36 protein-coding genes are annotated in these 45,704 nt (G+C 66.0%); 23 read left to right on the forward strand and 13 right to left on the reverse strand.

The genetic code is table 11. From position 1 onward, the window contains the following. Window positions 1-78 precede the first annotated feature (78 nt). Window positions 79-1,029: a ring-cleaving dioxygenase gene (locus tag ASC68_RS06790; protein WP_055876825.1), complete on the reverse strand. Its 951-nt coding sequence runs from the start codon at window positions 1,027-1,029 to the stop codon at window positions 79-81. Window positions 1,030-1,230: 201 nt separating this feature from the next. Between ASC68_RS06790 and ASC68_RS06795 the strand changes: the two genes are divergently transcribed. Both ASC68_RS06795 and ASC68_RS06800 read left to right on the forward strand, forming a co-directional pair. Then, window positions 1,231-2,472 carry a putative DNA modification/repair radical SAM protein gene (locus ASC68_RS06795; RefSeq protein ID WP_055876828.1) on the forward strand — a complete coding sequence of 414 codons (1,242 nt, stop codon included), beginning with the start codon at window positions 1,231-1,233 and terminating at the stop codon, window positions 2,470-2,472. Further along, complete coding sequence (locus tag ASC68_RS06800) at window positions 2,472-3,911, forward strand: UdgX family uracil-DNA binding protein (RefSeq protein ID WP_055876831.1); 1,440 nt, start codon at window positions 2,472-2,474, stop codon at window positions 3,909-3,911. The genes ASC68_RS06795 and ASC68_RS06800 overlap by 1 nt, the downstream gene beginning before the upstream one ends. A gap of 121 nt (window positions 3,912-4,032) precedes the next feature. Here the strand turns inward: ASC68_RS06800 and efp are convergent, their stop codons facing one another. Continuing rightward, a complete protein-coding gene (gene efp / locus ASC68_RS06805) occupies window positions 4,033-4,605 on the reverse strand; it encodes an elongation factor P (RefSeq protein WP_055876832.1) in 573 nt (190 codons plus the stop codon). A gap of 192 nt (window positions 4,606-4,797) precedes the next feature. Between efp and epmA the strand changes: the two genes are divergently transcribed. Genes epmA through ASC68_RS06820 form a run of 3 tightly spaced genes read left to right on the forward strand, consistent with a single transcriptional unit; the run spans window position 4,798 to window position 7,702 of the window. Then, on the forward strand, window positions 4,798-5,817 hold the full coding sequence (gene epmA / locus ASC68_RS06810; protein WP_248310504.1) for an EF-P lysine aminoacylase EpmA: 1,020 nt from the start codon (window positions 4,798-4,800) through the stop codon (window positions 5,815-5,817). Beyond that, window positions 5,814-6,881: a lysine-2,3-aminomutase-like protein gene (locus tag ASC68_RS06815; RefSeq protein WP_055876840.1), complete on the forward strand. Its 1,068-nt coding sequence runs from the start codon at window positions 5,814-5,816 to the stop codon at window positions 6,879-6,881. The genes epmA and ASC68_RS06815 overlap by 4 nt, the downstream gene beginning before the upstream one ends. Next, a complete protein-coding gene (locus ASC68_RS06820; RefSeq protein ID WP_055876843.1) occupies window positions 6,878-7,702 on the forward strand; it encodes a carbohydrate-binding family 9-like protein in 825 nt (274 codons plus the stop codon). Before ASC68_RS06815 ends, ASC68_RS06820 begins: the two co-directional genes overlap by 4 nt. Before the next feature lie 174 nt (window positions 7,703-7,876). Here ASC68_RS06820 and nudC read toward each other — a convergent pair whose 3' ends face one another. The 5 genes from nudC to ASC68_RS06845 all read right to left on the reverse strand — a co-directional run bounded on the left by nudC (window position 7,877) and on the right by ASC68_RS06845 (window position 11,238). Beyond that, window positions 7,877-8,836, reverse strand: a complete 960-nt coding sequence (nudC, locus tag ASC68_RS06825) for an NAD(+) diphosphatase (RefSeq protein WP_156387271.1) — start codon at window positions 8,834-8,836, stop codon at window positions 7,877-7,879. A gap of 155 nt (window positions 8,837-8,991) precedes the next feature. Continuing rightward, the gene (locus ASC68_RS06830; RefSeq protein WP_055876851.1) at window positions 8,992-9,231 is read right to left on the reverse strand and encodes a YdeI/OmpD-associated family protein; all 240 of its coding nucleotides are present in this window, start codon (window positions 9,229-9,231) and stop codon (window positions 8,992-8,994) included. Continuing rightward, window positions 9,228-9,626: a RidA family protein gene (locus ASC68_RS06835; protein WP_055876854.1), complete on the reverse strand. Its 399-nt coding sequence runs from the start codon at window positions 9,624-9,626 to the stop codon at window positions 9,228-9,230. The genes ASC68_RS06830 and ASC68_RS06835 overlap by 4 nt, the downstream gene beginning before the upstream one ends. Before the next feature lie 138 nt (window positions 9,627-9,764). After that, window positions 9,765-10,502 carry an SIS domain-containing protein gene (locus tag ASC68_RS06840; RefSeq protein WP_055876856.1) on the reverse strand — a complete coding sequence of 246 codons (738 nt, stop codon included), beginning with the start codon at window positions 10,500-10,502 and terminating at the stop codon, window positions 9,765-9,767. A 1-nt stretch (window position 10,503) separates the two neighbouring features. Then, entirely contained in the window at window positions 10,504-11,238 is a 735-nt protein-coding gene (locus ASC68_RS06845) for a GntR family transcriptional regulator (protein WP_156384657.1), read from the reverse strand. 213 nt (window positions 11,239-11,451) lie between these two features. Here ASC68_RS06845 and ASC68_RS06850 point away from each other — a divergent pair, with 213 nt between their 5' ends. The 5 genes from ASC68_RS06850 to ASC68_RS06870 all read left to right on the forward strand — a co-directional run bounded on the left by ASC68_RS06850 (window position 11,452) and on the right by ASC68_RS06870 (window position 16,580). Further along, window positions 11,452-12,741, forward strand: coding sequence for an ABC transporter substrate-binding protein (locus ASC68_RS06850; RefSeq protein WP_055876860.1), 1,290 nt, complete (start codon window positions 11,452-11,454; stop codon window positions 12,739-12,741). A 76-nt stretch (window positions 12,742-12,817) separates the two neighbouring features. After that, window positions 12,818-13,648, forward strand: a complete 831-nt coding sequence (locus ASC68_RS06855) for a sugar ABC transporter permease (protein WP_156384658.1) — start codon at window positions 12,818-12,820, stop codon at window positions 13,646-13,648. Then, window positions 13,632-14,471, forward strand: a complete 840-nt coding sequence (locus ASC68_RS06860) for a carbohydrate ABC transporter permease (protein ID WP_055876865.1) — start codon at window positions 13,632-13,634, stop codon at window positions 14,469-14,471. Before ASC68_RS06855 ends, ASC68_RS06860 begins: the two co-directional genes overlap by 17 nt. Window positions 14,472-14,476: 5 nt before the next feature. After that, a complete protein-coding gene (locus ASC68_RS06865; protein ID WP_055876868.1) occupies window positions 14,477-15,958 on the forward strand; it encodes a beta-N-acetylglucosaminidase domain-containing protein in 1,482 nt (493 codons plus the stop codon). Further along, window positions 15,948-16,580: a GNAT family N-acetyltransferase gene (locus ASC68_RS06870; RefSeq protein WP_055876870.1), complete on the forward strand. Its 633-nt coding sequence runs from the start codon at window positions 15,948-15,950 to the stop codon at window positions 16,578-16,580. The genes ASC68_RS06865 and ASC68_RS06870 overlap by 11 nt, the downstream gene beginning before the upstream one ends. 146 nt (window positions 16,581-16,726) lie before the next feature. Here the strand turns inward: ASC68_RS06870 and ASC68_RS06875 are convergent, their stop codons facing one another. The 5 genes from ASC68_RS06875 to ASC68_RS06895 all read right to left on the reverse strand — a co-directional run bounded on the left by ASC68_RS06875 (window position 16,727) and on the right by ASC68_RS06895 (window position 21,729). Then, complete coding sequence (locus tag ASC68_RS06875; RefSeq protein ID WP_055876873.1) at window positions 16,727-17,533, reverse strand: SDR family oxidoreductase; 807 nt, start codon at window positions 17,531-17,533, stop codon at window positions 16,727-16,729. Next, the gene (locus ASC68_RS06880; protein ID WP_055876876.1) at window positions 17,530-18,525 is read right to left on the reverse strand and encodes an ABC transporter permease; all 996 of its coding nucleotides are present in this window, start codon (window positions 18,523-18,525) and stop codon (window positions 17,530-17,532) included. Before ASC68_RS06880 ends, ASC68_RS06875 begins: the two co-directional genes overlap by 4 nt. A 207-nt stretch (window positions 18,526-18,732) precedes the next feature. After that, the gene (locus tag ASC68_RS06885; RefSeq protein ID WP_055876879.1) at window positions 18,733-19,773 is read right to left on the reverse strand and encodes a sugar ABC transporter substrate-binding protein; all 1,041 of its coding nucleotides are present in this window, start codon (window positions 19,771-19,773) and stop codon (window positions 18,733-18,735) included. A gap of 40 nt (window positions 19,774-19,813) precedes the next feature. Next, window positions 19,814-20,584, reverse strand: coding sequence for an ATP-binding cassette domain-containing protein (locus ASC68_RS06890; RefSeq protein WP_055876882.1), 771 nt, complete (start codon window positions 20,582-20,584; stop codon window positions 19,814-19,816). Continuing rightward, entirely contained in the window at window positions 20,581-21,729 is a 1,149-nt protein-coding gene (locus tag ASC68_RS06895) for an ROK family transcriptional regulator (protein WP_055876885.1), read from the reverse strand. Before ASC68_RS06895 ends, ASC68_RS06890 begins: the two co-directional genes overlap by 4 nt. Window positions 21,730-21,870: 141 nt before the next feature. Here ASC68_RS06895 and ASC68_RS06900 point away from each other — a divergent pair, with 141 nt between their 5' ends. The 11 genes from ASC68_RS06900 to pbpC all read left to right on the forward strand — a co-directional run bounded on the left by ASC68_RS06900 (window position 21,871) and on the right by pbpC (window position 42,552). Further along, window positions 21,871-22,467 carry an ANTAR domain-containing protein gene (locus ASC68_RS06900; RefSeq protein ID WP_055876888.1) on the forward strand — a complete coding sequence of 199 codons (597 nt, stop codon included), beginning with the start codon at window positions 21,871-21,873 and terminating at the stop codon, window positions 22,465-22,467. A gap of 2 nt (window positions 22,468-22,469) precedes the next feature. Further along, on the forward strand, window positions 22,470-23,681 hold the full coding sequence (locus ASC68_RS06905) for a CmpA/NrtA family ABC transporter substrate-binding protein (RefSeq protein WP_055876891.1): 1,212 nt from the start codon (window positions 22,470-22,472) through the stop codon (window positions 23,679-23,681). Between the two features lie 546 nt (window positions 23,682-24,227). Then, window positions 24,228-25,532, forward strand: a complete 1,305-nt coding sequence (locus tag ASC68_RS06910; RefSeq protein ID WP_055876893.1) for a CmpA/NrtA family ABC transporter substrate-binding protein — start codon at window positions 24,228-24,230, stop codon at window positions 25,530-25,532. Between the two features lie 76 nt (window positions 25,533-25,608). Then, complete coding sequence (gene ntrB / locus ASC68_RS06915; RefSeq protein WP_055876896.1) at window positions 25,609-26,493, forward strand: nitrate ABC transporter permease; 885 nt, start codon at window positions 25,609-25,611, stop codon at window positions 26,491-26,493. 11 nt (window positions 26,494-26,504) lie between these two features. Then, window positions 26,505-27,299, forward strand: a complete 795-nt coding sequence (locus ASC68_RS06920; protein ID WP_055876899.1) for an ABC transporter ATP-binding protein — start codon at window positions 26,505-26,507, stop codon at window positions 27,297-27,299. Window positions 27,300-27,864: 565 nt separating this feature from the next. After that, complete coding sequence (locus tag ASC68_RS06925; RefSeq protein ID WP_055876902.1) at window positions 27,865-29,148, forward strand: nitrate/nitrite transporter; 1,284 nt, start codon at window positions 27,865-27,867, stop codon at window positions 29,146-29,148. Continuing rightward, window positions 29,145-31,595 (forward strand): nitrite reductase large subunit NirB, encoded by a 2,451-nt coding sequence (gene nirB, locus ASC68_RS06930; protein WP_055876905.1) that lies wholly within the window; start codon window positions 29,145-29,147, stop codon window positions 31,593-31,595. Before ASC68_RS06925 ends, nirB begins: the two co-directional genes overlap by 4 nt. Further along, window positions 31,595-31,933 (forward strand): nitrite reductase small subunit NirD, encoded by a 339-nt coding sequence (nirD, locus tag ASC68_RS06935; protein WP_055876908.1) that lies wholly within the window; start codon window positions 31,595-31,597, stop codon window positions 31,931-31,933. Before nirB ends, nirD begins: the two co-directional genes overlap by 1 nt. Before the next feature lie 193 nt (window positions 31,934-32,126). Beyond that, complete coding sequence (locus ASC68_RS06940; RefSeq protein WP_055876910.1) at window positions 32,127-34,760, forward strand: nitrate reductase; 2,634 nt, start codon at window positions 32,127-32,129, stop codon at window positions 34,758-34,760. Between the two features lie 185 nt (window positions 34,761-34,945). Then, window positions 34,946-40,429, forward strand: coding sequence for an alpha-2-macroglobulin family protein (locus ASC68_RS06945; RefSeq protein ID WP_055876913.1), 5,484 nt, complete (start codon window positions 34,946-34,948; stop codon window positions 40,427-40,429). Further along, complete coding sequence (pbpC, locus tag ASC68_RS06950; RefSeq protein ID WP_082527976.1) at window positions 40,426-42,552, forward strand: penicillin-binding protein 1C; 2,127 nt, start codon at window positions 40,426-40,428, stop codon at window positions 42,550-42,552. The genes ASC68_RS06945 and pbpC overlap by 4 nt, the downstream gene beginning before the upstream one ends. 367 nt (window positions 42,553-42,919) lie before the next feature. Here the strand turns inward: pbpC and ASC68_RS28600 are convergent, their stop codons facing one another. Continuing rightward, window positions 42,920-43,267: a hypothetical protein gene (locus ASC68_RS28600; protein ID WP_156387272.1), complete on the reverse strand. Its 348-nt coding sequence runs from the start codon at window positions 43,265-43,267 to the stop codon at window positions 42,920-42,922. Between the two features lie 608 nt (window positions 43,268-43,875). Between ASC68_RS28600 and ASC68_RS06955 the strand changes: the two genes are divergently transcribed. Then, complete coding sequence (locus ASC68_RS06955; protein ID WP_055876916.1) at window positions 43,876-44,082, forward strand: hypothetical protein; 207 nt, start codon at window positions 43,876-43,878, stop codon at window positions 44,080-44,082. A gap of 765 nt (window positions 44,083-44,847) precedes the next feature. After that, the gene (locus ASC68_RS06960) at window positions 44,848-45,609 is read left to right on the forward strand and encodes a Crp/Fnr family transcriptional regulator (protein WP_055876919.1); all 762 of its coding nucleotides are present in this window, start codon (window positions 44,848-44,850) and stop codon (window positions 45,607-45,609) included. The last annotated feature ends 95 nt before the right edge of the window (window positions 45,610-45,704 follow it).

The following is a 45,704-nucleotide window of genomic DNA, read 5'->3' on the forward strand; positions in this document are numbered from 1 at the left end:
TCGCCCCCTCCACCAGCTTCGCTGGTCCCCCTCCCCCGCCACGCGGGGGAGGATGACGGAGAGGCCGGTGCGAGCAACCTACAGCGGCTTCAGTCCAGCCTCGATCTCGGCCCGGCGACCCTCGAGGAACGGGGGAAGCGCCAGGCGCTGGCCGAGGGTTTCGAGCGGCTCGTCGGCGGTGAAGCCGGGGCCGTCGGTGGCGATCTCGAACAGGATGCCGTTGGGCTCACGGAAGTAGAGCGACTTGAAGTAGAAGCGCTCGACTTCGCCGCTGGAGCGGACGCCGAACTCAGCCGTGCGCTTCACCCACTCGTCGAACTCCTCCTTGTTGGGGGTGCGGAAGGCCACATGGTGCACGCCGCCAGCGCCCTGGCGCGCCTGCGGCAGGTCGGGGTTCACCTCGACATGCAGTTCGGCCGCGGCGCCGCCTTCACCCATCTCGAAGACGTGGATTTCGCCGTTCTTCTCGCGCGCCGGGTAGGAGCGGACTTCGCGCAGGTTCATCACCTTGGTCAGCACCGGCTCGGAGCGGCGGAGATCGGGGACGGCGAGGGTGATCGGACCAAGGCCGATAATCTGGTGTTCACTCGGGATCGGGCTCTCCGCCCAGGGGTGGGCCGGGGCCGATTTGGGGTCCGCGATCAGCCGGAAGCGCTGGCCCTCGAAATCCTCGAAGTCGAGCGAGAGGTGCCCGGCACGCTCCTTGATGTTGCCCGAGGCGATGTCCTTTTCCTTGAGGTGTTCCTTCCACCAGCTGAGATCGGCTTCGGAATGGACGCGCAGCCCGGTGCGGGACACTTCGTGGTTGCCGCGCTTGTTCGGGGCGGCCGGCCAATCGAAGAAGGTGAGGTCGGCGCCGGGCGAGGCGATCGCGTCGCCGTAGAACAGGTGATAGGCGCTGACATCGTCCTGGTTGACGGTCTTCTTGATCAGCCGCAGGCCGAGCGTGCGCGTGTAGAATTCGACGTTACGCTGCGCCGCCGCGGTAATGGCGGTGAGGTGGTGAATGCCTTTGAGTTCGAGGGTCATGTGGACCTCCTGATGAAAGCTCGTGATCACCAGATAAGCGGTCTGGGACCGGCAAGATAGCTGCCCTACGCCGACGCATTGTCCAGCAATCCTGAACGATGCTGCGCGTGGCGTTTCCGCGATCACTTCCGAACATGTCTTTTTGAGTTGCTCCACAGCAGGCCTCGGAGGCAAGCTCCGTTGCGAACATAAAGTGAACAGATGACCCAGCTGACCCTGCAGCGAAAGCTGTCGATCCTCTCGGATGCGGCGAAATACGACGCGTCCTGCGCCTCGAGCGGCTCGGTGAAACGCTCGAGCCTTGCGACCGGTGGCATCGGCTCGACCGAGGGCAGTGGCATCTGCCACTCCTATGCGCCGGACGGGCGCTGCATCTCGCTGCTGAAAGTGCTGCTGACCAATTTCTGCGTCTATGACTGCGTCTATTGCGTCAACCGCTCGTCCTCCAACGTGCAGCGGGCCCGCTTCTCGGTCGAGGAAGTGGTCGGGCTGACGCTCGATTTCTACAAGCGCAATTACATCGAGGGGTTGTTCCTCTCGTCCGGCATCATCCGTTCACCCGACTACACCATGGAGGAGATGGTGCGGGTGGCGCGCACGCTGCGCGAGACCCACAGGTTCGGCGGCTACATCCATTTGAAGGTGATTCCCAATGCCGCGCCGGAGCTGCTGGCGGAGGCCGGTCTTTACGCCGATCGCCTCTCGACCAATATCGAGCTGCCGACCGATATCAGCCTCGAGACGCTGGCGCCTGAGAAGAAGCCGAGCGCCATCCGCACGGCGATGGCGCATATCGAATTGAAGCGCGAGGAGAGCCGGCCGGACGGCAAGCTCGAGGGCAAGCGCAAGCCGACCAGGCTGGCCCCGGCCGGGCAATCGACGCAGATGATCATCGGCGCCGACCAGGCGACCGATGCCACCATCCTCGGCCGCAGTGCGGCGCTCTATTCGGGCTATGGGCTGAAGCGGGTCTATTATTCGGCGTTCTCGCCGATCCCCGATGCGAGCTCGAAACTGCCGCTGGCGCCGCCGCCGCTGATGCGCGAGCACCGGCTGTACCAGGCGGATTGGCTGATCCGTTTCTATGGCTTCGACGTCGACGAGATCGTTTCGGGCGGCGAGGACGGGCTGCTCGACCTCAAGCTCGACCCAAAACTCGCCTGGGCGCTGGGTAACCGCGGGCAGTTTCCGGTCGATGTGAACCGGGCGGCGCGGGAGACCCTGCTGCGGGTGCCGGGGCTCGGCGTAAGGGTGGTCGACCGCATCCTCAGCTCGCGGCGGCATCACCGGTTGACGCTGGCCGACCTGGCGCGGATGGCCGCATCGATCGACAAGCTGCGGCCGTTCGTCGAAGCGGACGATTGGTCACCCGGCGGACTGACCGATGACGCCAAACTCAGGGGGAAGCTGACCCCGGCCCCAAAGCAGCTGGAGTTGTTCTGATGCGCTCGGTGCGGCTCGAAGCGCTCAACGATTTCGACCAGTGGCGGGCGGCGGCGCGGCGATTGCTGCTCGATGCCGTGCCGCCGGATGAGGTGGTGTGGCTCGACCCGACGACGCCACAGGATCTGTTCGTCACCGAGGACGCGGTTGCCGAGGTGACCGAGCGCAAGGTGGGGGTGGTGCCGCAGCGCTTCATCGATTGGGCCGAGGCGGGGATCTGCCACAGCGATCCAGAGCGCTTCGCGCTGCTCTATCGGCTGCTCTGGCGGTTGCAGAAGGACAAGGCGTTGATGGAGGCGCGGTCGGACCCCGATGTTGGCCGGCTCGACCGGCGGGTGTCGGCAGTGCGGCGCGACGCACACAAGCTCAAGGCGTTCGTGCGGTTCAAGTCGATCGCCGACGATTCCGGGCTCGAACGGTTCGTCGCCTGGTTCGAGCCGGAACACTACGTGCTGGAGCGGGTGGCGCCGTTCTTCGTCAGGCGCTTCACCGGGATGATGTGGGCGATCGTCACGCCCTACCGTTCGGTGTTCTGGGATGGCGACAGCCTCGAGTTCGGGCCGGGTGGGCACAAGGCGGACGTGCCGGCTGAGGATGCGATGGAGGGGGCGTGGAAGAGTTACTTTGCTTCGATCTTCAACCCGGCACGGCTCAAGGTGGCGATGATGAAATCCGAGATGCCGGTCAAATACTGGCGCAACCTGCCCGAGGCCGAACTCATTCCCTCCCTGATACGCGGCGCCAGGGCAGCGGAGGCGGAAATGATCGCGCGGCAGGCCAGCATCCCATCATCGAAACACCTGCGGCGGGCGGAGCGGCAGGTCGAGGACGACGCGCCCGAGGTTGAGATCTCCTCGCTAAAGGCGGCGCGCGCGGCGATCGAGCAGTGCCGGCGCTGTCCGCTCTATGAGATGGCGACACAGCCGGTGTTCGGCGAAGGGCCTGAACATGCCGAGGTGATGTTCGTCGGCGAGCAGCCGGGCGATCAGGAGGATCTCGCGGGTAAGCCGTTCGTCGGCCCGGCCGGCAAGGTGTTCGATGCGGCGATGGCCGAAGCCGGCGTCGATCGCGGGCGGGCCTATGTCACCAATGCGGTCAAGCACTTCAAGTTCGTGCCGCGCGGCAAGAAGCGCCTGCACCAGCGGCCGAACATGGGCGAGGTGAAGGCCTGCAAGTTCTGGCTCGATCTCGAGCGCGAGCTCGTAAAGCCGAAGCTGATCGTGGCGCTGGGCGCGACGGCGGTCGCCAGTCTCGCCGGCAGCAGTGCGACGCTGAGCGCGGTGCGTGGCAAGATCACGGAGCTGGCCGACGGGACGCAGATGTTTGCGACGGTGCACCCGTCTTATCTGCTGCGCCTGCCCGACCGGGCGGAGGCAGAGCGGGAGCGCCAGCGGTTTGTCGCTGACCTCAGGGACGTACGAAAAGCAATGGGGCACTGAGTGCCCCATTGTAAGAAGTCCTGCGGGTATGGCGGCATCGCAGCCCTGCGAGCGTAGCTCTCCGGGCCTGACCTGCTAAAATCGCTCCACTGGAGCGATTTTGCCGCGTCGCGGCCGTAGGTCAGTCCTTGGCGCGCTCGACGTAGCTGCCGTCGGCGGTCATCACGACCACCTTGGTGCCGACGCCGATATGGGGCGGGACCATGGTCTTGACGCCGTTGTTGAGGGTCGCCGGCTTGAACGAGGAGGACGCGGTCTGGCCCTTCACCACCGGCTCGGTCTCGACGATCTCGAGGCTGACGCGCTGCGGCAGTTCGATCGACAGCGCCACGCCGTCGAAGGTGCGGATGTAAACTTCCATGCCGTCGGTGAGGTAGGCGGCCTGATCGCCGACCACGTCTTCCGAGACGGCGATCTGCTCGTAGGTGGTGGGCTCCATGAAGTGGTAGCCCTCGCCGTCGTGGTAGAGGAACTGGTAGGCGCGCTCGTCGACGTCGGCCTTCTCGACCATTTCGACGGTGCGCCAGCTGGCGGCAACCTTCACGCCGTCCGAGATGCGGCGCATGTCGACCTTGGTCACCGAGTTGCCCTTGCCGGGATGGATGTTCTCGGCGACCAGCACGATGTAGAGCTTGCCGTCGTCGTGCTCGACGACGTTGCCCTTGCGCAGCGACGAGGCGATGACCTTGACCATTAGTTCTTCCTTGTTCAACGGTTGGCGAGGGCCTAGAGAGCGGCAGCAAAAGGCCGGGCCGAACGCGCTAATCTGATGTATCGGTGCCGCCGATACCCTAATTCCGCGAAAACCGCCAGTCCCGAGCCGAAAGACGTAGCCTTGCCCGCCCCCTCACCAGTCCCGCCGGTTTCCCCATGGTGGACGGCCTCGGTGCATGCCGACCGGCGTCCGGCGCTCTTGGCGCGCAACCGCATCGAGCTGGCGGTGCGCAAGTATCTCGCCGATCGGGATTTTCTGATGGTTGACCCGCCGGGGCTGCAGCGCAGCCCGGGCAACGAGACGCATCTGCATGCCTTTGCCACCACGGCGATCGGCAATGACGGGGTGGGGGAGACACTCTATCTCCACACCTCGCCGGAATTCTCGATGAAAAAGCTCCTTGCGGCGGGAGAGCGACGGATCGCCAGCCTTGGACACGTGTGGCGGAATCGCGAGCGGAGCGCTTTGCACCACCCCGAGTTCACCATGCTCGAGTGGTATCGGGCGGGGGAGCCGTATGACGCGGTGATCGCCGATTGCATCAACCTGCTGCGGATTGCGGCTGAGACGACGGGCGTGACGGCGCTCAAGTTCCGCGATCGCGCGTGCGACCCGTTCGCGGAGCCCGAGCGACTGGCCGTGGTCGAGGCGTTTGAGCGCTATGCCGGGGTTGACCTGTTCGCGACCATGAATGCGGCGGGCGAGACGGATGCAGCGGCGCTGGCGGCCGAGATGCGGCGCGTCGGGCTCGATGTGCCGAGGGAATACACCTGGTCGTACCTGTTCAGCCGCGTGCTGGTGGAAAAGGTCGAGCCGAACCTGGGATTGGGGCGGGTGACGGTGCTGGATCGCTATCCGGCAGCGGAAGCCGCATTGGCCAGGCGGACAGGAGATGACCGCCGGCTGGCGGAGCGGTTCGAGCTCTACGCGTGCGGGGTGGAACTGGCGAACGGCTTTGGTGAACTCACCGATGCGGCAGAACAACGCCGTCGGTTTGCCGCCGAGATGGACGAGAAACAACGGCTCTATGGGGAAACCTACCCGCTGGATGAGGATCTGCTCGCAGCACTGCCATTGATGGATGAAACCAGCGGCGCGGCGCTCGGTTTCGATCGGTTGGTGATGCTGGCGGTCGGGGCGCGGCGGATCGAGGATGTGCTGTGGGTGCCGGTGGTCGGAGGCGACAGATGAAACAGGATCGCGCGATCCGGACGGCGAAGGACCTGGTCTCGGCCGGCCTGCTCGGAGCAGACCGCCTCGGCGACGCCGAAGCGGTGGCGAAGCGCTATGCCATTGCGGTGACGCCTGACATGGCGGGGCTGATCGACCGGGCGGACCCGAACGATCCAATCGCCCGGCAGTTCGTGCCTGATATCGCTGAGCTCAGCACCACGCCGGAGGAACGGGCCGACCCGATCGGCGACCTGTCGCACTCGCCGGTCGAGGGGATTGTGCATCGCTATCCCGACCGGGTGCTGCTCAAGGCTGTGCATGTCTGTCCGGTCTATTGCCGGTTCTGCTTCCGCCGCGAAATGGTCGGGCCGGAAGGGCTCGGGACGCTGGCGCCCGAGGCGATGGATGCCGCCATCGGCTACATCACCAACCATCCCGAGATCTGGGAGGTGATCCTCACCGGCGGCGATCCGCTGGTGCTGTCGGCGCGGCGGCTCGAGGAGATGATGGTCCGGCTCAAGGATATCGCACATGTCAAGATCGTGCGCTTCCATAGCCGCGTGCCGGTGGTGGAACCGCAGCGGGTCGACGACAAGCTGATCGCGGCGCTCAAGGCCAGCGGCAAGACCACCTATGTGGCGCTGCACGCCAACCACCCGCGCGAGCTGACCCCGGCGGCGCGGGCGGCGGCCGGGCGGCTGGTCGATGCGGGCGTGGTGATGCTCAGCCAGTCGGTGCTGCTCCGTGGCATCAACGACGATCCCGATGTGCTGGCCGAACTGATGCGCGGCTTCGTCGAAATGCGGGTCAAACCCTACTACCTGCACCACCCGGACCTGGCGCCGGGCACGGCGCATTTCCGGCTGTCGATCGCCGAGGGCCAGGCGCTGGTCAAAAGCCTGCGCGGCCGGGTGTCGGGGCTCTGCCAGCCGACCTATGTGCTCGATATCCCCGGCGGCTATGGCAAGGCGCCGATCGCGGCGAGCAATGTCGAGGCGACGGGCGACGGCAGTTATGCGGTATCGGACTGGCAGGGCGGGGTGCATGCCTATCCGCCCGCAGGGAGCTACGAGGCGCCATGACATCACCCTTCCCGTGGCCCGAGGAGCACATTCAGCACTACACCGCCTATCGGGTGGCCGAGCCGCCGGCGATCGATGGCCGGCTCGACGCCGCAAGCTGGGGGCTGGCGCCGCGCTCGCCGCGGTTCGTCGACCTGATCAGCGGCAAGCCGACGGTGCATGACACGCACGCCGCGGTGCTGTGGGACGACACGCATCTTTATGTCGGGTTCTGGGTGGAGGAGCCGTTCGTCGAGGCCAAGCTCACCGAGCGTGATGCGCTGATCTGGAGCGAGAACGACGTCGAGCTGTTCGTCGCCGGCGCCGATGCCTATTACGAGCTCGAGCTCAATGCGCTGGGGACGATCTACGAGGCGTTCTTCGTCTGGGACGATGCCTATGAGCGGGCTGGCTTCAGCAAGGCGGCAGAGTTTTCACGCAGCGCACCGGGCGCCAAGCCCTGGAACGGAGTGGGGTTCGACAAGCATCCCAGGGGAACGCGGCTCGGGCTGTTCAGCTGGGACATGCCGGGGCTGAGGGCCGCGGCGTCGATCGACGGGACGCTCAACGACAATGCCGACCGGGATCGCGGCTGGACGGCGGAGATTGCCATTCCCTGGGCCAGCCTGGGCTGGCTCGCCACCGACGGCCGCGCTTTGCCGCCGCGCGACGGCGATACCTGGCGGATGGATTTCTCGCGCTTCAACACCTACCGCGCCGCCAAGCCCGCCGAGGATTCCGGCGGCTGGGCCTGGAGCGCGCACGGGGTGTGGGATTCGCACGTACCGGAGCTGTTCCCGTATGTGCATTTTTCGACGAAGATAGTGGGGAGCGAGGGGTAGCGAGTCATGGCTGGGCCCGGTGCGGGCTGACCCCCACCCCTGTCCCCTCCCCCTAAGAATGGGGAGGGAGACCCACACACCAGCATCGAGACTGACGTCTCCCTCCCCCCTGCGGGGAGGGGACAGGGGTGGGGGTCAGCCCGCGCCGGCGGTAGGGGCAGGCATGCGAACTCCTCAATTCCCCCAATAATCCGGGTCGAGCAGCTTCCCGTGGGCCCAGGCTTCGATCAGGGCGCCGGCGATGGCGCCGGGGCGGGGGCGGTTGATTTCGGGGTGGGTGCCGGCGAGGATTTCGAGCACGTCGCGGCGAGTGACCCAGCGGGCGTCGGAGAGTTCGACCGGGTCGATGGTGATCGCCTCGCTCAGCGCGTCGCCCTGGCAGCCGAACATCAGCGACATCGGGAACGGCCAGGGTTGCGAGGAGACGTAGCGGACCGGGCCGACCTTGATGGCGCTTTCTTCCAGCGTTTCGCGCCGTACCGCCGCTTCGATGGTTTCGCCCGGCTCGACAAAGCCGGCGAGCAGCGAATACATGCGCTCGGGCCAGCTCGGGCTGCGGCCGAGCAGCAAGAGATCGCCGCGGGTGATGGCCATGATCACCACCGGGTCGGTGCGCGGGAAATGCTGCGTGCCGCATTGCGGGCATTTGCGGACCCAGCCGCTGCTCTCGACGGCGCTCGGCGCTCCGCAATTGGCGCAGAAGCGGTGGCTCGAATGCCAGCTGATCAACGCGCGCCCGGTGGCGACGCTCTCGCCTTCGAGCCGAGTAAGGGTCGGCATCAGCCCGCGGATTTCTACGAACTTCCTCTCGGGGAAGCCGGGGTGGACCTGCTGCGTCTGGTCGATGAACTGGCCGATGGTGGTGGCGTCCTCGGGCGGCGACCAGAGCGGCAGGTCGGCGGCAAAGCGCGGGCCCTCGGGCGTCAGCCCAACGAACAGCGGCGCCTCCCGGCTGTCCGAAAGGGCAGGGTGATCGAGCGGCACCGCAGCGGGGCGGCCTTCGGCATCGGCGAGCAGCTTGCCGCGCCAGAACACCAGCGTCCTGGCGCGCGGATCGATGCGGGTCCCGTCGGTGGTGCGCAGGTGCGCGACGCGATCGAGCTCGCCCGGCTTGAATGCAAACGCGTAGTCCACTGCTGCCCCTCCAGTTGGTCCGGGAGGGTGTAGGGGGATGCGGCGCGGGCTGCAAGCGGGAGGGACGGTTGTGACATTTGTTCTCTGTCACAGCCCGCGGGCTCCGCTCCCCTCAAGGGGGAGGGGAGCTCACCGTCTGTGCCGGCCCGACCCGCTCAGCCGTTCCACTTCATCCCCATATAGACCCCGCCGACCTCCAGTTCTTCGAGCATCTGGGCGAGATGCTTGTACTTGGTGGACTCGCGCTTCACCTTGTTGATCCAGAGCAGGTAATCGTTGCGCTGGTAGGGTGGGCGGGCGTCGTAGGCGGCGCGGAGGCCAGAGCGGTCCAGCGCGTCGCGGACGAAGTCCGGCATCTCCTCGCGCTTGCGCAATGGCCGCAGCGCCGGGCTCATGCGAGCACCGCCTGGGCCTCGATCTCGATCAGGTAGTCGGGGTTGGCGAGACCGGCGACGCGCAGCACCGTGACGGTGGGCGGGTTGGTGCGGGCGCCCCAGAAGTTCATCCAGGCGCCGAAGGCAGCGCGGAGATCGGCCTGCTGGTCGATGACGACGGTGACTTTCACGAGATCCTCGAGTTGGGCTCCGGCGGCGTCGAGCACCGCCTTGAGGTTGCCGAGCGCCTGTGCCGACTGGGCAGCGACGTCGCCCTTGCCGACCACCTGGCCGTGCCGGTCGACGGCATTCTGGCCGCCGATCAGCAGGGTGCGCGCGCCTGACGGCACCAGGATAGCCTGGGTGAACACCGGATTGGAATGCAGCGTCTCGGGGTTGAGGTGCTGGACGGGCATGGGACGTCTCCTTGGTTGACGCCCAAACCTGCCGCCGGGCTGCTGACAGCTGAGGTCAGCAGAGTTCGCGGTATTCTATTACCGCGCCACGCCCCGGCTAGACCGGTCGAGGCTGTAGAGTCGCCTGCCCGGACGACCCTACAGCCCCCTGATCCGCGATTGCCACCGGCGGATCATTTCCTCTGCAGCGGCTTCCGCGCCCTGCATGTTTGCACTCTGATAAACATCAACCTCGACACCGTTATGCGACAGCTGGTCGACGGCTTCTGCCAGCACGGCGTTGAGAATGAACACCCCTGCGATGGTCGAGGTCGGTCCCATGCGGATGTCGTTACCGACACTGAGAGCGGCATCGCCGTATTCGCCGCCATTGTCGAGGACGAGATCGGTCACCTGATAGAGGAGTTTGCCCGAGTCGTGGCGCGAGGTGATGGCGCGCGCGTGGCGCAGCGAGGTGAGCGCGATGGTGGTGGCGCCACGGGCCTTGCAGGCGAGCGCCATTTCGATCGGATAGGCGTTGCGCCCGGAATTGGATGCGATGAACACCACGTCGCCCGCCTCGACCGGATAGTCGGCGAGGACCCGTTCGGCCCGGCCGGTTTCGCGCTCGAGCAGGGTGGAGCGCTCGGCGCCGAGGTGCAGCATCAGGTCGGGATCGAGAATGGCCTGCGCCGCGGCAATGCCGCCGGCGCGGTAAAAAGCCTCCTCGGCGATGAGATGCGAGTGGCCGGAGCCGGCGACATAGACCAGGTGGTCGGTGCCGAGCGCCGTGGCGACGGCGTCACGGGCCGCGTCGAGGGCAGCGGACTGCTCGCCGAGGATGCGGTCGAAGATGATGGCGAGCTGGTCGCGATAGCGCTGGCGCGGGGTGGTCATTCTAGCCTCTGATCTCGCCGACATACTTGTACCGATCGCCGCGATACCAGGTCATTGCATCCTCGACGACGGTGCCGGACAGGCCGTAGCCGAGCTGTGAAACTTCGAGCACCGCGGCGCCCGGCCGGATGCCGAGCTGGGCGGCAAGCGTCTCGTCGGCTTCGGTGGCCGAGAGGCTCTGCAGCACGCGGTGCGGACGGGCGTGGCGCGCGTCCATGCGTTCGTAAAGTGAGCCCGAGCCATCGTAATCGGCGCCCACGGCTTCGACCGGCACCACGGCGCGCTCGAGCGCTATGGCCTCGCCGCCGGCAAGGCGCAGGCGGACCAGCGTGAGAATGGGCGAGCCGAGCGGCAGGCCGGTGCGAAAGGCGGCATCGGCGCCGACCCGGCCGATCGAACATTCGAGCACGCGCGAGGTCGGCTCGAGCCCGCGCTGGCGCATGTCTTCGGTGAAGCCCGAGAGCTGCGACAGCGCCTTGGGAATGCGGCCGACCACTACGGTGCCGGCGCCCGGCCGGGTGGCGATGATGCCCTGCTGCGCCAGTTCCTTCAGCCCCTGGCGCAGGGTCGAGCGGGAGACGGCGAGCGCCTCGGCCATTTCGCGTTCGGAAGGCAGCGACTCGCCCGGGGCGATGGCGCCAGAATCGAGCACGGCGGTCAGCGCGTTGCGCAGGCGCTCGCCCAAGGGGCCATGCCGGGCCTCCATCCGTTCGCGTACCGCCGCGTAAAAGTCCAAGCGTCCTCCGACCAGTGAGCCGTGGTTGTTCTCGCGCAACTGGTATGATTTTGGACTGGCGTTTGCAAGCGGCTTGCGCGGAAACTTGCAAGCGCCTTAGCGTGGAACTTCGCCGGAAGTTTGAGCGCTGGACAAACTGGTTTAAACCAATAACATACCAGTTGGCAGGGAGATAACTGCCAAGAGATTTGGGGCGAAAACAGGGTGTTACCGATGATGGCCAAAAGATTGGCGCTGACGACCAAAAGGTTGGCGCTGACTACAGCGACCGCATTGCTGCTGCTGAGCACGGCCGCGATGGCGCAGACCGAAGTGCGCTTCACGCACTCCATCACCGGCGGGGCGAGCCGCGAGGCGCTCGATTCGATCATTGCCGATTTCCAGGCGGCCAATCCCGACATCAAGATCAAGGAGATCGTCTTCGACGACGATCAGTATTCCAACCAGGGGCTGATCACCCAGCTGAAGAGCAACGAGGTTCCAGACATCTTCTTCGAGTGGGCGGGCTTCCCGGTGCAGCGCGACGTCGCCGCCGGCTATGCCTATGACCTCACTGAAGCGATGGCGGCGGATGGCTGGAAGGATAGCTTCTCGCCGGCCGTGTGGACCGATGGCGCCGGCACCATGGTCGACGGCAAGCCGTACCTGGTGCCGCTGTCGCTCGATCTGACCAACACCATCTGGTACAACAAGAAGATCTTCGCCGAGCACAACCTGACGCCGCCCAAGAGCTGGGACGAGTTCGTGGCGCTCAACAAGACGCTGGCCGAGGCGGGCGAGACGCCGATCGTCGAGGGCAATAACGAGTTCTGGCCGCTCGGCAACTGGGCCGGCCACATCGCCGCCATGGTGGTGCCGCCGGACGCCTATATCGCCGCCTTCAAGCAGGAAGCGCCGTTCAACACGCCTGAGTTCGAGAAGGCGCTGAACCTCCTGGTCGGTCTCCACGATGTCGGGGCCTTCAACAAGGACATGCAGGCGCTGGGCGCTGACCCGGCGATGGCGACGTTCTTCCAGGAAGGTGCAGTGATGCACCCGATCGGTTCGTGGCTGGTGTCGGAGACCGCCAACCTCGCCGACGAGGGCTTCGAATACGGCCAGTTCAACACGCCAGTGATCGATCCGGGGCACCCGCTGGCCAACAGCGTGATCGGCACCATCACCGGCCTTGTCGTCCACAAGAACGCGCCGCATCCGGCCGAAGCGATCAAGTTCCTCAAGTTCCTGACCTCTGAGGCAAGCCAGATCAAGTGGGCCGAGAGCGGGCAGATGAGCCCGGTGCAGGGGGTCAGCGACAAGGCCAAGCTCGACGAGCAGACCCAGGCGATGCTGGCGCTGATGAGCGGTGCCTCGGGCATCGTGCCGCCACCGGACAACAAGTATCCGGTACCGGTCGCCGAGGCCTTCTACCAGGCTGCCGCCTTTGCCGCCTCGGGTGAGAAGAGCGCCAAGGACGCGCTGGTCTGGCTCGACGAGACGCTCGCCGCCATGGGCAAGCAGTAACCGGCGCCATATTTTGCAAGACCGCTCGGCCCCTATCAGCACCGGCGCCGCGAACCTGTTGTTCGCGGCGCCTGCGATGCTGTTATTCGCGACCTTCGTGCTGCTGCCTTTGGGCGCGTCGGTCTATTATGCCTTCACCTTCTGGGATGGGTTCAGCGCGCCGCGCTGGGCCGGGTTCGCCAACTTCGCCCGGGCGCTGACCGACCCGACATTCCTGATGTCGTTCGTGCATGTCGTCCTTTACATCGCCGCGACGCTCGTCTTCGAGGTGACGTTCGGGCTGGTGATGGCGGTGCTGCTCAACTCCGATCGGCGCGGCTTCTCGCTGATGCGCGGCATGTTCTTTGCGCCGGTGGTGCTGTCGATGTCGGCGGCGGGCGTCCTGTGGAAGTTCGTGCTCGACTACCGCACCGGGCTGCTCAACTCGACGCTGCGCTCGGTGGGGCTCGGCGACTGGGCGCAGCCCTGGCTGGCGCAGCCGGAGACGGCGCTCTTATTCATCTGCATCGTCTCGGGCTGGAAATATGCCGGCTTCTACATGGTGATCTTTTTTGCGGCGCTCAGGCGCATTCCGCGCAACCTCTACGAGGCGGCGCGGCTCGACGGCGCCAATGGCGTGCAGCAGTTCACTGCCATCACCCTGCCGATGCTGAAGCAGAACGTCATCGTCTGCATCCTCCTCGCGGTGACCGGCGGCTTTGCCGGGTTCGACCTGTTCTTCACCATGACCAACGGGCAGCCGTTCGGAGCGACGGAAGTGCCGGCGACCTGGATCATCAAGCAGGCCTTCGACCAGAACCAGATCGGCTATGGCGTGGCGCTCACCGTGGTGTTGACGCTGGTCGTCTCGCTGATCTCGATCGCCTATCTCAAGATTTCGGAGCGCGGCAATGTCACGCGCTACTGAACGGCGTCGCAGCACGGCCGAATGGCTGCAGTTCGGCGTGGCCGGCGCGATCGTCCTCGTCATGTTCTATCCGGCGATCTGGATGGTCTACTCGTCGTTCAAATCGAACCGCGAGATCTTCCGCGCGCCCTTCGCGCTGCCGGCGCAGTGGCGCTGGGAGAACCTCATCGAGGCCTGGCAGGTCGGCGGGCTTGGGACGCTCTATCTCAACTCGGTGTTCGTGACGCTGGTCGCGGTGAGCATGTGCGTGCTGTTCGCCACGGCGGCCGCCTTCGCCTTTACCCGGCTGGAGTTTCCGGGCCGGAAGCTGATGTACCGGATCCTGTTGATCGGGTTGCTGCTGCCCCCGCCTTCGGTCGCCATTGCGCTGTTCACGCAGCTGCGCGACATGCATCTGCTCAATACCCCCTGGGCGCTGATCCTGCCGGGGGCCGCCTGGCAACTGGCCTTCACGGTGTTCCTGATGCGGGCCTATTTCATCTCGATCCGGCCCGACATGGAAGAAGCGGCGCGGCTCGATGGCGCCAATACCTGGGAAATTTTCTGGCATGTGTCGGTGCCGATGGTGTGGCCGGCGATGCTGACCATGGTGGTGCTCAACACCATCAGCGTGTGGAATGAGCTGCTCTTCGCGCTGCTGTTCATCACCGACGATGCGCAGCGCACCCTGCCGGTCGGGCTGGTGCGGTTCTCGGGCTACCACAGCACCGACTATTCGCTGGTGTTCGCGGCCCTGACCATCACCACCGTGCCGATCCTGATCCTCTACTTCATCCTGCAACGGCATGTGATCGCCGGGCTCACCGCAACAGCGATGGACTGAACCAGATGGGAACTGTTCACGACTTTCCTGATGTCACCGCATCGCCGCCGGGGCTTTCCGGCTGGTCGCTGGATGTGCTGCTGGATCAGCCGGATCGACAAGGGGCCGGGCGCGCCAGGGTGCCAACCACGTTCCTCTCCGGCGTCATCGAAGGCTTTTACGGCCGGGCGTGGACGCATCCGCAGCGGATCGAGATGCTCGACTGGATCGCCAATGCCGGGATGAACAGCTTCGTCTACGGACCCAAGGATGACATCAAGATCCGCGCCCGCTGGCGCGAACTCTACAACGCGGCGGAAGCCGTAGCCCTCCAGGAGCTGGTCGACGCGGCACGGGCGCGGCAGCTCATTTTCATGGTGGCGATCGCCCCGTGTCTCGATGTCGTCTACTCGGACGCAAGCGACCTCGAGGCGCTGAAGCGCCGGCTCGACCAGCTCCTGGACCTCGGCGTGACGCATTTCGCGCTGCTGTTCGACGATATCCCGCGCACCATGATGCCGGCCGACGAGCGGGCCTTCCCCTCCTTCGCGGCGGCGCAGAGCTACTTCGCCAACGAGGCGTTCAAGCACGTCAAGGCGCGGGTTCCCGGAGCAGCCGTGCTGTTCTGCCCGACCGAATATTGCGCAGCGTTCGCCGGGCATGACGTGCCGGGCTCAGCCTATCTCAACAGCATCGGAGCGGAGCTCCACCCGGAGATCGGGGTGTTCTGGACCGGGCCGGATATTGTTTCGAAGACCATCAGCGCCGAGAGCCTCATCGAAGTCGGCCGGGTGCTGCGGCGCAAGCCGGTGATCTGGGAGAATTTCCACGCCAACGACTACGATATCCGCCGCGTCTATGCCGGGCCGCTGGGCGGCCGGCACGCCGATATCCTGCCGCTGATCGACGGGATCATCACCAACCCCAATAACGAGTTCGAGGCGAACTTCGTGCCGGTGCACGCGACCGGCGCCTTTGCCGCCGGCTCCGACGACGAGGCCTCGGCCTTCGCGCTGGCGCTGAAGGCCTGGCAGCCGCGCTTCCGGCTGGCCTTTACCGGGCAGACCGAGACGCTGACGGTGGAAGAGATCCGGCTGCTGGGTGAGTTGTTCTACCAGCCGTTCCGCTGCGGGCCGCAGGTCGAGGGCCTGTTGCAATCGGCGCGGCGGCTGATGAGCGAGAAGCGGCCGGACGTGCGCAACGAGAGCTGGCAGGATGGGCATGAGGCGCTGGTGCAGTTCCGCGACCGCATCATCGCCCTGTTCCACCGGATGACCGAGCTCGAGAACCGCGACCTGTTCTACGCCTTCCACCCTTATCTGTGGGAAGCGCGCGAGGAGATGACGCATCTCGTCACCTATCTCGACTGGCTGGCGGGCGACCCGCCGCGCGGCGCCGAGTTCCCCGACAAGGACAGGATCTACAATTTCTACCGGCAGGGCTTCACCGTGGCGGTGCAGGAGCTGCTGCCGCGCGACGGCAGCGGGCGCTACCGGCATGGTGCTTGATTTCGGTGGCGGCTACCGGCTCCGCGGGGCACTGGCCGAGGACCATGCGGCGCTCAACATGGTGTGCCTACGCACGGGCGACAGCGGCAAGGACGCGACCGCGCGCGAGGACGATCCGGACCTGCTCGGGCTGATCTACGCCGTGCCCTACCAGGTGTACGAGCCGGATTTCGCCTTCGTGGTTGATGGGCCGAACGGGGTCTGCGGCTATATCTTCGGGGCGCCGGATACGCCGGGAATTTACAAGAGAATGGCGGCGGAGTGGTTTCCGCCGCTGGCGGCACGGCTCGCCGATCCGGGGCCGGACGAGAGCCGGTGGCAGGGGAGCGACTGGGCGCGATACGCAATCCGTCATCCCGAATTCGTCTACCCCGAGGTGTTGCACCGCTATCCGGCACATGGCCATATCGACCTGCTCGAGGAGGCGCGCGGCAGGGGGATCGGCCGGCGCGGCATGGAGCATGTGATGGCAAAGCTGAAGCGGGCGGGAGCGCGGGGCATGCACCTGCAGGTGAGCCCGGTGAACCGCGGCGCGCAGAGCTTTTACAGGAAGCTCGGGTTCGAGGTGCTGAAGGACCCGGTGCTGCCGCGGCACACGACGTTCATGGTGGTGGGGCTGTAGGGACTACCGGTTGCGCGAGCGGCCCCACCCCACCCAGCTTCGCTAGGCGGCTGAGCCGCCAAGCTGCGCTGCCCTCCCCATCAAGGGGAGGGAGACGATTGAACCGAAGCCGCAGAAAGTGTCTCCCTCCCCCTTGTGGGGAGGGATCAAGGGTGGGGGTGGCCCCACGCACCGGCTAAATCCCGATCCGGCATGATCCTGAAGTCGTTCCCCTCCGGCAGCAGCTGGCCGCCATCGACGATGATCGTCGTGCCGGTGATGTAGCTGGCTTCGTCCGATGCCAGAAACAGGAAGGCGTTGGCGACGTCGCGGGGGCTGCCGAGGCGGCCGAGGGGGATCGCGTCTTCCATCGATTTGAGGAACTCGGGCGAGCGGTGCTGCTGCACCGCTTCGGTGAGGATGTTGCCGGGTTCGACCCCGTTGACGGTGATGCCGTAGCCGGAGAACTCGAGCGCGGCGGCGCGGATCAAGCCGTTGATGCCGGCCTTGGTGGCCGAGTAGTGGCCGTGGCCCGGGCTGGTGACATGCGGGCCGGTGATCGACGAGGTGAAGAGGATGCGGCCATAGCCCTGGGCCTTCATCGGGGTGAGCGCGGCTCGGGCGGCGATGAAGCTGCCGCGCAGGTTCACCCCCATCACTCGATCCCAGTCATCGACGGAAGTCTGTTCGAGCAGCTGCCAGGGGTAGATGCCGGCGTTCTGCACCAGGATATCGAGCCGGCCATAGGTCTCAAGCGCCAGCGCGACGGCGGCCTCGGCGTCGGCGAGCTTCGAGATATCGGTGAAGATGAAGGGCGCGCCGAGCTCAGCTGCGGTAGCCGCGCCGGCCTCGCGCTCGGTGTCGGCGACAATGAGGTTGGCGCCTTCTTCCGCGAAGCGGACGGCAATAGCTTTGCCGATGCCGCGCGCCGCTCCGATGACGAGCGCGGTCTTGCCTTGAAGTCGTTTGGTCATGCGAGTTTTTGCCTGATCGAGAGTTTCAGTGTGTCGAGGAGCACGGCGGCGAGCACCAGGAGGCCATGGATCACCTGGGTGGAGGTGGCGGGCAGGCCCATCAGGTTGATGGCGGTGTTGATGGCCGAGAGCAGCAGCACGCCGGCATAGACGCCGGGCAGGGCGCCGACGCCGCCCTTCAAACTGACGCCGCCGATCACCACCGCGGCGAAGGCGTTGAACAGCAGCCCCATGCCGAGATTGGCGGTGGCGCCAGAGGTGCGGATGGCGAGCAGCCAGCCGGCGAGCGCGGCGATGGCCCCGGCGAGCACGAACGAGGTGATGAGGATGCGGTCGACCTTGATGCCGGCGCGGAAGGCGGCGTTCTGGTTGCCGCCGATGATGATGAGGTGCCGGCCAAACCGGCTCTTGGCCATGATCAGCGAGAACACCACGAAGCAGAGGATAGCGATCCAGGCGGTGAGCGGCAGGCCGAGCAGGCGTTGCACGCCGAACCAGCGAATGGCGGGCGCCAGGTCCTGCGCCGAGCGGCCGCCGGAGAGCGCCAGCACCACGCCGCGCACCCAGATGTAGGAGGCGAGGGTGACGATGAAGGCGTTCATCTTCAGCTTGACGATCAGCAGGCCGTTGAAGGCGCCGATGGCGCTGCCGACGGCCAGCGCGATGATCAGCGAGACCGGAACGCCGAGCCAATCCGGCGTCAATTGCACGCCCATGCCGATGCCTGCCGAGCAGAAGACGATGCCGACCGCCATGGCGGAAAGCGCCGCGACGGATTCGACCGACAGATCCATGTGGCCGGCGATGATCACCAGCGCGAGGCCGATCGACATGACGCCGAGCACCGAGGACGCCTCGATGATGTTGGCGAAGATGCCGGGCTGGAAGTAGTTCGGCACGAAGATCGAGAACACCAGCAGCACGAACAGCAGCATGAACCAGACGAGGTTATCGAGGATGAACTCGAGGGCGCGGCGGGTGTTGGGGTTCATGCTGGGGTTCCGGTGACGGGTGCTTGCAGTCGGGTCTCCCTCCCCCTTGTGGGGAGGGATCAAGGGTGGGGGTGGCCACACGCTCAGAGCTCGGGGCCTCCCCCCACCCAGCTGCGCAACGGACTTGGGCTGCGCCCAAGCTCCTGCTTCGCTACCCTCCCCACAAGGGGGAGGGAGGGGCCGGTGTTTTGCCGCTCTGAGCTCTGCTTATTCCACCGACTTCACGGTATCCGTCGGGGGCTTCAGGTTGCCCCAGAAGGCCGGGTTGTCGATGTTCTCGGCCGTGATGGCGGCGCCGGGGATCTTGATGTTGGGGCCCCAGGCTTCGATCGTCACGGTGGAGGGGAGGCCCAGCACGTCGTAGGAGCCGGCCTTGATCTCCTCTTTGTTCACGATCTTGTCCATGAACATGGCGACGGCGGCGGCCTGGGCGTAGAGCGGCTGCTCGACTTCGGCCTGCATCCAGCCCTTGCGGATCAGGTCGAGGCCGACCGGTGCGCCGTTCGAGGAGAGCATCAGCACGTCGCCCGGCTTCTTGCCGGCAGCTTCCAGCGAAGCGGCAGCGGCGACCGAAAGGTGAGCGGCGTGGTTGAAGATCAGGTCGATATCGGGGTTGGCCAGCAGCTGGTCGTTGACGATGGTGCCCGCGGCATCGGCGGCCCAGCCGAGCGCCGGCAGTGAGATGATCTTGACGTCCGGGTAGGCCGCCATCTTCTCCTCGAAACCCTTCTGGATATCGAGGGTGTAGGGGTCGCCCGGATCGCCGAGCACCTGCAGCACCTTACCCTTCACGGCGCCGTTCTTCTTGGTGAGGAGACCCCCGACCACTTCGGCGGCGACATAGCCGATCTCGACGGTGCCGGCGACCGAGGTGAATGACGACGGCGTCGAGGTGATCTGGCGGTCGAACTCGACCACCGGGATGCCGGCGGCCATGGCCGCTTCGATCGAGGGCTTCAGCGCATTGAAATCGACGGCGGCGAGAATGATGGCCGCCGGCTTCAGCGCGATGACGTCGTTCATCTGGGATTGCTGGACGTCGGTCTTGTTGTCGGCATTGAGGGTCTGCATCTCATAGCCGACCTGCTTCAGGAACATTTCCAGCGCCGAGACCGAGCCGGTCTGGAACTCGTCGAGCAGGGTGGGCACGAGGTAATAGACCTTGCCTTTGGTCTGGGCGAAGGCCGGCGTCAGCAGGGCCAGAGCCACTGCCAGAACGCCGAAGACGGATAGAAGTATTCGCTTCATTTCGTTCGCTCCTTGGTGCCGGATTTCCCTGTTCTGCCCCTCAACCGGCCGCTCCGGCAGCGGCCAGGGTTTCCCCGGTGATCATGTTGACCACCGCATCGGGGCTCGTATCCTTGGTTGCAACATCGCCGGCCACGACGCCCTGGCGGATCACCACGATCCGGTCGGCGACCTGGAAGGCCTGCTGCATGATGTGGGTGATGATGACGACGCCGATCCCCTGGTTGGCGACGGCGCGGATCATCTCGAGGCCGCGGCGGGTCTGCTCGACGCCGAGTGCGGCGAAGGGTTCGTCGAGCAGCACGAGCTTGCCGCCCCAATGCACGAACCGATTGAGCTCGATGGCCTGGCGCTGGCCGCCCGAGAGGTGCTCGACCTTGGTGCGAAGCGACGGAATTTTCGTGCCGGCGCTGGCGAGCGCCTTGGCGACGACGGCCTCCATGGCCTTTTCGTCGAGCACCGACATGCCGAGCACCTTCCTGGTGAGCTCGCGGCCCATGAAGAAGTTGGCGACGACATCGACATTGGTGGCGAGCGACAGGTCCTGGTAGACCGTCTCGATGCCGGCGGCCTTGGCCTCCGAGGGAGACCTCGCGAGGAAGTCGCGGCCGTCGAAGGTCATCCGGCCGGAGGTGGGTTCGAGTCCGCCGGCGATGATCTTCACCAGGGTCGATTTGCCGGCGCCATTGTCGCCGAGCAGCGCCACCACTTCGCCCTTGCCGATGGTGAAGCTGATGCTCTTCAGCGCTTCGATGGCGCCATAATTCTTCCTGATGTCGTCGAGGACGAGCAGGGGGGCGAAGCTGGTCATGCAGCAAGTCCCTTGAGCTGGGTTTGGCCGGGAGCGAAGAGCTGGCCGAAGCGGGGCGAGAGCACGCCGGCCACCGCCAGCGCCGCTGCGCCGCGCAGCACGGTGTGCGGGCCGCCATCGGAGATGATCAGCCGTGGCGCCTTGCGGTCGTGGCGAGCCGAGACCGAATTGGGCAGGTTGGCGGCGACGCGGGCGAGCTCCGCGCTGAGGCTCGGTGGCGCCAGGCCGCCAAGAATCACCGTCTCGGGATCGAACAGGTTCTCGATGGTGATGAGGGCGGCGCGCAGTTGCGGGCCGATGGCGTCGGCATAGGCGGCCTCGCCGAGCCCCCGCCGGTTGAAGGCTTCGAGCGAAACGTAACGCTCGAGGCAGCCGCGATTGCCGCAGGGGCAAAGCTCGCCATCGGGAACGATCGGGATGTGGCTGATCTCGCCGGCATTGCCCCAGGCGCCGCGCTGTCCCACTCCCTCGTGCACCATGATGCCGCCGAGGCCGACGCCGATGAACAGGTAGTAGAAATCGGCGAACTCGGCGCCACGGCCATAGAGCCGCTCGCCCAACGCGGCGGCGGCCATATCGGATTCGATGAAGGCGGGCAGGCCCGTGACTTCGGCGAGCCGTTCGCGCAGCGCGACATTGCCCCAGCCGACCATGGTGGTGGGGCCGACAAAGCTCATCGACTCGACGCCGAACGGGCCGGGCAGCGACAGGCCGACGCCGAGCATCCGGGCGCCACCACGCAGGGCGCGCAGGTCGGTGACCATGCTGCCGATCAGAGTGAAGGCTTCGTCCGGGCTCGAACGAGCGGCATTGCTGTGGACCGAGCCGACGACGTCGCCGGCGAGGTTGATCAGTGCCGCGTCGAGCCCGAGCGGGGTGATGTAGACCCCGATGGCGTAGCCGCCCTCGGGGTTGATGCGCAGCGTCGTCGGCGGCAGGCCGCGGCCGCGCGGCTCCTCGCGGTTGGAGAGGATGTAACCCTGCTCTTCGAGCTCGCGGATGATGGTGGAGACGGTCTGTACGGTAAGGCCGACCTCCGCTGCGATGCGGCCACGGGTGGTCGGGCCAGTCGCGCGGATGGCTTCAAGGACGATGCGCCGGTTGTACGGCCGTCCGAATTCCTGGTTCGTCCCCCTCAGGCCCAAGGCGTCCCTCCTAGGCTGGCGGGGAGACTGTGACGGCGGATTTATTAAGTCAAATGGAATTCAGAAATCGCCGCTGAAATGATGAGCAGGGTTGCGAAAGCGGCGCTTGATTGTGCAGCTCGAACATGCCGATAACACCCCATGCCGGTACAGGACCTCGCCATTCTGGTGATCGACGAGAACCGCATCCGTGCCTCGATCATCGAGGACGGATTGCGCGAGGCCGGGCATGCCCGGGTCACCGTGGTCAACGAGATCAACGAGGTGGCGCGCGTCATCGAGCGCGACATGCCCGACGTGGTGGTGATCGACCTCGAGAACCCCAACCGCGACCGGCTGGAACATTTCTTCACGCTGAGCCGGGCGCTGAAAAAGCCGATCGCCATGTTTGTCGACCGCTCGGACGCTTCGGCGATCGAGGCGGCGGTGGAGGCGGGGGTTTCGGCCTATGTGGTCGACGGGCTGAAGAAGGAGCGGGTGAAGCCGATCCTCGATATGGCAGTGAGCCGCTTCAACGCCTTCGCCCGGCTGACGCGGGAGCTGGAGCAGGCGCGCAGCGAGCTCGAGGATCGCAAGGTCATCGACCAGGCCAAGGCAATCCTGTTGCGTACGCGCGGTCTCAGCGAGGCGGATGCCTATAAGTTGCTGCGCAAGACCGCGATGAACCAGAACCGCCGCATCGTCGATATTGCCCAGAGCCTGGTGACGGCCGACAGCCTGCTCGGCCCAGAGGAATAATCATGTCGCTCATTGCCCTCTCCGCCGGTTTCCTGCCCTTGCTCGATAGCGTGCTGCTGGTGCTGGCACGCGAGAAGGGGTTCGCGGCGGCCGAGGGGCTGGACCTGCATCTGGTCAAGGAGACCTCCTGGGCCAATATCCGCGACCGGGCGGCTTTGGGGCATTTCGATTTCGCCCAGATGCTGGCGCCGATGCCGATCGCCGCGACGCTGGGGCTCAACCCGCTATCGGTGCCGATGATCACCCCGATGATGCTGGGGCTGGGCAATAACGGGGTGACGGTGAGCGCCGCACTCTGGGCGCGGCTGGCCGATGCCGGGGCGCCGGCAACGCTGGCGGCCGGGCCGGTCGGCGCGGCGCTCAAGCAGGTGGTCGCGTCGTCGGAGCAGAAGCTGCGGTTCGGCGTGGTGCATCAGACCTCGTCGCATAATTACGAGCTGCGCTATTGGCTGATGGCGAGCGGCATTGTGCCGGAGCGCGATATCGAGATCGTGGTGCTGCCACCGCCGCTGCTGCCCGAGGCGCTCGGCTCGGGCGGCATCGATGGCTACTGCGTCGGCGAACCGTGGAACACCGTTGGGGTGAAGAATGCCGGGGCGCATATCGCCACGGTGAAGGCCGCCATCTGGCGCTCGAGCCCCGACAAGGTGATCGGCATGCGGGCGCACTGGGCCGAGGCCAATAGCGAGATCGTCGCCGGGCTGATCCGCGCGGTGCACCATGCGGCGGTGTGGTGCGGCGAGAGCACCAACCATCAAGAGATCGCCGCCATCATGGCGGCGCCGCATTATCTCGGGTTGCCGGCCGAGCAGATCCTGCCGGCGCTGAATGGGCAGCTCGATATCGGCGGTGGGGTGGCGGCAAGCGTGCCGGAGCACTTCGTCCCCTATGCCGGGGCGGCCAACTTCCCATGGACCAGCCACGCGGCGTGGTTCTACAGCCAGATGGTGCGCTGGGGCGAGGTCGAGCATACCGCCGACCGGGCCCGCGCTGCCGCAATGACCTTCCGGCCGGATGTCTACCGCTCGGCGCTGACGCCGCTCGGGGTGCCGATGCCGCTCGCCGACAGCAAGGTCGAGGGGCTGCTGGCGGCCCCGACCGAGGTGCCCTCGACAGCGGGGACGCTGGTCATCGGGCCGGACGGGTTCTTCGACGGGGTGCAGTTCGATCCGGACGAGGTCGAGGCGTATATCGCGGCGCAGCGGGCGGCCTAAGCGCCGCGACTCGGTTGACCACTGAAGCAGACGGCCCCCTCCCATCCTCCCCATGATGGGGGAGGTGCCGCATCGAGTATTCGGCACAATCGAGATACAGCCTCGGCTCTTCACCTCCCCCTTCATGGGGGAGGCCGGGAGGGGGCCGTTTCTATCAGTCAGGTGGCCCCGGCACCGTCACCTCCGGCGTTGAGCAAACGATAGGCATACTTGAAAAGTGCCTATCTCGTGTGCAGACCATGAGTAAGTGGATTCTGATTGAGCAGTTTCCGCTCCTGCCCAATTTTCGGCCAACAGTCTAACCACCTGGAATCACACACCTAATAGCCTCAGGCCAGTTTGGCACGGCGCGTGCATTGTGTTCTCCGAACGCAAAATCGCGATCATTCGGCGTCCAACGGTGGGCGCCCCACGACAGGCAAAGCCGCCAACGGGAACGCCGACTGGTCTTCGGGCCAGCGTGCAAGACCTGTTGGCGGCTTTGTCGTTTTGGGGCCGAGGGGCACTTCGGGGCGCCGGCTTGATCGCATCACTCGGAGAGACTTGATGACCAAATCGACCACCACCTCCCTCCTCACCCGCCGGGCTTTCCTCGCGGGCACTACGGCCACCGCGGCAACGCTCGTGGCGGCCAAAACCCTGTTCCCCTCGGGCGCCTTTGCCCAAGGCGCGGGCCCTGAAGTCACCGGCGCCAAGCTCGGCTTCATCGCCCTGACCGACGCCTCGGCGCTGGTCATTGCCAAAGAGAAGGGGCTGTTTGCCAAGCATGGCGTGCCCGATGTCGAAGTGCTGAAGCAGGCCAGCTGGGGCGCGACGCGCGACAACCTGGTGCTGGGCGGCGCCGCCAACGGCATTGACGGGGCGCATATCCTGACGCCGATGCCCTACCTGATCTCGACCGGCAAGGTGACGCAGAACAACGTGCCGCTGCCGATGTCGATCGTGGCGCGGCTCAATCTCGACAGCCAGGCGATCTCGGTAGCGCAGGCCTACAAGGATGTCGGCGTCGGGCTCGACAGCTCGCCGCTGAAGGATGTGTTCGCCAAGCGCAAGGCCGAAGGCAAGGAAGTCACCGTGGCGATGACCTTCCCGGGCGGCACGCATGACCTTTGGATCCGCTACTGGCTCGCCGCCGGCGGCATCAACCCCAACACCGAAGTTTCCACCATCACCGTGCCGCCGCCGCAGATGGTGGCGAATATGAAGGTCGGCAACATGGACGCCTTCTGCGTCGGCGAGCCGTGGAACGAGCAACTGGTGAACCAGGGGATCGGCTTTACCGCGGCGTCGACGGGTGAACTGTGGAAGGGGCACCCGGAAAAGGCGCTGGGGCTCAGGACCGATTTCATCGAGAAGAACCCGATCGCCACCCGCGCCATCCTGATGGCGGTGATGGAGGCGGCGCAGTGGGCCGACGACATGGCCAATAAGGAAGAGCTGAGCCAGATCCTCGGCAAACGCGGCTGGTTCAACGTGCCGCCGGCCGATGTGCTGGGGCGGCTGAAGGGCGACATCAATTACGGCAATGGGCGGGTCGTCGCCGCTACCGGGCTCGAGATGAAGTTCTGGAAGGACCATGCGTCCTATCCGTTCAAGAGCCACGATGCGTGGTTCCTCACCGAAGATATCCGCTGGGGGTACCTGCCGGCCGAAACCGACGTGAAGGCGCTGGTCGACCAAGTGAACCGCGAGGACCTGTGGCGCGATGCGGCGAAGACACTCGGCGTCGCGGCAGCCGATATCCCGGCTTCAAGCTCGCGCGGGCCGGAGACCTTCTTCGACGGCAAGGTGTTCGATCCCGAAAACCCGTCTGCGTATCTCGAGAGCCTGGCGATCACCGCACTCGGCTGATGTCCCCTGACTGGCGCCGGGCCCAACCCCGGCTCGGCGCCACTTTTTCCCTCATTCAGTAACGGACCCCGCGAGCATGAGTGCAGAGGCCCAGTTCGAAACCGTCGTGCCGGCCAAGAAGGCGAAGGTGTTCGCCTTTCCGGCACAGCCCGCCAGCCGCAGGATCGACATGAAGAAGGTCGCTACCGGCGTCGCGCGCTCCATCGTGCCGCCGCTGATCGTAATCCTATTGATCCTGTTGATCTGGCAGATCGCCTGCTCGACGCCGGGCGCCTCGCTGCCGCCGCCATCGGTGGTGTGGGAGCAGGCGGGTGAGCTGATCTGGAACCCGTTCTTCGACTATGGCAATGGCGATATCGGGCTCGCCTGGCGGGTATTCGCCTCGCTGCAGCGGGTCGCTGTCGGCTTCGGCCTCGCCGCGCTGGTGGGCGTCGCGGTCGGGGCGTTTATCGGGCAATCGGTGTGGGCGATGCGCGGGCTCGACCCGATCTTCCAGATCCTTCGCACCGTGCCACCGCTGGCCTGGCTGCCGCTGTCGCTGGCGGCGTTCCGCGATAGCCACCCCTCGGCGATCTTCGTCATCTTCATCACCGCCGTGTGGCCGGTGATCATCAATACCGCGGTGGGCGTGCGGAACATCCCGAACGACTACCGGAACGTCGCGGCAATCCTGCGGCTCAACCCGATCGAGTTCTTCTTCAAGGTGATGGTGCCGGCCGCGGCGCCGTACATTTTCACCGGTTTGCGGATCGGCATCGGGCTGAGCTGGCTCGCCATCGTCGCGGCGGAAATGCTCACCGGCGGGGTCGGTATCGGCTTTTTCATCTGGGATGCGTGGAACTCGTCGCGCCTGCCCGACATCATCGTGGCGCTGGTCTATATCGGCGTGATCGGCTTCATGCTCGATCGCCTGGTTGCCGGCTTCGGCGCCTTCATCACCCGCGGCACGGCCGCGAACTGAGCGAGGCAAGCATGGCTGGCTATTTGAAAATCGAGCACGTCGACAAAAGCTTCGAGCGCAACGGGGTGACCTCGGAGGTGCTGAAGGACATTTCGCTGGAGATTTCCGAGGGCGAGGTGATCTCGATCATCGGGCATTCGGGTTGCGGCAAGTCCACGCTGCTCAACCTGATCGCCGGGCTGACCGAGGTGAGCTCGGGCGCGATCGTCCTTGGCTCGGAAGTGGTGAGCGGGCCGGGGCCGGAGCGGGCGGTGGTGTTCCAGAACCACTCGCTGCTGCCCTGGCTGACGGTCTACGAGAACGTCAACCTGGCGGTCGCCAAGGTGTTCGGCGGCAAGAAGTCGAAAGCCGAGCGGCATGAGTGGATCATGCACAATCTCGACCTGGTGCAGATGGGCCATGCCCGGGACAAGCGACCGGCGGAGATCTCAGGCGGCATGAAGCAGCGCGTCGGCATTGCCCGGGCGCTGGCGATGGAGCCGAAGATCCTCTTGCTCGACGAGCCGTTCGGGGCACTCGACGCGCTGACCCGGGCGCACCTGCAGGATGCGGTGATGGAGATCCACGAGCGGCTCCACAACACCATGATCATGATCACCCACGATGTCGACGAGGCGGTGCTGCTCTCGGACCGGATCGTGATGATGACCAACGGGCCGGCGGCGCGGATCGGCGAAGTGCTCGCTGTGCCGCTCGGCCGACCGCGCCGGCGGCTCGAGCTGGCCGGTGACCGGACCTATCTCAAGTGCCGCGAGGCGGTGCTGAAGTTTTTGTATGAACGGCATCGGTTTGTGGAGGCGGCTTGAGACCGCGACGGGGGTGGTCGCTCCCCTCCCCCTTGAGGGGAGGGGCGGGGGGTGGGGGTGGTGCGGTGATCACAGATGGAACCCCCCCCCCCCCCCCCCCCCCCCCCCAGCAAACTCGGTGTCATCCCAGCGAAAGCTGGGACCCATCTCGCCGCCCGCACCAGCCGATGGATGGGTCCCAGCTTTCGCTGGGATGACACCGGTGGGGGTGGGACGTTGGGTGGGTCCCTCGGCGCCTGCCCAAACTTTCACCACGCAGTACCGGTGGTCAAAATCTGTGCACCACTCCGCCCGCTCTGGACTCAAATTAGTCAGTGCTGCTGCCTGATCACTTTCGCGGCATCCGGCTAACCAACTGCCAAGACTAGCGTTTTCGCTTCCAACGCAGTTTGGCACGCTACGTGCATTACTGTTCTCATGAGACACGGTTTCCGTGCTTCTCATCCGGCGTCCAACGGTGGGCGCACCCCCAACAGGCAAAGTCGCCCTCAGAAGCACGGTCCGTAAGCGGACTGCGCCTCCTAGGAGTTTTTTGTTTTGGCTCTCATCCCAGCGGAGAGAATTCATGAGCGCCCCTGATGCTCAAATCGCCTCGCAGCGCCGTGCGCTGACGCTGTCGACCATCGCCTTCACCGTCTGCTTTGCCGTCTGGACGATCTTTTCGATCATCGGCGTGGCGCTGAAGGATCAGCTCGGCCTCACCGAGACGCAGTTCGGGCTGTTGATCGGCACCCCGGTGCTGACCGGCTCACTGGTGCGCATCGCGCTCGGCATCTGGACCGATCGTTATGGCGGGCGGCTGGTCTACACCATGACCATGCTGGCGGCGGCAGTCGCCACATCGCTGCTGGTCTTCGCGCAGACCTACGAGCAGTTCCTCATTGCGGCGCTCGGCGTCGGGCTTGCCGGTGGCTCGTTCGCAGTCGGCGTCGCCTATGTGTCGCGGTTCTATCCGCAAAAGCAGCAGGGCACGGCGCTCGGCATCTTCGGCGCCGGCAATGTCGGGGCGTCGGTGACCAAGTTCGTCGCGCCGTTCGTCATGGTGGCGTTCGGCTGGCAGGCGGTGGCGCTCAGCTGGGCCGCGGTGCTCGCGGTGATGGCAGTGGTGTTCTGGTTCACCACCGAGGACGATCCGGTGCTGGTGAAGCGGCGCCAGGAGGGCGCGCCGCAGCGCAGCCTCGCCGCCGAGTTCGCGCCGCTGAGGGATATCCGGGTCTGGCGTTTCGGGCTCTACTACTTCTTCGCCTTCGGGGCGTTCGTGGCGCTGACGCTGTGGCTGCCGCGCTACCTGATCGGGGTCTACGGCTTCGACATCAAGACCGCCGGCATGGTGGCCGCCGCCTACTCGATCCCGGCCAGCCTGTTCCGCGCCTATGGCGGCTCGCTCTCGGACAAGGTGGGCGCACGGACGGTGATGTACTGGACCTTCGGCGTTTCGGCCGTGGCGACGTTCATCCTCGCCCTGCCGCCCAGCGACATGCTGGTGCATGGCATCAATGGCAGCTTCACCGTCAACTTCGGCATCAGCCCGTGGGCCTTTATCGGGCTGGTGTTCGTCCTCGGCTTCTTCATGAGCCTCGGCAAAGCGGCGGTCTACAAGCACATCCCGGCCTATTACCCTGACAATGTCGGGGCGGTGGGCGGCCTCGTCGGCATGATCGGCGGGCTCGGCGGCTTCATCCTGCCGCTGCTGTTCGGCTGGCTCAACGATGCGACGGGGCTGTGGAGCAGCTGCTTCATGGCGCTGTTCGTGCTGGTCGCCGTGGCTTTCGCCTTCATGCACATCGCCGTGCGCCGCCAGACCCGCGCGCAGCCGGCCGCACACCTTCAACTGGAGACGGTTCAGTGAAAGAAAAACTCGTCATCATCGGCAACGGCATGGCGCCCGGGCGGGCGCTGGAAAAGCTGTTCGAGACCGACCCTGATCGTTACGATGTGGTGATCTTCAACGCCGAGCCGCGGGTCAACTACGACCGCATCATGCTCAGCCCCGTGCTGTCGGGTGAGAAGAGCTTCGACGACATCGTGATCCACGGCGACGCCTGGTACATCAAGCACGGCATCACGCTCTACAAGGGCTGCAAGGTCGAAACCATCGACCGGGTGAACAAGACGGTGACCTCGGCCAACGGCATCACCGAGAGCTACGACAAGCTGGTGATCGCCACCGGTTCAGTGCCGTTCATCATCCCGGTGCCGGGGGTGAACCTCGCGGGTGTGGTCACCTATCGCGACCTCGACGACGTGAACGTCATGATGCTGGCCGCCAAGGCCAAGGGCAGGGCGGTGGTGATCGGCGGTGGCCTGCTGGGCCTCGAAGCGGCAGCCGGGCTCAACGAGCAGGGCATGGACGTGACCGTAGTGCACGTGATGCCGACGCTGATGGAGCGCCAGCTCGATCCGGCGGCCGGGTACCTGCTCGGGGAATCGATGAAGGCGCGGGGCATCAAGGTGATGACCTCGGCCAATACCAAGCAGATCCTCGGCGACAAGCGGGTCACCGGCGTCGAGTTCGCCGATGGTTCGGTGATCCCGGCGGACCTGGTGGTGATGGCGGTCGGCATCCGGCCGAACGTCGCCCTCGCCAAGACCGCCGAGCTCGCCGCCAATCGCGGCATCGTGGTCGACGCGCAGATGCGCACCTCGGACCCCTCGATCTACGCGCTGGGTGAATGCGTCGAAGTGAACGGGGCGACCTTCGGGCTGGTGGCGCCGCTCTACGACATGGCGAACGTCCTCGCCGCGCAGCTCTGCGGCGACGAGAAGGCGACGTTTACCCCGGTCGCCACGGCGACCCGGCTCAAGGTCACCGGCGTCAATCTCTACTCGGCGGGCGATTTCGCCGAGGGCGACGACCGCGAGGAGATCGTGCTGCGCGATGCCAGTGCCGGCGTCTACAAGCGGCTGATCCTCAAGGACGACAGGATCATAGGCACGGTGCTCTACGGCGATACCGGCGACGGGCCGTGGTTCTACGATATGCTGAAGCGCAACGTCGATACGCGCGAAATGCGCGACACGCTGATCTTCGGCCAGAACTACCAGGGTGGTGCCCCGCTGGACCCTACGGCGGCCGTTGCAGCCTTGCCGGATGAGGCAGAGATCTGTGGTTGCAACGGCGTATGTAAGTCGAAGATCACCGGCACTATCACCGCCAAGGGCCTGACGTCGCTCGACGATGTCCGCGCCCATACCAAGGCCTCGGCGAGCTGCGGCTCGTGTACCGGGCTGGTTGAAAAGCTGCTGCTCCTGACGCTGGGCGACAGCTACAACCCCGCCGCCGTGCAGCCGATGTGCAAATGCACCGATCTCGGCCATGACGATGTACGCCGGCTGATCATCGCCAAGGAATTGCGCTCCATCCCGCAACTGATGCAGGAACTCGAGTGGAAGACCTCGTGCGGCTGCGCCAAGTGCCGGCCGGCATTGAACTACTACATGATCGCCACCTGGCCCGGCGAGTACGAGGATGACGGGCAGTCGCGCTTCATCAACGAGCGCGTGCACGCCAACATCCAGAAGGATGGCACCTATTCGGTGGTGCCGCGCATGTGGGGCGGCATGACCAGCCCGAACGAGCTGCGCGCCATCGCCGATGTCGCTGACAAGTTCAAGATTCCGGCGGTGAAGGTCACCGGCGGGCAGCGCATCGACCTGCTCGGAGTGAAGAAGGAAGACCTGCCTGGCGTCTGGGCCGACCTCAACGCCGCCGGCATGGTTTCGGGCGCTGCCTATGCCAAGGGCCTCAGGACGGTGAAGACCTGCGTCGGTTCGGACTGGTGCCGGTTCGGCACCCAGGATTCGACCGGGCTCGGCATCAAGCTCGAGAAGTTCATGTGGGGCAGCTGGACCCCGGCCAAGGTGAAGATGGCGGTCTCGGGCTGCCCGCGGAACTGCGCCGAGGCGACCTGCAAGGATGTGGGCGTGATCTGCGTCGACAGCGGTTACGACATCGTCTTTGCCGGCGCCGCCGGTCTCGACATCAAGGGCACCGAGCCGCTCTGCCACGTCGACACTGAGACGGACGCGATCGAGGTGATCGCCGCGCTGACCCAGCTCTATCGCGAGCAGGGCCGCTATCTCGAGCGCATGTACAAGTGGCTGAAGCGGGTGGGGATGGAGTCGATCCAGGCCTCGATCGTCCGCGACCTCACGAAGCGCCGCTTCTACTACGACCGGTTCGTGTTCAGCCAGAAATTCGCCCAGGTCGATCCGTGGGAAGAGCGGGTCAACGGCAAGGACGCGCACGAGTTCGCCGCACTGGCGGAATTCGGCGTGCCGCAGGCAGCGGAGTGATGGACATGAACGACTGGATCGAGATCGGTCGCCTCGAGCAGGTTCCGTTACGCGGCGCGCGTTGTGTCAACACGCCAGCCGGCAAGATCGCGGTGTTCCGCACTGCCGAGAACCAAGTCTACGCCATCGAGAACCGCTGCCCGCACAAAGGTGGGCCGCTCAGCGAAGGCATCGTGCATGGTGGCTCGGTGACCTGCCCGCTACACAACTGGGTGTTCGATCTCGCGACCGGCGAGGCGCAGGGCGCCGACGAGGGGCAGGTCAGGACGTTTGCGGTGAACGTGGTCGATGGCCGCATCTTCATGGCGGCAGAGGTCATGCTGATGGCGGCGGAGTAGGGGGGACCTATCTTGACTAAACTGCCCCTCATCCGTCTCGGCCTGCGGCCGAGCCACCTTCTCCCTCAAGGGGAGAAGGGAGGCCGACTGAGATATCGAGGCGATCGCCCTTCTCCCCTTGAGGTCAGCGGACGAGGGCGAATGCCCTCTCCGCGAGGTGCCCGAAGGGCGGATGACGGGCAGGGCACCTACGATGCCTGATACTATCCGCACCACCTGCCCCTATTGCGGCGTCGGCTGCGGGGTGCTGGCGACGCCGCAGCCGGATGGCTCGGTGACGATTGCCGGCGATCCCGAGCACCCGGCCAATTTCGGGCGGCTGTGCTCGAAAGGCTCGGCGCTGGGCGAGACGCTGTCGCTGGATGGGCGGCTGCTCTATCCCGAGATCGGCGGCGAGCGGGCCAGCTGGGATGCTGCACTGGGTCTCGTCGCGAAAACCTTCGCCGAGACCATTGCTCAGCACGGACCAGACTCGGTCGCCATCTATGGCTCGGGGCAGTTGCTCACCGAGGACTATTACGTCGCCAACAAGCTGATGAAGGGGTTCATCGGCTCGGGCAATATCGATACCAACTCGCGGCTCTGCATGGCCTCGTCGGTGGCCGGGCACAAGCGGGCCTTCGGTTCGGACACTGTGCCGGGGAATTATGAGGATCTCGAGCTCGCCGACCTGATGATCCTCGTCGGCTCCAACCTCAGCTGGTGCCACCCGGTGCTGTACCAGCGGATCATAAAGGCCAAGGCCGAGCGGCCGGGGATGCGGATCGTCCTCATCGACCCGCGGCGCACCACCACCGCCGAGCAGGCCGACCTGCACCTCGCGATCAAGCCGGATGGCGATACGGCTTTGTTCGTCGGGCTGTTGAAGTCACTGGCCGAGCGGAACGCCGTCGATGCCGAGTTCATTGCCGAGAGCACCAACGGGTTCGGCGCGGCGCTCGACGTGGCGCGCAGCTGGAACCTCGAGCGGGTGGCGGAAGCCACCGGGCTCAGCGTGCGCGACATCGCGGTATTCTACGACTGGTTCGCCGAGACGACGCGGACGGTGACGGTCTACTCGCAGGGGGTGAACCAGTCGGCGACCGGCACCGACAAGGTCAACGCGATCGTCAATGTGCACCTCGCAACCGGCCGAATCGGCATGCCCGGGATGGGGCCGTTCTCGGTGACCGGGCAGCCCAACGCGATGGGCGGACGCGAGGTCGGCGGGCTCGCCAACATGCTCGCGGCGCATATGGATTTCGAACCCGCCAATATCGACCGGGTGAAGCGGTTCTGGCGCTCGGAGCGGGTGGCTGAGAAGCCGGGCCTGAAGGCGGTCGAGCTGTTCGAGGCCATCGCACAGGGCAAGGTGAAGGCGCTCTGGATCATGGCGACCAACCCGGTGGATTCGATGCCCGAGGCCGACAAGGTGCGTGCGGCGATCCGGGCCTGCCCGTTCGTCGTGGTGTCGGACATGAACGCCGCGACCGATACGGCGGTGGAAGCGCATGTGCGGCTGCCGGCGGCAGGCTGGGGCGAAAAGAACGGTACGGTGACCAATTCCGAGCGCCGGATTTCGCGGCAGCGGCCGTTCCTCGCCGCGCCGGGGGAGGCGAAGCCCGACTGGTGGATCGTCACGCAGGTGGCGCGCCGGATGGGGCATGCCGAGGCTTTCGCCTATGAGCGGCCGGCCGAGATCTTCGCCGAACACGCGGCGCTATCGGGGTTCGAGAACGAGGGCAGCCGCGACTTCGACCTCTCGGGTCTGCTGCATGCAGAATATGACGGGCTGCAGCCGGTGCAGTGGCCGGTGCGGGCGGTGCGCAGCACGGCGCGGATGTTCACCGATGGGCGGTTCTTCACCCCGGATAGCCGGGCCCGCTTCGTCGCGGTGGCGCCGCCGCCGCCGCTGACGCCGCCACCGGGCATGCTGGTGCTCAATACCGGCCGGGTGCGCGACCACTGGCACACCATGACGCGCACCGGCAAAGCGGCGCGGCTGTCGGCGCATATGGCCGAGCCGTTCGCCGAGCTGCACCCCGACGACGCAATCGAAAAAAGCATCCGGCATGCCAGCCTGGTACGGCTCGAGAACCGGCATGGCAGCGTGCTGGTGCGGGCACTGGTGACCGAGCGGCAGCAAAAGGGCTCGGTATTCGTGCCGATGCACTGGACCGACCGGTTCTCGGCGCAGGGCCGGATCGATGCGCTGGTGGGCGGGCAGACCGACCCGCAATCGGGGCAGCCGGCGCTCAAATCGGCCATGGTGGTGGCAGGGCCGGCCTTGGCCCGGCGCTATGGTTTTGCAGTGAGCCGGGTGCGGCCGCAATTCGCCGGCACCGACTATTGGGCGATCGCCGAAACGACCGGCGGCTGGCGGGCGGAGCTCGCCTTCATCACCGAGCCCGAGGATTGGGTCGGCTGGGCCCGGGCGGCATTCGGGGTGGGCGAGAAGGTCGAACTGCTCAGCATCGCCGACAAGGCCAGCGGCCGGCAGAGCCTCGCGCTGTTCGAGGGCGGCAAGCTGATCTTTGCGCTCTATCTGTCGCCTGACCCGGTGCTGGTGTCGCGGCAATGGGCGGTGTCGCTGTTGACCGAGACGATCAAGCCGGCGCGGCGCGCCGATATCCTGGTGGGCCGGCCGGGCGCCGACCGTCCGGACCCGGGCCCGATCGTCTGCGCCTGCTTTGGGGTGGGCGCCAACCAGATCGCCGAAGCGGCGCGGGGTGGCTGTCACACGGTGGAGGCGATCGGGGCGGCGCTGAAGGCGGGGACGAATTGCGGCTCGTGCCGGGCGGAGATTCGCGGGCTGATCGAGGTGAACCGGCTGGAGGCGGCGGAGTAAAGTCTGTCGCCTAGATTGCCCTCCGGTGCTGACCCAAAACTCACCTGTGTTGGTGGTCTCTCCGTGGCCAACCCACAAAGTGCTCAGCGGCAAATGTTGAGGATTGGACCCCCGTCATTCATTTGTCGTTCAGCCCCAGTCATCATAGGGTGAGGTAGAGGTATTCATACGATAGGGGTTTGGGAATGCAGCGGCTTTTTCGGTCGATCTGGTGGCTTGTCGTGGCCGGAACCCTTGCTCTCAGTCCCGCGCATGCGGCTGACCGCAACATCACGCTGCTGCCCGGCACGGATCTCCCCGGTTTCGATTATTCGGTGCTGAAGGATGTCGATGTCGACGCCTGCTCGGCCGCCTGTACCGACGACAAGATCTGCCGCGCCTTCACCTATAACGAGAAGGCCAACTGGTGCTTCCTCAAGGGGGATGTCGGCCCCGAGACGGCGTTCAAGGGCGCCACGTCCGGCCGCGTCGATTTCACCCCGCCGCTGGCCGAGAACGTCGAGGCGCGGCTGAGCGAGCTGCCGTTCCCGGCGCAGGATCTGGTCGATTCCGCCCGCTACATGGCGACCAACCTGCCGCAGACCGATCCGCCGCCGCCGGATGTCGCCTATGCCGACCTGGTGGCCGCCGGTGACGAAGCCTCGGCGCAGTCGAACCCCTCGGCTGCGATGGTGTCCTATCGCCAGGCGCTGGCGATCAACAAGAACGATCCCTCGGTCTGGCTGAAGCTTGCGGCGCAGGCCGAGGCCCGCGCGGTGATCGAGGCGGCAGCCGGCAACGGCGTCTACGATCTCGCGGTCAACTCGTCCTATGCGGCGATGAACGCACTGATGCTGGCCGAAACCGTCGCCGAACGCGCCGACGCACTGGGCGCGCTCGCCGTGTCGCTGTCGCGCCGCGAAATGTGGCGCGAGACCATTGCCACCTACCGCGCCAGCCTCAAGCTGGTCGACAACGCGACGCTCGAGGCGGCGCTGGAAAAGGCGGTCGCCGAGCATGGCTTCCGCGTCACCTCCAACCAGGTCGATGCCGAAGCCGCCAACCCGCGCATCTGCGCGGTGTTCTCGGATTCGCTGCCCTCGGGCGACACCGATCTCTCGAGTTACGTCGTGGTCGATAACGCGCCGACCGTGGCGGTCGAGACCGAGCAGAGCCAGATCTGCATCACCGGCGTCGAGCATGGCCGGCGCTACCACATCAAGCTGCGCGCCGGACTGCCCTCGGCCAATGGCGAAGAGCTGCGCGCCGATGTCGAGCTCGACCTGTTTGTGCCGGATCGCGCGCCGTTCGTCGGCTTTGCCAACAATGCCTATGTGATGCCCGCCGGGCTCGGCGGTGGCCTGCCGATCACTTCGGTGAACGCCAAGACCGCCGACGTGGTGATCTACCGGATCGGCGATCGATCGATCGCCACCGCGGTGCGCAACGGGGTGTTCCAGCGCACGCTCGATGGCTATTCGGCCGAAGACGTCGCCAATTCGACCGGCGAGAAGACCTGGGAAGGTCAGGTCGACCTGGCGCAGGGCGCGCCCAATGCCATGACGGTGACTGCCATTCCGGTCGCTGAGATCGTCAAGGAGTTGCAGCCGGGCGCCTATGTGGTGACCGCCAAGGTCAATGGCGTGCAGCAGGAGTATTGGCGCGAAGTCGCGACGCAGTGGTTCATCGTCACTGACCTGGGGCTGACCACAGTGACCGGCGACGATGGCGTCCATGCGTTCGTCCGCTCGCTGACCAGCGCGCAGCCGGTGGCCAATGCCAAGGTGCGGCTGGTCGCGGTCAACAACGAGATCCTCGGCGAAGCGGTGACCGATGCCGATGGCCGGGCCGATTTCGCGCCGGGCCTGTCACGCGGCGAAGGCGGCCGGGCGCCGCAGCTGATCACCACCGAGACCGATGGCGGGGATTATGCGTTCCTCGACGTCTCCAAGGCGGCGTTCGATCTCACCGATCGCGGCGTCGAGGGCCGGCCGTCGCCGGGGCCGCTCGACCTGTTCGCCACCACCGAGCGCGGCGTCTATCGCCCGGGCGAGACGGTGTTCCTCACCGCGATCCTGCGCGACGTGAAGGCCAAGGCGGTGACCGACCTGCCGCTGACGCTGGAAGTGCAGCGTCCGGATGGGGTGATCTCGAGCACCGAACTGGTGAATGACGCCGGCGCCGGCGGCTATTTCAGCGCCGTGACGCTCGACCCCGAAGCCATGCGCGGCTCGTGGACGATGCGGCTCTATGCCGACCCCAAGGCCGAAGCCCTGACCAATGTCGGATTCCTGGTCGAGGATTTCGAGCCGGAACGGCTGGCCTTCGAAATCAGCGCCGCCGATCAACCGATCAAGACCGGCGAAGTGACGCCGGTCGAAGTGACCGCCAAGTATCTCTATGGCGCCACCGCGCCCGACCTCGCGGTCGAGGCTGATGCGGTGCTGCGGCCGGTAACGTCGCTGCCGGCTTACCCCGGCTATACGTTCGGCCGCCTCGACGACACGTTCGAGACTTCGCGTGAGCCGCTCGGCGTTGTCGGCACCACCGACGAAGCCGGCAATGTCACCGCCGAAGTCACCGTCAGCGCGCCGCAGGCGACGACGCGGCCGCTGGAAGCGCAGTTGATCCTGCGCCTCGTCGACAGCAATGGCCGCGCCATCGAGCGCAGCCTCACCCGGCCGGTGCTGGCCGATGGCAACCGCATCGGGCTGAAGCCGCAGTTTGCCGATGCCAGCGGGCTGGCCGAGGGCAGCAACGCCACCTTCGACGTGATCGCGGTGGCGCCCGATGGCGCAACCGTCGACCAGGCCGGCCTCGAATGGTCGCTGTCGCGGGTCGAGACCACCTACCAGTGGTACCGCAACAGCGGCACCTGGAAGTGGGAAGCCATCACCACGACGCGCGAAGTTGCCAATGGCACCGTCGATGCGCTCGCCTCCGGCCCGGTCGCCATCGGCGCGGCCGTGAGCTGGGGTCAGTACCGGCTCGAAGTGTCGAGCACCGGTGAAGGCGCCACCTCCTCGAGTTACGAGTTCTATGCCGGCTACTACTATCCGGAAGCGGGCTCCGACACGCCGGATACGCTGTCCGTGGCGCTCGACAAGCCGGCCTACCGGAAGGGCGAGACGGCCAACCTGAAGCTCGATCCGCAGTTCGCCGGCACCGCGCTGGTGATGGTGGTCGACGATCGCATCATCGCCATGAAGGCGGTCGAGGTGCCGGAAGGCGGCACCACCGTGCCGCTCGAAGTCACCGATGACTGGGGCCCGGGCGCTTATGTGACGGCGATGCTCTATCGTCCGGCCAGCGCTGAGGCCAAGCGCATGCCGGCGCGCGCGCTCGGCCTCGCTTTCGCCGACGTCGAGCCGGGCGACCTGAAGCTTGATTTGAGCCTCGATGCGCCGAAGGAGGCGCTGCCGCGCCAGGCCTTCACCACCACGGTGAAGCTTGCCAATGTCAAAGCGGGTGACAAGGCCTATGTCGCGGTTGCGGCAGTGGACCTCGGCATCCTCAACCTCACCAAGTTCCAGGTGCCGGATCCGGATGGCTGGTTCTTCGGCCAGCGCCAGCTCGGTGTCGAGGTGCGTGATCTCTATGGCCAGCTGATCGACCCGATGCAGGGCACGCCCGGCGCGTTCCGCACCGGTGGTGACGAGGGCGCCTCGCGCTTCGGCACGCCGCCGGCGACCACCGTGCTGGTGGCGCTGCACTCGGGCATCGTCGAAGTTGGGCCTGATGGTACCGCGACGATCAGCTTCGACATGCCGGATTTCAATGGCACGGTGCGACTGATGGCGATGGCGTGGAGCGCCGGCGCCGTGGGCCATGGCTCCGCCGACGTGATCGTGCGCGATCCGGTGGTGGTTAACCTGAGCCCGCCGCGGTTCCTGCGTCTCGACGATACGTCGCGGCTTTTGGTCGAGGTCAACAACGTCGCCGGCCAGCCGGGCACCTACAAGGTGGCGCTGGAAACCGGTACCGGGCTCTCGACCGATGCTGCCGAAACCAATGTCGAGTTGCCGACGGGCGAGCGCACCGCGCTCAACCTCAGCCTCACCGGCACTGAGATCGGCGACCAGACGCTCAAGGTGATTGTCACCGCGCCGGATGGAACAACGCAGACCAAGGAGCTGACGCTCGGGGTCCGTGCCGCCAGCGCTCCGGTGACCACCAGCCAGCTGATTCCGCTGGAAGTGGGCGCGGCGACGACGCTCGATAAGAGCTTGTTCGCCGACATGGTGCCGCATACCGGGGAACTGACGCTCGCAGTCGGGCCGATTGCCCGCCTCGATGTGCCGGGCCTCCTGATGCAGCTCGATCGCTATCCATATGGCTGTGCCGAGCAGACCTCGAGCCGGGCCCTGCCGCTGCTCTATCTCAACGAAGTCGCCTCGATGATTGGTCTGGGCGATGACGAAGCGATTACCCAGCGGGTCAAGGACGCGATCAAGAACCTGCTCGCCAAGCAGACCTCCAGCGGCGGTTTCGGCCTCTGGGGACCGTATGATGGCACCGACCTGTGGCTCGACTCCTACGTCACCGAGTTCCTGCTCCGCGCCAAGGCGGAAGGCTACGCGGTGCCGGACCTGGCGATGACCCGGGCGCTCGATAACCTCGGCAACCAGGTGTCCTACGCCACCGACTTCACCGTCGGCGGAGAGGACGTGGCCTTCGCGCTCTACGATCTGGCGCGCGCCGGCCGGGCCGCCATCGGCGACCTGCGGTACTATCTCGAGGCGCGCCTCAGCGCCTTCGGCTCGCCGTTGGCCAAGGCCCAGCTCGGCGCCGCGCTCGCCCTCTATGGCGACCGGACCCGTGCGGCGACGGCCTTCCAGGCGGCCGTCGAGGACCTTAGGGCACGTGAGGACCGGGCGAAGTACCGCAACGACTATGGCAGCCAGCTGCGCGATACGGCCGGAGTGCTTGCACTCGCCGCCGAGTTCACGCCGTCGGGTGTCGATATCGCGGCACTGACGAGCAAGCTCGCGACGCTGCGCGACCAGGCCCGCTGGACCTCCACCCAGGAGGATGCGTGGACCCTGGTGGCCGCCGCGGCGCTGGCTCGCGAGGCGGGCGATGGTTCGGTGACGATCAATGGCGATCCGCTCACCGGCACCGTCTATCGCCGCTACGACCAGGAGGCGTTCGACAGCGAGGCGGTCGAGATCGTCAACAATGGAAACCGGCCGACCGAGATGAAGGTGACCGTCACCGCCATCCCGGCGACCCCGCCGGCGGCGAGCTCGAGCGGTTTCACCATCCAGCGGGATTACTACCTGCCGAATGGCGAGCCGGCCGACCTCAGCAACGTCCACCAGAACGATCGCTTCGTGGTGGTGCTGACCACGCAGCCGACCCAGCTCGGTTCGGGCCAGTATGTGGTGGCCGATCCGCTACCGGCCGGGTTCGAGATCGAGAACCCCGACCTGCTGCAGGGCTCGGGCGTCGCCGACCTCAGCTGGCTCACCGTCGATACGCCGGCGCATGTTGAATCGCGGACCGACCAGTTCGTCGCCGCATTCAGGTTCACGTCGGCCGCGAGTAGTGTGACCACCGCCTACATGGTGCGTGCCGTCTCTCCGGGCAGCTTCGTGATGCCGGGCGCTACGGTCGAGGACATGTACCGGCCGGAGCTGCGCGGCAATACCGACGCGGGCCAGATCGAGGTCAGCGCGACCGGGCCATGAGCACCGCCGCGCACAAACAGCAGCCCCGGCGCTTCCGCGCGCCGGGGCTCTTTACTGCGACGCTGATCGTCCTGGCGGGCGTGGCGCTGGTCGGCAGCCAGTATGGGCTCGCCGTGCTGCGCGATATTCGCGCCACGCTGCCGCCCGCTCCGGTGGTGTCGGCGGTGCCGGTTTCGACCGCGGTGGTCGACAATGCCGGGCTGCTGCTCCGGCCGTTCACCACGGCCAATGGGCGCTGGCGCCTGCCGGTGACGATCGAAGAGGTCGACCGGCGCTTCATCGACATGCTGCTGGCCTATGAGGACCAGCATTTCAACGAGCATCACGGCATCGACTGGCCCTCGATGCTGCGGGCCGCGGTGCAATATGCCGGGGCAGGGCGGATCGTGTCGGGCGGCTCGACCCTCACCATGCAGGTGGCACGGCTGATCGGCGGCGAGCCGACGCGCAACATTGCCGGGAAGCTCCGCCAGATGGTGCATGCCGATGCGCTGGAGCAGAGCCTCAGCAAAGACGAAATCCTGACGCTCTACCTGACCCTTGCCCCCTATGGCGGCAATATCGAGGGCATCCGCGCCGCGAGTCTTGCCTATTTCGGCAAGGAGCCGGGCCGGCTGACCACGGCGGAATGTGCGCTGCTGGTGGCATTGCCGCAATCGCCCGAGGCGCGGCGGCCGGACCGCGACATCGAAGTGGCGCGGGCGGCGCGCAACCTGGTGCTCGACCGCATGGTGGGGGCCAAGGTGATCAGCGCCGAGGAAGCGGAAGCGGCCAAGCTCGAGCCGATGCCGAAGGTCAGGCGCGATTTCCCGATGTATGCGGCGCATCTCGCCGAGGCGGCGGTGAAGGCGCATCCGAACGCCCGCAAGATCGAACTCACCATCGAGCGGAAGCTGCAGGCCAAGCTCGAGCGGCTCGGCGCCGATCGCGCGGCGCAGCTCGGCTCAAAGCTGTCGGTGGCGATCGTCGTCGCCGACCAGCAGACCGGCAATATCCTCGCTTCGGTCGGCTCGGCCGGGCTCTTCAATGCCGATAGCGACGGCTATGTCGATATGACCGAGGCGGTGCGCTCGCCCGGCTCGACCTTGAAGCCGTTGATCTACGGGCTGGCGTTCGAACTGGGGATGGCGCATCCCGAGAGCCTGATCGAGGACCGGCCGACGGCCTTCAACGGCTATGTACCGGTCAATTTCGACGGCTTCAACCGTGGCACGGTGTCGATCCGCCAAGCGCTGACGGAGTCGCTGAACATTCCCGCCGTGGTGGTGCTCGACGCGGTCGGGCCGGCGCGGCTGGTGGCGCGGATCAAGCGGGCGCACGCGGCAGCGCGGCTGCCGGCCGATACGGCGCCGAGCCTGGCGGTCGGTCTCGGCGGCGTCGGTGTCACGCTGCGCGACCTGGTTTCGATCTATGCGGCGATCGGCCGGGGCGGCACGCCGGTGGTGCTGCGCGATGGGGTAAAGCCGGTGGCCGAGGAAACCGAGACGCCGGCGCCGGTGCTCGATCCTATCGCCGCCTGGTATGTCGGCAACATTCTCGCCGACGTGCCGCCGCCGCTCAACGGTTCGGCCGGGCGCATCGCCTACAAGACCGGCACCTCCTACGGCTATCGCGATGCCTGGGCCATCGGCTTTGACGGCAAGACGGTGATCGGGGTGTGGGTCGGCCGGCCGGATAATTCGCAGATCCCCGGTATTACCGGCATCGGCGCCGCGGCCCCGATCCTGTTCGAGAGCTTTGACCGGCTGGCCGAAAAGACCGTGCCGCTGCGCGATGCGCCGCCGGGGACGATTTTTGCCTCCAACTCCGAATTGCCGCTGCCGCTGCGCCGCTTCCGCCATCCCGACGAGCAGAAGGTGAAGCGCGATGCGGCGCCGCAGATCGCCTATCCGAGCGACGGCGTCGACGTCGATCTGGGCCTCGCCTCGGGCAACGAGGCGCCGCTGATCGTCAAGGTGCGCAACGGCGTGCCGCCCTTCACCTTCTTCGCCAACGGCGCCCCCTTCGGCCGCTCCGCCTTCGCCCGGCAGAACAGCTGGCGCCCGGATGGCCCGGGCTTCGTGACGCTGTCGGTGGTGGATGCCGAGGGTCGCTCGGATACGGTGAAGGTGTTCCTGGATTAGGGGGTGGAGTGGCAGTTGGGCCTCGCCCTCCTGCACAGAGGGCCGGGGTGAGTGCGCGGGACCGACGGAGAGCCGGACGCAGCGGCGGCCGGTTAGGGTGCATTCGCCGCCAATTAGATAAGACTGCGGCCGATAGGCTTCATCAAAACGGAACAGCGCCGCCTCGATACTGCGCGGGCCTCACTTAGCCGCTCGGCATTCCAATTCGCCGGGCGGCTCCATTTCGCAAGCGCCCGGCGCTGCAGTGAGAACTCCCCATAGACAGGCTTGTGCCAAAACCGATCCGGTTCGAGCGCCCGTCCGCGCCAAGGGGGCAGTGCCGCCGCCTTCCGAGCGGTCCCGACGTGACCGGTTGCGATCTAAGTATTCAGCAGAAATGACGAAAGCTGGAAAGACTAAGGAAGGACATGTGTGCCAAATCGCACGAATGTTGTGCGGTCGCGGACGGAATATGGACTGTTGTTGACCGATGGCCGTTGGTGCGAATAGTCTCGATCTCCAGTGTCGAGACGACATTGGCCTCACTGCTGGCCGCGCACAATGCAGGCGCATAGGCGAAGCCTCCCAGCAATAGCTGCTGCAGGCGCCTCAGGGCTGGCGCCGTGTGGATCGAGAGCGGTCCGCGGCCGTTGCCCGGCGCGCCTGATCCCCTTTCCCCCGCCGCAGAAGCGGCAACAAAGGTGCAGGATTCCGTGTCCGCTGGATCAGTGGACATTGGGGAGCGCCACGAGGCCAGATGCGAATGGAGGCTCCCTCCCCATCTTCCATTGGCGGCCGCCCCGTGGCGCTCGTTCCCGCAGGCGACCGTCACCACCGGTAATCCTCATCCTTGCGAACTCCGGCGATCCCGGCGCCGTGTACGTCATAGTACAGAAACATAAAGCTTAGGTCGACGATCTGTGGTTGTCGTAATTGTGATGTGGAGTTCGCAAGCGTACGGTGACCTCCGAAAATTGATTGAAGAGCATCTAGAAGTGAGTCTTGTTGATTCTGACTTTCATTAATACTTGCATATAACATCGAGGCTGTCGGGCGGAGGTGAGACGTGAGGCCTTGGCTGCGTTCGGTTCGACCAACGGCACAATGTTCCAGGTGGCTCCCCCATCGCTGACTCGCGAGCCCCCAAGGCCACCACAGACCGATGCAACCCGCGGTCGGAACGGCAAGCGGTCGATCGACCATCCGGGTGGAGGCCCTGCCGTCCGGATGGTCGCCCCTCCAGCCGTGGCCCGGCGTTCTGCGCCAAGGCTGTGACAGTCCACACCCGAGCTTGGAGACACGTTCGGGCGCACGGCGTTCGCTGGGCGGGAAAGGAACTCGGAAGTGACCTCTATCGTGAAGATGATGGTTCTCGCCGGGATCGTGTTGCTGACCATCGGGGCCCTGACGGTGCCGGTACTGGCCCGGGAGCAACCTCGGCTCTGCCTGTCGGCGATACCGCGCGCCGGCGATGGTATGACGATCCGGCCGGCGCTCGACCGCTACGTCCTAGCACGCGGCCAGGGCGAGCTGCTGCACCTCGCCGACTAGAGCGCTTTCGGGAAAGTTGTGAGACGTTTCTGGGGCAACTGGGCGGCGTCATGTCGCCGGTCGGGCGGTTGAGTCTGATGTTGGACGGCGGAGTTCGGCGCTGCGCCTCAGATGCGGCGGTTTCGCTCGATGTCGGGGCGAGCGTAGTGGCGGAACGCACTCAGCGTTAGCGAACGGTAAAGGCCGCGCCGCCAAGAAACCCGCTGCAACATGGGAGTTGCTGCGGCTCACCCAAAGAAAGCGGCATTTCCCCCGTTATTTCGACGGCGCGAAACGATACATGATGGCTGTCCGCATTTCTGTCGCAATTCATTCCTCAGTCTCCGCTTGACGTATCGTTGCCGAGTCCGGAGCCGATCGACCTGAATGTTGCCTTGATCACCTGCCGTGCGTGATGTAGCGTCGTAGTGCGTCGGTAGTATCCATGGTGCGTCTGTACGAATTCGTACAGTTAGATGAAAGTATTTGGTAGAGTTTCTGGCCTATTGCAGGAAACCCCTGCTGCTACCATTGAGGCACATCGCCGAGCAACAACCCGTTTCCAGGGATCGGCGAGCAACCGGCGGCAGAAGCCGCCAGCGCACTGACCGCTGCCTAGCGAGGGCAGCCGCGGCGCAAGAGGGAATCTGCGGGGGGCGCAGTTTCACCTGACATTGGTGTTTTTGGCATGAGCAGTTGCCCATGACCATTTGTTGCGGCGTGTTGCGCCGGCCCTGAATAGGGAAACAACTGGCGGGGCGCTGTGCAAAGCAGGAGCGCAGGCGTTTGTCCTTTCTGTCATCGCGGTTCGAGAATGGCCTGCTGTCGCGACTGTCCGTTGAGGACCTGGCGCTGCTGGGGCCAATGGAGCGGGTCGATCTCGCGCCGCAGAACGCACTCGAAGTGGCCAACCGCAGCGTCGAGTCGATCTACTTCATCGAGCGCGGCTTCGCCTCGGTGGTGGCCGACGATGCCGATGGCGGCATCATCGAGGTGGGCTTGATCGGGCCGGAGGGCATGACTGGCCTCGCGGTGGTGCATGGGGTCGAGAAGACCCCGTTCAGCACCGTGGTGCAGGGTGGCGGCAGCGCGGTGCGCGTCGACCCCGAGCACCTGCGCGCGGCGCTGGCTGACAGCCCGTCGCTGCATCAGCTGTTCATGCGTTACGCGCAGGCCTTCGCGGTGCAGGTGGCCTCGACCGCCTCGGCCAATGGGCGGCTGCTGCTGGAGCAGCGGGTGGCGCGCTGGCTGCTGATGGTGGGCGACCGGCTGGGCGAGTCGTTCCAGATCACGCACGAGTTCCTGTCGGTGATGCTGGCGGTGCGCCGTGCCGGGGTGACCCGGGCCCTGCAGGACCTCGAGGCCCGCGGCCTGATCCGCACCATGCGCGGCGTGGTGGCGATCATCGATCGCGCCGGCCTCGCCGAGTTCACCAACGGCGCCTACGGCCTTGCGGAAAAGGAATATGCCAACCTCCTGGGGCCGGAGAGCGAGCCGGAGCTGGTTGAGCCGCGGGAGCCCAAGCACTATCGCAAGGTGAGCTATTAGGGTGCTCCTCGTTTGGGGAAATCGTGGAGAGCCCATCGGAATGCGATGCGCCATCGTCAGCGGTCTTGCGTCCCCTCGCCCCTCTGGGGAGAGGG

Origin of the sequence: Devosia sp. Root105 (assembly GCF_001424865.1) — a bacterium.
GTDB lineage: Bacteria > Pseudomonadota > Alphaproteobacteria > Rhizobiales > Devosiaceae > Devosia_A.

Excerpts from the sequence above, each read along its gene's own strand:
- ASC68_RS06790 (WP_055876825.1), bottom strand. The coding sequence starts at position 1,029 with ATGACCCTCGAACTCAAAGGCATTCACCACCTCACCGCCATTACCGCG.
- ASC68_RS06795 (WP_055876828.1), top strand. The coding sequence starts at position 1,231 with ATGACCCAGCTGACCCTGCAGCGAAAGCTGTCGATCCTCTCGGATGCG.
- ASC68_RS06800 (WP_055876831.1), top strand. The coding sequence starts at position 2,472 with ATGCGCTCGGTGCGGCTCGAAGCGCTCAACGATTTCGACCAGTGGCGG.
- efp (WP_055876832.1), bottom strand. The coding sequence starts at position 4,605 with ATGGTCAAGGTCATCGCCTCGTCGCTGCGCAAGGGCAACGTCGTCGAG.
- ASC68_RS06815 (WP_055876840.1), top strand. The coding sequence starts at position 5,814 with ATGAAACAGGATCGCGCGATCCGGACGGCGAAGGACCTGGTCTCGGCC.
- ASC68_RS06820 (WP_055876843.1), top strand. The coding sequence starts at position 6,878 with ATGACATCACCCTTCCCGTGGCCCGAGGAGCACATTCAGCACTACACC.
- ASC68_RS06830 (WP_055876851.1), bottom strand. The coding sequence starts at position 9,231 with ATGAGCCCGGCGCTGCGGCCATTGCGCAAGCGCGAGGAGATGCCGGAC.
- ASC68_RS06835 (WP_055876854.1), bottom strand. The coding sequence starts at position 9,626 with ATGCCCGTCCAGCACCTCAACCCCGAGACGCTGCATTCCAATCCGGTG.
- ASC68_RS06840 (WP_055876856.1), bottom strand. The coding sequence starts at position 10,502 with ATGACCACCCCGCGCCAGCGCTATCGCGACCAGCTCGCCATCATCTTC.
- ASC68_RS06850 (WP_055876860.1), top strand. The coding sequence starts at position 11,452 with ATGATGGCCAAAAGATTGGCGCTGACGACCAAAAGGTTGGCGCTGACT.
- ASC68_RS06855 (WP_156384658.1), top strand. The coding sequence starts at position 12,818 with ATGCTGTTATTCGCGACCTTCGTGCTGCTGCCTTTGGGCGCGTCGGTC.
- ASC68_RS06860 (WP_055876865.1), top strand. The coding sequence starts at position 13,632 with ATGTCACGCGCTACTGAACGGCGTCGCAGCACGGCCGAATGGCTGCAG.
- ASC68_RS06865 (WP_055876868.1), top strand. The coding sequence starts at position 14,477 with ATGGGAACTGTTCACGACTTTCCTGATGTCACCGCATCGCCGCCGGGG.
- ASC68_RS06870 (WP_055876870.1), top strand. The coding sequence starts at position 15,948 with ATGGTGCTTGATTTCGGTGGCGGCTACCGGCTCCGCGGGGCACTGGCC.
- ASC68_RS06875 (WP_055876873.1), bottom strand. The coding sequence starts at position 17,533 with ATGACCAAACGACTTCAAGGCAAGACCGCGCTCGTCATCGGAGCGGCG.
- ASC68_RS06880 (WP_055876876.1), bottom strand. The coding sequence starts at position 18,525 with ATGAACCCCAACACCCGCCGCGCCCTCGAGTTCATCCTCGATAACCTC.
- ASC68_RS06885 (WP_055876879.1), bottom strand. The coding sequence starts at position 19,773 with ATGAAGCGAATACTTCTATCCGTCTTCGGCGTTCTGGCAGTGGCTCTG.
- ASC68_RS06890 (WP_055876882.1), bottom strand. The coding sequence starts at position 20,584 with ATGACCAGCTTCGCCCCCCTGCTCGTCCTCGACGACATCAGGAAGAAT.
- ASC68_RS06900 (WP_055876888.1), top strand. The coding sequence starts at position 21,871 with ATGCCGGTACAGGACCTCGCCATTCTGGTGATCGACGAGAACCGCATC.
- ASC68_RS06905 (WP_055876891.1), top strand. The coding sequence starts at position 22,470 with ATGTCGCTCATTGCCCTCTCCGCCGGTTTCCTGCCCTTGCTCGATAGC.
- ASC68_RS06910 (WP_055876893.1), top strand. The coding sequence starts at position 24,228 with ATGACCAAATCGACCACCACCTCCCTCCTCACCCGCCGGGCTTTCCTC.
- ntrB (WP_055876896.1), top strand. The coding sequence starts at position 25,609 with ATGAGTGCAGAGGCCCAGTTCGAAACCGTCGTGCCGGCCAAGAAGGCG.
- ASC68_RS06920 (WP_055876899.1), top strand. The coding sequence starts at position 26,505 with ATGGCTGGCTATTTGAAAATCGAGCACGTCGACAAAAGCTTCGAGCGC.
- ASC68_RS06925 (WP_055876902.1), top strand. The coding sequence starts at position 27,865 with ATGAGCGCCCCTGATGCTCAAATCGCCTCGCAGCGCCGTGCGCTGACG.
- nirD (WP_055876908.1), top strand. The coding sequence starts at position 31,595 with ATGGACATGAACGACTGGATCGAGATCGGTCGCCTCGAGCAGGTTCCG.
- ASC68_RS06940 (WP_055876910.1), top strand. The coding sequence starts at position 32,127 with ATGCCTGATACTATCCGCACCACCTGCCCCTATTGCGGCGTCGGCTGC.
- ASC68_RS06945 (WP_055876913.1), top strand. The coding sequence starts at position 34,946 with ATGCAGCGGCTTTTTCGGTCGATCTGGTGGCTTGTCGTGGCCGGAACC.
- pbpC (WP_082527976.1), top strand. The coding sequence starts at position 40,426 with ATGAGCACCGCCGCGCACAAACAGCAGCCCCGGCGCTTCCGCGCGCCG.
- ASC68_RS28600 (WP_156387272.1), bottom strand. The coding sequence starts at position 43,267 with ATGTCCACTGATCCAGCGGACACGGAATCCTGCACCTTTGTTGCCGCT.